The 40,614-nt window shown below is 47.8% G+C and carries 38 protein-coding genes, 1 tRNA gene and 1 pseudogene (1 of these 40 running past the window's edge); 17 read left to right on the forward strand and 23 right to left on the reverse strand.

Going from position 1 to position 40,614, the window contains the following annotated elements; genetic code table 11:
* Positions 1–349: the end of a polyphosphate kinase 2 gene (gene ppk2 / locus C7B65_RS07190; protein WP_073070143.1), read on the forward strand. Its footprint begins 581 nt before the window's first position; the window shows 349 of its 930 coding nt (coding positions 582–930); its start codon lies off the left edge, out of view; its stop codon occupies positions 347–349.
* 21 nt (positions 350–370) lie between these two features.
* Positions 371–2,539, forward strand: coding sequence for a glutamine synthetase III family protein (locus C7B65_RS07195; protein ID WP_073070144.1), 2,169 nt, complete (start codon positions 371–373; stop codon positions 2,537–2,539).
* 783 nt (positions 2,540–3,322) lie between these two features.
* On the opposite strand, the gene C7B65_RS07200 is transcribed toward C7B65_RS07195, so the two are convergent.
* On the reverse strand, positions 3,323–3,556 hold the full coding sequence (locus C7B65_RS07200; RefSeq protein WP_073070145.1) for a hypothetical protein: 234 nt from the start codon (positions 3,554–3,556) through the stop codon (positions 3,323–3,325).
* A gap of 240 nt (positions 3,557–3,796) precedes the next feature.
* Between C7B65_RS07200 and C7B65_RS28690 the strand changes: the two genes are divergently transcribed.
* Both C7B65_RS28690 and C7B65_RS07210 read left to right on the forward strand, forming a co-directional pair.
* The gene (locus tag C7B65_RS28690) at positions 3,797–3,967 is read left to right on the forward strand and encodes a hypothetical protein (protein WP_223257311.1); all 171 of its coding nucleotides are present in this window, start codon (positions 3,797–3,799) and stop codon (positions 3,965–3,967) included.
* A gap of 239 nt (positions 3,968–4,206) precedes the next feature.
* Positions 4,207–4,578: a hypothetical protein gene (locus tag C7B65_RS07210; protein WP_106253960.1), complete on the forward strand. Its 372-nt coding sequence runs from the start codon at positions 4,207–4,209 to the stop codon at positions 4,576–4,578.
* Between the two features lie 120 nt (positions 4,579–4,698).
* On the opposite strand, the gene C7B65_RS07215 is transcribed toward C7B65_RS07210, so the two are convergent.
* Complete coding sequence (locus C7B65_RS07215; protein ID WP_073070147.1) at positions 4,699–5,652, reverse strand: aldo/keto reductase family protein; 954 nt, start codon at positions 5,650–5,652, stop codon at positions 4,699–4,701.
* Between the two features lie 314 nt (positions 5,653–5,966).
* Here C7B65_RS07215 and C7B65_RS07220 point away from each other — a divergent pair, with 314 nt between their 5' ends.
* Positions 5,967–7,172 carry a methyltransferase domain-containing protein gene (locus C7B65_RS07220; RefSeq protein ID WP_073070148.1) on the forward strand — a complete coding sequence of 402 codons (1,206 nt, stop codon included), beginning with the start codon at positions 5,967–5,969 and terminating at the stop codon, positions 7,170–7,172.
* 17 nt (positions 7,173–7,189) lie between these two features.
* On the opposite strand, the gene C7B65_RS07225 is transcribed toward C7B65_RS07220, so the two are convergent.
* From C7B65_RS07225 to C7B65_RS07245, 6 genes are all read right to left on the reverse strand, one after another.
* Positions 7,190–7,618: a VOC family protein gene (locus C7B65_RS07225; protein ID WP_244913177.1), complete on the reverse strand. Its 429-nt coding sequence runs from the start codon at positions 7,616–7,618 to the stop codon at positions 7,190–7,192.
* Between the two features lie 19 nt (positions 7,619–7,637).
* Complete coding sequence (locus C7B65_RS07230) at positions 7,638–8,084, reverse strand: cupin domain-containing protein (protein WP_073070149.1); 447 nt, start codon at positions 8,082–8,084, stop codon at positions 7,638–7,640.
* Positions 8,085–8,241: 157 nt separating this feature from the next.
* Complete coding sequence (locus C7B65_RS07235) at positions 8,242–8,676, reverse strand: hypothetical protein (RefSeq protein WP_073070150.1); 435 nt, start codon at positions 8,674–8,676, stop codon at positions 8,242–8,244.
* A gap of 51 nt (positions 8,677–8,727) precedes the next feature.
* Entirely contained in the window at positions 8,728–8,874 is a 147-nt protein-coding gene (locus C7B65_RS27730) for a hypothetical protein (protein WP_181314355.1), read from the reverse strand.
* A gap of 344 nt (positions 8,875–9,218) precedes the next feature.
* Complete coding sequence (locus C7B65_RS07240) at positions 9,219–10,940, reverse strand: diflavin flavoprotein (protein WP_073070151.1); 1,722 nt, start codon at positions 10,938–10,940, stop codon at positions 9,219–9,221.
* A 99-nt stretch (positions 10,941–11,039) separates the two neighbouring features.
* Entirely contained in the window at positions 11,040–12,791 is a 1,752-nt protein-coding gene (locus tag C7B65_RS07245; RefSeq protein WP_073070152.1) for a diflavin flavoprotein, read from the reverse strand.
* A 154-nt stretch (positions 12,792–12,945) separates the two neighbouring features.
* Here C7B65_RS07245 and C7B65_RS07250 point away from each other — a divergent pair, with 154 nt between their 5' ends.
* The gene (locus tag C7B65_RS07250; protein WP_073070153.1) at positions 12,946–13,734 is read left to right on the forward strand and encodes a pantothenate kinase; all 789 of its coding nucleotides are present in this window, start codon (positions 12,946–12,948) and stop codon (positions 13,732–13,734) included.
* A gap of 187 nt (positions 13,735–13,921) precedes the next feature.
* On the opposite strand, the gene C7B65_RS07255 is transcribed toward C7B65_RS07250, so the two are convergent.
* From C7B65_RS07255 to C7B65_RS07280, 6 genes are all read right to left on the reverse strand, one after another.
* A complete protein-coding gene (locus C7B65_RS07255) occupies positions 13,922–14,377 on the reverse strand; it encodes an NUDIX hydrolase (protein ID WP_073070154.1) in 456 nt (151 codons plus the stop codon).
* Positions 14,378–14,508: 131 nt separating this feature from the next.
* Complete coding sequence (bcp, locus tag C7B65_RS07260; RefSeq protein ID WP_073070155.1) at positions 14,509–14,967, reverse strand: thioredoxin-dependent thiol peroxidase; 459 nt, start codon at positions 14,965–14,967, stop codon at positions 14,509–14,511.
* Positions 14,968–15,138: 171 nt separating this feature from the next.
* The gene (argH, locus tag C7B65_RS07265) at positions 15,139–16,542 is read right to left on the reverse strand and encodes an argininosuccinate lyase (RefSeq protein ID WP_073070156.1); all 1,404 of its coding nucleotides are present in this window, start codon (positions 16,540–16,542) and stop codon (positions 15,139–15,141) included.
* Positions 16,543–16,652: 110 nt separating this feature from the next.
* Positions 16,653–16,898, reverse strand: coding sequence for a hypothetical protein (locus C7B65_RS07270; RefSeq protein ID WP_219898412.1), 246 nt, complete (start codon positions 16,896–16,898; stop codon positions 16,653–16,655).
* A gap of 150 nt (positions 16,899–17,048) precedes the next feature.
* Positions 17,049–17,762 carry a response regulator gene (locus C7B65_RS07275; protein WP_073070157.1) on the reverse strand — a complete coding sequence of 238 codons (714 nt, stop codon included), beginning with the start codon at positions 17,760–17,762 and terminating at the stop codon, positions 17,049–17,051.
* Positions 17,763–17,992: 230 nt separating this feature from the next.
* Positions 17,993–18,667, reverse strand: a complete 675-nt coding sequence (locus tag C7B65_RS07280; RefSeq protein ID WP_181314356.1) for a polysaccharide deacetylase family protein — start codon at positions 18,665–18,667, stop codon at positions 17,993–17,995.
* Between the two features lie 547 nt (positions 18,668–19,214).
* On the opposite strand from C7B65_RS07280, the gene C7B65_RS07285 reads away from it, so the two are divergent.
* Entirely contained in the window at positions 19,215–19,799 is a 585-nt protein-coding gene (locus C7B65_RS07285) for a hypothetical protein (protein WP_073070159.1), read from the forward strand.
* A gap of 306 nt (positions 19,800–20,105) precedes the next feature.
* Complete coding sequence (locus C7B65_RS07295) at positions 20,106–21,326, forward strand: peptidoglycan-binding protein (protein WP_219898414.1); 1,221 nt, start codon at positions 20,106–20,108, stop codon at positions 21,324–21,326.
* 8 nt (positions 21,327–21,334) lie between these two features.
* On the opposite strand, the gene C7B65_RS07300 is transcribed toward C7B65_RS07295, so the two are convergent.
* Together C7B65_RS07300 and C7B65_RS07305 are read right to left on the reverse strand one after the other, a co-directional pair.
* Positions 21,335–24,949 (reverse strand): WD40 domain-containing protein, encoded by a 3,615-nt coding sequence (locus tag C7B65_RS07300; protein ID WP_073070160.1) that lies wholly within the window; start codon positions 24,947–24,949, stop codon positions 21,335–21,337.
* A gap of 29 nt (positions 24,950–24,978) precedes the next feature.
* Positions 24,979–26,325 (reverse strand): AAA-like domain-containing protein, encoded by a 1,347-nt coding sequence (locus tag C7B65_RS07305; RefSeq protein ID WP_073070161.1) that lies wholly within the window; start codon positions 26,323–26,325, stop codon positions 24,979–24,981.
* 327 nt (positions 26,326–26,652) lie between these two features.
* Between C7B65_RS07305 and C7B65_RS07310 the strand changes: the two genes are divergently transcribed.
* The 3 genes from C7B65_RS07310 to C7B65_RS07320 all read left to right on the forward strand — a co-directional run bounded on the left by C7B65_RS07310 (position 26,653) and on the right by C7B65_RS07320 (position 29,063).
* On the forward strand, positions 26,653–27,189 hold the full coding sequence (locus C7B65_RS07310; protein WP_073070162.1) for a hypothetical protein: 537 nt from the start codon (positions 26,653–26,655) through the stop codon (positions 27,187–27,189).
* Between the two features lie 552 nt (positions 27,190–27,741).
* Positions 27,742–28,629, forward strand: coding sequence for a hypothetical protein (locus C7B65_RS07315; protein ID WP_073070163.1), 888 nt, complete (start codon positions 27,742–27,744; stop codon positions 28,627–28,629).
* Positions 28,630–28,688: 59 nt separating this feature from the next.
* Positions 28,689–29,063, forward strand: a complete 375-nt coding sequence (locus C7B65_RS07320; protein ID WP_073070164.1) for a hypothetical protein — start codon at positions 28,689–28,691, stop codon at positions 29,061–29,063.
* Between the two features lie 44 nt (positions 29,064–29,107).
* Here C7B65_RS07320 and C7B65_RS07325 read toward each other — a convergent pair whose 3' ends face one another.
* The 6 genes from C7B65_RS07325 to C7B65_RS07350 all read right to left on the reverse strand — a co-directional run bounded on the left by C7B65_RS07325 (position 29,108) and on the right by C7B65_RS07350 (position 33,953).
* On the reverse strand, positions 29,108–30,034 hold the full coding sequence (locus tag C7B65_RS07325; RefSeq protein WP_073070165.1) for a bifunctional riboflavin kinase/FAD synthetase: 927 nt from the start codon (positions 30,032–30,034) through the stop codon (positions 29,108–29,110).
* Positions 30,035–30,209: 175 nt separating this feature from the next.
* Positions 30,210–30,890 (reverse strand): glycoside hydrolase family 24 protein, encoded by a 681-nt coding sequence (locus C7B65_RS07330; protein WP_073070166.1) that lies wholly within the window; start codon positions 30,888–30,890, stop codon positions 30,210–30,212.
* A 111-nt stretch (positions 30,891–31,001) separates the two neighbouring features.
* The gene (locus C7B65_RS07335) at positions 31,002–32,636 is read right to left on the reverse strand and encodes a dipeptide ABC transporter ATP-binding protein (protein WP_073070167.1); all 1,635 of its coding nucleotides are present in this window, start codon (positions 32,634–32,636) and stop codon (positions 31,002–31,004) included.
* A 162-nt stretch (positions 32,637–32,798) separates the two neighbouring features.
* A complete protein-coding gene (locus tag C7B65_RS07340) occupies positions 32,799–33,416 on the reverse strand; it encodes a TFIIB-type zinc ribbon-containing protein (RefSeq protein WP_073070168.1) in 618 nt (205 codons plus the stop codon).
* A gap of 75 nt (positions 33,417–33,491) precedes the next feature.
* Positions 33,492–33,854: a heterocyst frequency control protein PatD gene (gene patD / locus C7B65_RS07345; protein ID WP_073070169.1), complete on the reverse strand. Its 363-nt coding sequence runs from the start codon at positions 33,852–33,854 to the stop codon at positions 33,492–33,494.
* A 27-nt stretch (positions 33,855–33,881) separates the two neighbouring features.
* Positions 33,882–33,953, reverse strand: a tRNA-Gln gene (locus C7B65_RS07350).
* 204 nt (positions 33,954–34,157) lie between these two features.
* Here C7B65_RS07350 and C7B65_RS07355 point away from each other — a divergent pair.
* On the forward strand, positions 34,158–34,574 hold the full coding sequence (locus C7B65_RS07355; protein ID WP_073070170.1) for a hypothetical protein: 417 nt from the start codon (positions 34,158–34,160) through the stop codon (positions 34,572–34,574).
* 145 nt (positions 34,575–34,719) lie between these two features.
* Here the strand turns inward: C7B65_RS07355 and C7B65_RS07360 are convergent, their stop codons facing one another.
* Entirely contained in the window at positions 34,720–36,024 is a 1,305-nt protein-coding gene (locus C7B65_RS07360; RefSeq protein WP_073070171.1) for a hypothetical protein, read from the reverse strand.
* A gap of 171 nt (positions 36,025–36,195) precedes the next feature.
* On the opposite strand from C7B65_RS07360, the gene C7B65_RS07365 reads away from it, so the two are divergent.
* The 5 genes and pseudogenes from C7B65_RS07365 to C7B65_RS07385 form a co-directional block, all read left to right on the forward strand.
* Positions 36,196–36,717 (forward strand): photosystem I assembly protein Ycf3, encoded by a 522-nt coding sequence (locus C7B65_RS07365; protein ID WP_073070172.1) that lies wholly within the window; start codon positions 36,196–36,198, stop codon positions 36,715–36,717.
* A gap of 34 nt (positions 36,718–36,751) precedes the next feature.
* A complete protein-coding gene (gatC, locus tag C7B65_RS07370) occupies positions 36,752–37,039 on the forward strand; it encodes an Asp-tRNA(Asn)/Glu-tRNA(Gln) amidotransferase subunit GatC (protein WP_073070173.1) in 288 nt (95 codons plus the stop codon).
* 184 nt (positions 37,040–37,223) lie between these two features.
* Entirely contained in the window at positions 37,224–38,279 is a 1,056-nt protein-coding gene (locus C7B65_RS07375; protein WP_181314357.1) for a pentapeptide repeat-containing protein, read from the forward strand.
* A 62-nt stretch (positions 38,280–38,341) separates the two neighbouring features.
* On the forward strand, positions 38,342–39,820 hold the full coding sequence (locus C7B65_RS07380) for a P-loop ATPase, Sll1717 family (protein WP_073070175.1): 1,479 nt from the start codon (positions 38,342–38,344) through the stop codon (positions 39,818–39,820).
* 231 nt (positions 39,821–40,051) lie between these two features.
* Positions 40,052–40,614 (forward strand): annotated as a pseudogene (locus C7B65_RS07385) (ISKra4 family transposase); the annotation flags it as partial.

The following is a 40,614-nucleotide window of genomic DNA, read 5'->3' on the forward strand; positions in this document are numbered from 1 at the left end:
GGTCAGCGATGAAGAACAAGAGCGGCGATTTCAGTCGCGCACGATCGATCCCGCTCGCCGTTGGAAACTCAGCCCAATGGATTTAGAATCGCGCGATCGTTGGGTGGAATATTCCAAGGCAAAAGACAATATGTTTGCCCACACCAACATTCCAGAAGCGTCCTGGTTCACTGTCGAAGCCAACGACAAAAAACGTGCCCGCCTCAACTGTTTGAGCCACATTCTCAGCAAGGTGCCCTACACTGATATGACCCCAGAAGCGATGGAGTTGCCACCTCGCCGCACTGCACCTGATGACTATGTTCGTCCGCCTCGGAATGAACAGTTTTTTGTGCCGCACACCTACTAAACTATCCCCAGGACAATCACTATGAGTCATGAATTACGCGTTAAAGCGATTGCTCAAGTTACCGATCGTGTTCCTCTGCCTTCCAAAGTCCCGACTCGTCTAGAAGCGATTTGGGCAACCGATGTGTTTACATTGAGCAAAATGCAGGCGTGTCTTCCCAAAGACGTGTTTAAATCGGTGCAAAACACGCTCAAAACGGGCGGGAAACTCGATGTTGCGATGGCGGGTAGTGTTGCCGCCGCTATGAAAGACTGGGCAATTTCTAAAGGCGCATTGTACTATGCTCACGTTTTCTATCCGCTCACCAATGCCACTGCCGAAAAGCACGACAGCTTTATCTCAGTCCAAAGCGATGGATCGGTGATTTCAGAATTTACCGGAAAAGTTTTGGTGCAGGGTGAACCCGATGGTTCCTCCTTTCCGAATGGTGGTCTGCGTATGACGAGTGCAGCTCGTGGATATACTGCGTGGGATGTAACCAGTCCGGCTTACGTGATGGAAACCGACAACGGCGTAACGTTGTGCATTCCCACCGTTTTTGTCTCCTGGACAGGCGAAGCACTAGACAAGAAAACGCCACTGTTGCGCTCCAATTCCGCTATGAGCAAGGCAGCAACTCGCGTTCTGAAGCTGCTGGGCTATACCGACATCGCAACCGTTAATTCAAGCTGTGGAGCCGAGCAGGAATACTTTCTGGTCGATTCTCACTTTGCCCACAATCGCCCTGATTTACTCTTGACGGGTCGCACGTTGTTTGGCAAATCGCCTGCCAAAGGTCAACAATTTGATGATCACTATTTTGGCGCGATTCCTGAGCGGGTGCAGGTCTTCATGCAAGACGTGGAAGAGAGACTGTATCGGCTAGGAATTCCGGCCAAAACGCGACACAATGAAGTGGCTCCAGGACAGTTTGAGATCGCGCCATTTTTTGAAGCAGCGAATGTTGCCAGCGATCACCAACAACTGCTGATGACCATTCTGAAAATCACAGCCAAGAAACACGGGTTTGTGTGCTTGCTGCACGAAAAACCCTTTGCAGGCGTGAACGGTTCCGGGAAACACGTCAACTGGTCGGTGGGCAATCCGACGCAAGGTAACTTGCTCGATCCGGGTGATACGCCGCACAAAAATCTCCAGTTTTTGCTGTTCTGCGGTGCGGTGATTCGGGGCGTTCATACCTATGGTTCATTATTGCGGGCAGTGGTTGCAACTGCGAGTAATGATCACCGATTAGGCGCAAATGAAGCACCGCCTGCCATCATCTCGGTCTATTTAGGATCGCAACTCGAAGAAGTGTTTGACCAAATTGCCAAGGGAGATGTCAAAGATTCGTCCCACGGCGGCATGATGGATCTTGGTGTAGCAACACTGCCTATTTTTGTTAAAGATCCGGGCGATCGTAACCGCACTTCTCCTTTCGCGTTCACCGGAAACCGCTTTGAGTTTCGCGCCGTTGGCTCCAATCAGTCAGTTGCAGGTCCACTCGTCGCGATGAACACGATTCTGACCGATTCGCTGACCTGGGTTGGCGACAAACTAGAAGCTGAACTAGCAACCGGAACAGAACTGAGTGCTGCGGTGTTTGCAGTCCTCAAAGAAGTGATGGAAAAGCACAGTGCGGTCGTGTTTGGGGGCGATGGCTACTCTGAAGAGTGGCACAAAATTGCGGAAGAGCGCGGTTTACCCAACTTCCGCACGACGGCTGATGCGCTGCCTGTACTCAAAGAAAAGTCGATCGAAGACTTGTTTGAGCGAGTGGGAGTCCTTACGCCTGTTGAGCTTGAAAGCCGCTTCGACGTTTACGCAGAGCAATATGTTCAAACGATCGAGGTCGAAGCAAAGCTGGTGATCAGCATGGCGAAAACCATCATTTACCCGGCTGCGGTTCGGTATCTGGCTGATCTTGCAGATACGATCGCCAAGCTGACCGGAATTGGCATTAGCCTAGAAAAAGACACGGCTGAAAAAGTCGCAACGCTGGTTCAATCAATGATGGAAAGCGTCAGCAAGTTGAGTGCAGCCTTGGGCAAGCATGACTTTTCGACCACAGAAGAACATTTGCAGTATGGTGCCCAAATCATCCGCCCTCTAATGGACAAGGTGCGTGAGTCTGCCGATGCCCTAGAAGGTGAAGTGGCTGACGACTTGTGGCCCTTGCCCACCTATCAGGAAATGCTGTTTGTTAAGTAGGGGCGTATACCCTTCTCTTTAGATCAATAGTATGGACGTGGGAAATCATAGACTTCTCACGTCCTCTTTTTTTTGCGAACACGATCGCGTTTCCCTCATCCCGATCGTCCTGTTTGTCATACCAATTTGATTTATGAATGCGGTAGATTCGCATGGCGAGGAGGGTCTTCTATTTATTACTTCACCTTCATGCGGTTCTCTAACCGCGCAAATCGTACAGTTAAGTTGAGCATCTTCCCATTAAGGCCGACAATAAGAGAAGCGATGTTTTGAATCTGTGATCTGAACCTCACGTCTTTCCGCTCACACTTTTTTCTCGGTCTGCTGGGTGGCGTAATATCTTAGTGCTTGTCTTGTCGCTGGTGATGACGATCGCAGACTTTCTGCCTAACGGAGTAAGATGAGCGGCTTACGACTAATCTAAACGAAGCGAAAGGACTCTGTTTACCGCTCCATCGCGTTGTTAGACCGTGCATCACACGACGCTTCAACTACGATCGCTTGTCGAACTGACGATCAATTAAACATGACATACGTGGATTTGCACTACACCTTCTCCTAAGCCAGGGTGAATTCGTTGCCAACATAGATCTCGCGACCACGAACTCACCTAGCTTGGAAGCACGGGGTAGTCTTATACAAAAGAGAAATAAAGCCTCAATCTTCCATTCAACCTATACAGGCTAATGCTGACCGCTCGATGGAAAATGAAGGACTCTGAGGCTTTCTTCTGTATGAAACTACCCTGCTATATCAGGCAAGAAGAACACAATCTTATTTTGTCTATACCTCACGCACATGCTTGGCAAAAACGAACCACGTAGTCTTTCCACCTGGCGCGACAGGAATTTTTACCTCTCGGTGTCCTGTAGTATCTACATTACCAAACGCATCCAACACGTACCTAGAACCTTTCCCCTGCTTAATAACATTGTCCGTCCCCTGCTTGTCCACAGGTTCTGTACTCTGTTTCAAATAGCTCTCCTCAGCAAATTCGATGGTGATTGTCTTTGCCACTACTGTATCCTCTCAAAAATATAGATAAATCAAGTTGTCCCACCTGCGAAAGTAAGAGCTTTATTCTTTATTCCCTTACTTTCTGCACTTCTTTTTAAAGAGAAAGTTTCCGCAGATCAGCCGAAATCAGGCAAATAGGCAGATGGTCTTCAGATATTATTCTGAATCCAAGTGGATCAGCGGAAACTTTCTAACACTAGGCGGAATTTTTACAATACGCTGACTAAGGATGTGAAAACGATGATTTATACCCATGTGTTGAATCGGGGAGAACGCTGTGTTCGCAGTCCTTTAGATGCCCGAAGAACGATTAGCTTTGCAAAAGCCGAAGGCAACGCTTCACAGTTCCCCAAAGGAGTAACCGCTCCTCCTCAAAAATTTAACATCCCAAAAAACAAAAAACTCCTGTAGAATACATCGCAGTGATGAAGTTGTGCCCCGAAGCCTGATCTCGCAAATCAGACTCCGAGGACTTCCATCCCTAGTTATCGTTAGTAACTCAGGAGGCGTTCATGATTGTACACCGTCAGCTTTGCTATGGGATCTTGAAAGGCTGGAATCAAGATCCTGCATATCTTTTTCATCCCTATAGAATGTCTGATCAATCAGGGTTCTTGTCCTCTTTGAATTAACCAAGAGGACAAAATAAGATGGGAGTTAGGACTGTGATTCCTAGCTCGATTTCGTTCACCGTTGAGTTGCGTTGCTCAACCGAAAAACGGTATCGAGTCAGTGTGACTTTGGATTTGCAAGAGCGTTACATCTTCCTTTCGTCTGGCATTCTCGTGAATGTGAGGGACAGCATTGAAGATTTTGTTTCACAACTGAGTGAGATTGCGTCTAATCAACTGGCATTGTTCAAATGGGATGGCACGAGTGATTTGATGACTGAATATCAAACCGTTCGAGTGTTGCCGGGATATCAAGTTGAACGTTCTTTAGTGAAGTTCAACATCGCGATCGGGAATGGTTCTCTAATTCAAGTGGAGGAATTGCACAACAAAACCACCATTCAACTCTAGGAAGTTGAGCGTTAGGAAGCCGTCAATTAAGTAGACAGACTTAAATTGCCCTCACCCTAAATCCCTCTCCCCAAGGAGAGGGACTTTGAATCTTGCTCCCTTCTCCCTGGCAGGGCTAGTTCATTGAACAAAAAGAGACTCGATCGCACTCAAGGTTTCTGGCGACAACTTCCGACCCGATGCCTTAACGTTATCTTCCACCTGAGAGGCTTTGGTTGCTCCAATAATCACACTACTCAACGCTTCATTTCGCAAACACCAAGCCAGCGCTAACTGACTCATTGTTAAGCCTTCTTGCTCTGCCAAAGGCACTAATTTTTGAACTCTCACGAGCAAATCTTGATCCAACTGTCCTTTATTCATGAACGTGTTTTGGTTCGGATCGCTGGCACGAGATCCTTCAGGAAGCGCTTCGCCAGGTTTATATTTGCCCGTGAGAATGCCTTGAGCCAGGGGCGAAAAGTTGATAATGCCAATGCCTTCACGATGACAAAGAGGCATAATTTCCGATTCAATGTCTCGTTTGAGCATGTTGTATTGAGGTTGATTGGACGCGATCGCAGCCAGCCCCGCCAATCGTGTCAGATCTGCCGCGTGAGCAAGTTGTCCCGCGCTCCACTCGGACACGCCGTAATAGAGAATTTTGCCCTGCTGCACGAGATGATCAAACGCCATCAACGTCTCAGATAATGGCACACTCGGATCGTAGCGATGCGCCTGATATAAATCGATGTATTCCACATTCAGGCGCTTTAGACTGGCATTGCACTGTTCGATAATGTGCTTGCGCGAAAGTCCGCGATCGTTGGCTCCCTCCCCCATCGGAAAGTAAACCTTCGTCGCTAAAACATACGACTCACGCGGATATTGTCCTAACACACTGCCAACAACTTTTTCGGCGGCTCCTCGCGCATAAACGTTAGCAGTGTCGAAGAAATTAACGCCTAAATCATGGGCTTTCTCAATGCATTCACGAGCGATCGCTGCATCTTTTGCCGCGCCATAAGTGAGCCACGACCCTAAACAAACTTCCGAAACGCGAATGCCCTGTTTTCCCAGGTGCCGATATTCCATTTGATTTCTCCCAGTGATGCCAGTTTGGATTTGGGCATTGCTGAATGAGATGAAATGGCTGTAGGGGTAGCGCCCCCGTGCCTACCCCTGACGGAGGGCAACCACGGGAGGATTGCCCCTACAAATCATCCTGCTATTCAGCAATGCCTAGACTTGCATCCTATGTAATTGACTGAGAGAATAACCCTCACCGAGGGCTGAGTTTCAGACTTTTTTCCGAAACGTCTCATCTTTGTCAGCATGGAAGCCATTAGACTGAATCCAAGAAGGCTACACAACATTGGCAACGCTGGATTCTAAACAAAAAGATTACTATGACTGACCTCGCAACCGCCTCGCTGACTCAACCAACCTTGACCTATGACGTTGAACAAGCCGTCTTACAACGCTATGGAGATGGTGCGCGGCGACCTCAAGCAGAACTCTGCTGCCCCACGGATGATTACGATAGCCGCTATTTAGACGCTTTGCCGCCAGAGATTATTGAAAAAGACTATGGCTGTGGCGACCCAACTCGCTATGTTGGCTTGGGTGAAACCGTCGTCGATCTGGGATCGGGTGCCGGAAAAAACTGCTATATTCTCGCTCAAAAAGTGGGCGAAGCAGGGCGAATTATTGGCGTTGACTTCAATGATGAGATGCTCAATCTGTCGCGCAAGTATCTAGACGAAATGGGCGATAAATTTGGCTACCGCAACGTCGAGTTTGTCAAAGCTAAGATCCAAGATCTGGCTTTAAATCTCGATCGAGTTCAGGCTTGGTTAAATCAGCACCCGATCGCGGCGATCGCGCAACTCGCCAATTTTGAAACCGAGTGCGATCGCTTACGCCAAGAACAGCCCCTAATCGCGTCTGATAGCGTCGATGTCGTCATTTCTAACTGCGTATTAAATCTGGTGCGTCCTCAAGACAAAGCGCAACTCTTTGAGGAAATCTTTCGCGTCTTGAAACGAGGCGGACGGGCGGTGATCTCCGATATTGTTTGCGACGAAGACCCAACCCCCACAATTCTCAACGACCCCGAACTCTGGAGCGGCTGCATTGCAGGTGCCTTTAGAGAAGATGAATTTCTCGAAATGTTTGAGCGGGCTGGATTTCACGGCATTGAGATTTTGAGCCGACAGTCAGAACCTTGGCAGGTAATTGATGGGGTTGAGTTTCGATCGCTCACCGTCCGCGCTTTCAAAGGCAAACAGGGTGACTGCTGGGAGCGCAACCAAGCTGTGATCTATAAAGGCCCGTGGCGGGCTGTGCAAGACGACGACGGGCACACGCTCTATCGCGGAGAACGGATGGCTGTATGTGACAAAACCTTCCACCTCTACACCGATCCGAGTAGCCCTTATCACAGTGACTTAATTCCGGTGTTGCCTCACAGCGAGATTCCTTTAGAGTCTGCACAAGCATTCAACTGTTCACGAGATGCCGCCCGTGATCCTCGTGAGACAAAGGGTTTAGACTATCGAGCCACGATTAAAAGCGATGCTGATTCTGCTTGCAGCACTGATAGCTGTTGTTAGACAATATTCCACAATTGCTATCTGGCGTTGCTCTCAACTGTCAATCCTATTTCCTGTCCATAGGATAGTTCAAGCGTGTGACCATCCGGATCTCGTAGGAAAGCCCAATATCCGATCGGATAGCCAGACTCTTTGGGTGACTGAAGCAGAACACCTTCCTGTTCTGCTCTTTCACACAAAGCATCCATCGCTTCGCGATTTGGACACCCCACTCCAAGATGTGCAAGCGGAGATAAAACGGGATGCACCGAGTCAGACTGAATCAGCACAATCACGAAAGGACGAGTCTGGTCAGAAAGCCATACCACTGCAACCCCTGTTTCTGCATCAATGCGACGATGAACAACTTTCATTGCAGCATAGGTCGCGTAGAATTGAACACTTTGCTCAATATCTGAGACAGGCAGCGCGATGTGCGTCAATCCAATATCCATCTTCATTTCCATCGTCAAGACTCCTATTACCCTACTTGTTCACTTTCACAAACTGGATATGGTGTTTTTGAGCGATCGCGTTCACAGCTTCTAGTGTAAGCGATTGTTCTTGCGCGGCTTGAGCCAGTTCATTAATATACGTTTCTGCTGCTGCATTGGAAACCCATACCAGAAATTTTGCCTGCGGCGATCGTACCTGAAAGGTATGAGCAACTCCCGCAGGCAGGTTCACAAAATAGCCCGGCGTTGCCTCTATAGTCTCTGTCTCAACCTGAAAGGCCACTTCCCCTTCCAGGAAGTAGAATGATTCATCCCAGGGATGGCTATGGAGTGGCGGCACTCCACTACTGGCTGTTGCCAGAAACTCATAGATTCTTCCCTCCTGACGGTTGTTGTTAAATTTGCACGTAATCGTGTTTCCTAAAAAGGAAAAAGTCTTGCCCTGATTGGGTTTGATAATCGTTGCAGGAATACTCATTGGATTCTCCTTTTTCCTACTTAAGTTGGACGGTTTTTCTACCTGGATTGGACGGTTTTTCTTCAGATTTGAGCAATGTCAGCATTATTGTTAACCTCGTGAACAATAATGCTCACTTTATGGTTCCAGTTAAATAAACCAACATTGATGAACTGCGCTACGAACGTACTTCAACATAAACTAGCGGCAAGTTTGGGCTACTACCCACACCCGTGCAGGAGTATCTAGGAATTGCTCGAATACTGTTCCATTGAGCAGAGCTGTTGCCATGAGTTCCTAGTTGCAGCGTTAAATTACCACTGCACCCCTGGGCCCCGTCCAAGCTACGCTCTTCAAAGTAGCCATTTAGCTGCCGCGATCGTCCTCCTTCACATCCCGAACCTGAAGGGCTTTTGACCCAAAGTGTGCCTTGATAGTTGACTCCACTATATCGAGTGGTATAGCGAACAATTTTTCCAGCACAAGCTGCTTCTGCCGCGCTCGGAAAAATCGTATCGCCACTCATACTGCGGTAGACGTGATTGGATTGGGCAAGTATGGCCGTTTCACTCAAGACCAGCATGGCTGCGGTTAGCAAAAAATTCCACTTCATTGTATTTCTCCATAGTTCCAGTAGGCGAATTGATCTAGCCAGGGCAAACCTTTAGCTTTCAGCCGGAAACCATTTGCAAACTAATTTGCCATCAACTGTGAACCACTGTGCGATTAATCCCCGTGATTTAGGTGATTGAGTTGCAAACTCTGAACGATCAGCTTTTAAGGCAGTGTTGTCGATCGTTAAGCTGTTCATGATTTGGCTCCCTGGGTTTCAAGATTGAGTTGTTGTAGTGAACTTGGTTTATTTCACGGCTCATCTCTTGAAGTTATGCAGATGTAATACCCATTTGATTTGTTAACGCGACAGATCCACAGGAGGGCACGGCAGTGCCATGCCCATACAAAAGCGTAAGGGCATGGCATGCCGTGCCCCGTCAGATTGAACGATCAGTCACATTAAAGCTTGCCGAGAAAATTACTGCGGCGTTGAAGAGTTATAAACGCTAGATGGGTCGTGCGATCGTGTGTCGGAGTGGGGTCTTGTTGTTAATCCAGATTGCTTTCAATAGCAGTAGCTGTCAGTCCATTCACCACGGTTTAGTAGAAGCTACCAGATTTACGATGATGCACCGCAGTCACCCCTTTTTGTTCTAAAACTTTGCCGTTTTCAACGATCGCATAGAGTAACCAATGATCACCGCATTCCATTCGGTTTTGCACGGTGCATTCCAAATAAGCCAGCCCGTCAAGCAACACAGGGCATCCGTTTGCCGCTACCTCGATTTCGATTTCAGCAAATCGATCTTCTCCAGGAGCCGCAGGTTTAACAAAGTGTCGTCTGAGGTTGCGCCCTTCTTTGAGAATGTTGAGGACAAACTGATCGCCCACATGATCAAGAACGCCATCAGCGCGGTCTTTTGCGATCGCCACCGTCACCCCCGGCGGACTGAACGTTGCCTGCGAAACCCAAGAAGTTAACATTCCCTCGGCAGTATCACCCTGTTTGGCAGTGACTACACAGAGAGAGCCAACGACTCTGCCCAATGCCTGCTCAGTCCGATCGCTTTGCCCTGCCGGAGCAACTTGATGCGGAACCCGAACCTTTTTCGCCTTTTTCAAAGCTTGAGCAAATTCGGCACCTGCGGCTTCACACTGTTGCAGCACTTCGTCAGTCGGCGTGAATTTAATGCGAATCGAGTCAAAACCAAACCCATAGCCTGCATCTTGCAGTTTGCTTTCGAGGAGGTCGATCGCTTCCCCACTCCAGCCATAAGAACCGAACACACCCGCAAGTTTTGTCTTAGAAGCCGTTGAGAGAATTAATCCTAGTGCGGTTTGAATTTGCGTGGGTGCGTGTCCGCCCAGGGTTGGCGAACCGATAATGAAACCATCACAGCGCTCGATCGCTGCTACGATTTCAGCCGAGTCAGCAAATTCACAGTTAATCGACTCGATCGCAACATCGGCTTGGGTCAGCCCTTGGGCGATCGCTTGTCCGGCAGTTGCGGTGTTGCCATAGGCAGAAGTGTAGAGAATCGCGACCGAGAGTTCTTGAGTTTTTTGCTGCTCACACCATTGCCGATAGTCAAGATTAAAGCGGCTGAGGCTATAGCGCACTAAAGGGCCATGACCCACGGCATACATTTTGGCAGGAAAGGCGGCTAATTTATCTAAAGCCGCTTCTATCTGCCGAGACTGCGACGCGTGAAGACAATCAAAATAATAGTGCCGATCGTCGTCTAGCTGCTTCCAGTTCTCGTCGAGAATGGGGTCATCACAAATGTGGGCACCAAACAGCTTATCGGTATAGAGAATGCGAGTGGCGGAGTCAAAAGTGCAGAGTCCGTCAACCCAGCGAGGAGTCGGAACAAAGGCAAATCGCAGCTCGTGCCCCTTGCCCAAATCTAAAACTTCTTCACCGCGGACAGCATTGATCCGCAAATCTTGGTCTGGAAAGGCAGCTTTGAGCGCATTAGCGGCGGGTTTTGAGCAGACGATCGTCATTTGCGGTGCCAGCTCGATCAATCGCTTGAGCGTCGTTAGACGATTGGGATTAACGTGCCCCAAAATCACATAATCCAGCTTTTGAAAATACTGATGATCGTGCAGTTCCTTGAGAAAAATATCTGTAAAAGAACTGCCAGGCGGGTCAATCAGTGCCGTTTTTTCGCCCTGAATTAAGTAAGAATTTGCGGTCGTTCCGCGTTGACGAGAGTATTCGATCTCAAATTTGAGCCGATCCCAGGTGCGCGATCGCAACACCCATGTCTCCGCACCAATTTCAGCAACTTGAACGTCTTTGGGTTTGATGTCAGCCATAAGTGTGGAGAGACTTGGGATCGTGGATTAAATGGTGTCTGTTATTTGCAGAGCTAAGGGGCACGGCAGTGCTATGCCCGTACAGCGGATCTGCAAGCTTTAGTAGTGGTTGCCGGCTTTGCGATGGTGAACGGCGGTCAGTGCTTCGGATTTGGCGACTCGCCCCGCGTCGATCGTGCTGTAGACGATCCAGTGATCGCTGCACTCCATGCGGCTGACGACTTCGCACTCGATATAAGCCAGAGAGTCTGCCAATATCGGAGAACCATTGGTTGCAGGATAGGTTTTCACGTCGGCAAAGCGATCGGCACCCGGCGCAAATCGCTTCAAAAAGTGCTTCATCAAAATCTGATAGTTGCCTTCTTCTAAAACGTTGAGAACGAAGCGATCGCCCAGGTGCATAAACGATTCGATGGCGCGATCTTTGGCAACAGCGATCGTGATGCCCAACGGCTCAAAGCTAGCCTGAGACACCCACGAAGCTAACATGGCGCTAGAGATATCGCCCTTTTTGGCGGTGATGATATAGAGTCCGCCACTCAGACGACCCAGCGCTTTATCAAGTTCACCATCGAGAGATTTCATTTGTTTGACGGTGCGATCGCGGGTGAGCCACTGCCCTAAGTCAGTCCCCGCTTCGTCGCAGAGTTGATAAGTCGCCTCGCTGGGAAGTTCTTTAATGTGAATCGGTGGAAAGGCTTCGGTTAAACCGATTTCTTGAAACTGGTTGCGAATGGGGTAGACCGACTCATCATCGCCGCCGCCTGCCTCAAACAAACCCACAGACTGTTTTGCGTTCGTCGCAGCAAAAATGGTACTCAGTCCCGCTTTTGCATTGGCAGCAAAGGTTCCCGATTGAGGCGGCATCCCGATCACTAGACCCGTCGCAATCTCGACTAACTCCCGCACTTCTTGAGGGTCGGCGACACGCAGATCCATCATTTCGACCAAAACGCCCGTCTTGGTGATGCCGTTGGCGATCGCTTGGGCCAGTTGATCACTGTAGCCATACTCGGCTACATAAAATATGCCGACCGTCGTGGCTGCTTTGGCTTGGGTCTGACTCCATTCTTGGTAGCGTCCGACGAGTTCTTGAAGATTGTGACGCAGTAGGGGTCCGTGACCCGTCGCGATTGTGGTGATTTCGGGCAATGCCGCCATGCGTTTGAGGGCAGACAGCACCGATCGGGCGTTGGGGCCCATCAAACAATCGTAGTAATAATGGTAGTCGTACTCGATCAACTCCAGGTCTTCGTCGTAGGTGTGATCGTCGCAGAAATGCATCCCAAACGCGTCGCACGTATAGAGCGTCTGAGTTTTATGGTCGAAGGTAAAAATCGTGTCCGGCCAGTGCAAATTCGGGGCAGAAATAAACTCTAGCTCGTGACCATTGCCTAAATCTAAGCGATCGCCATTCTTGACCACCTGACGCTTAAACGGCCGATGCACCAACTCTTCTAAAAACTGAATCGCCACCTTTGCGCCGACCACTGTAATTTCAGGGTTCAGTTGCAAAACGTCTTTGACTAAACCGCTATGATCCGGCTCTGTATGGCTAATAATTAAGTAGTCGATCGCGGCTGGATCAATGAGTCCTTGCAGAGCATCGAGATAAAGTTGACGAAACTTTTCGTGAGAGGTATCGACGAGTGCGATTTTCTCGCCCCGAATCAGAAAAGAGTTGTAGGTAGTCCCATTCTCTAAAGCAAACTCAATGTCAAAGCGATCGCGATCCCAATCGAGCGATCGTAGAGTTGTCGTGTCAGGTGCGATGTCAACCGTTTGAATGGTGAGCCGCCGTTGAGGACGACCTGATTGGCTAGCGCTTGCGCGATCAATGAGTGCTACCATAACTGCCTCCCTACAACTTTTTGTAAAATTATGTTTCTCTCTGATTCTAATCTTCCCTCAGAAAACCCGGTTTTGTAAAGTTCCGATAAGTAAAGATACCTATCAAGAAACTTTATACCTAGACCTTTCTCTATCAAAGCCATAGTGAAGCCTCGTGACTGAAGATTGGTTAGCGCTGATTGTGGGTAATTCTCGTCTGCACTGGGCTTGGTGGGCAGACAAAACGCTGCACCAAACTTGGGACACGCCTCATTTACAAGCAGAAAAAGTTGGGTTGTTAATTGAGAGTCAGTTCAATTTTAAGGACTATGAAATTCCTCGATCGGCTGTGATGCCCGTTTGGAAGACGTTACCAGACCTCTGGATCTCGTCTGTGGCTGTTGAACAAGCTCAACTTTGGGAGGTTTATCCACGCGTCAGAACGATCACACTCGCTCAGGTTCCGCTTAAAAATACCTATCCCACATTAGGAGTGGATCGCGCTTTAGCAGTTTGGGGCGCGATCGCAACCTACGGCGCTCCCATTTTAGTCATTGATGGGGGCACAGCCCTGACTTTTACGGGGGCAGATGAGTCGCGATCGTTCGTCGGTGGTGCCATTCTACCCGGCTTACAGCTACAGTTTCGGATGCTGGGACAAGCCACTTCTGCGCTGCCAGTGATTGAAACCGGGATGATGACACTGCCCGATCGTTGGGCGATGGATACGATCTCAGCCATGCAAAGCGGCATTCTCTACACGGTTTTATCAGGTGTTCGCAGCTTTGTAGAAGACTGGCAGCAACGGTTTCCCAATAGTGTTGTCGTTTTTACCGGAGGCGATGGAATGCTGCTGCACCGCTATTTTCAGCAGCAATCTCCAGAGTTTGCGAGTCAGATTAGCGTTGATCCAAATTTGCTGTTTTGGGGAATGTGTTCAATTAAAAATCTTTTAGGAGCGTGAATTAACGTGAGTTCGACAAGCTTTTTCGCTTCGTTCTCAGTGGCTTGTGCCCCCTAAATCCCCCATTTTGGGGGCACAAGCCAAAATCTCCGGTTCAAAGTCCCCCAATTTTGGGGGATTCAGGGGGCTTCCTGAATTCATCATCGGAGTGAACTACTTCTACCGAACTGACGTTAATTCACAGTTCTCAATCTAGGGTCGTTTGCCCCTTAAAGTAGTCTTGCAACTGCTGTCGGTGATCGTGAGCCAGCCGACCTTCGGGAATTGAATCTGGGTTAAACGCTTGCACGTCAGAGACTTCTAGGGTGTCTCGAATCTGCATCGTGCCTTGAACATCCGCTTCGACGACCACACAAATCGAGTGAATGCGCGGATCGCGATCGGGCGCTGAATAGATCCCCACGAGACGACGAATTTGAGTCACCTCTAGTCCAGTTTCTTCTGCCAGTTCGCGCCGCACGGCAGTGGCAATGTTTTCGCCCCAATCGACGATGCCGCCTGGTAAGCCCCATAGCCCGTTATCGCGGCGACGGATCAACACAATGCGACCATCTGGCAAGATGGGGATGATGCTAGTGCCTGTGATGGGATGGCGAAAAATGATGCCCAACACAGTTTGAGTAAAGTGCCACAACCGATCCATGAATTAACTAATGACAGCAAAGTAGAGAGGCGAAGTCGAACCGCAGCGAGGTTGGATCTTAGAAGAAATTCTTTCTAAGACTCAAAAATCAGAGCAATTCATCTTTAAGAATACTCAGAGTTTGATCCCAATCAGGCCAAATCGCTCAAAATTTGTGTTGCATGAGCATCTGGCTTAACTTTTTTATAGATAGTCTCGATCGTGCCATCCGCGCTAATCACGAACGTATTGCGACTGATTCCTAAATATTCTTTGCCCATAAATTTCTTTAAGCCATAGCTGTCGTAGGTTTCGGCAACTTTTCCGCCCTCGTCACACAGCAGAGAAAAAGGGAGATCATATTTCGTCACAAACTTTGCATGGGATTTTGCATCATCGGTGCTGATGCCCAACACAACTACATCTTGTGCTTGATAATCCGCGTAAGCGTCTCGAAAGCCACACGCTTCTTTGGTGCATCCCGGTGTGTTGTCACGCGGGTAGAAGAAAAGCACCACGCGCTTACCTTTTAAGTCAGATAGTCGAACCAGACTGTCGTTGGTATCAGACAAACTAAAATCAGGGGCAATATCGCCAATTTGCAGAGCCATAGAAATCCCTTAATTTAACGTGAATTCGATGAAGCTTTTTGCTACGGTTGAAAATCCGGGCTGCCCCCTAAATCCCCCAAAATTGGGGGACTTTGAACCTAAATTCTGGGGGATTTAGGGGGCTGAAGCGCTGAAGAACGCAGCGAAAGAACTCATCGAACTGACGTTAATTTACTCTTCCTTGACTCGTTTCTGCGCGTCTTCTAGCGCTTTTTGCACTTGCTCAAATCCGGTGCCGCCATAGCTATTTCTGGCAGACACCACTTGTTCGGGTGCGATCGCGTCATACACATCGGCTTCAAAGGCAGGATGCAGATCTTTCCACTCGTCTAGGGTCAAGTCTTTAAGCAGTTTGTTTGCCGCCAAAGAGGTTTTGACGACCTTTCCTACCAGACCATAAGCTTCGCGAAACGGAACGCCCTTTTTAGCTAGATAATCTGCTACATCTGTGGCGTTAGAAAAGTCTTCGTTCACCGCTTCAGTCAATCGCGCCGTCTGAAACTCTAGCCCTTCACTTAGCAGAATCGTCATCGCTTCTAGACAAACTTTGACGGTTTTGACTCCATCAAATAGCGCCTCTTTGTCTTCTTGCAAATCTTTGTTGTAGGCCAGAGGCAGCCCTTTCATTAAGACTAGCATTGCCTGAAGGTGTCCAAAAACTCTGCCAGTTTTGCCGCGCACCAGTTCGGGCACATCAGGATTCTTCTTTTGCGGCATAATGCTCGAACCCGTTGCACAGCTATCTTTAAGGCTGACAAAGCTAAACTCTTGCGATGCCCAAAGAATCACCTCTTCAGACAAGCGGCTGAGATGCACCATGATCAGACTCGCTGCACAGAGAAACTCGATCGCAAAGTCTCGATCGCTCACGCCATCCAAACTATTGGCATAGACTCCACCAAAATTTAGCCGTTCGGCAGCAAAGTGGCGATCGATCGGAAAGGTCGTTCCTGCAAGTGCGCCAGAGCCTAAAGGAGAAATATTTACGCGTTGACAAATTTCACCTAAGCGCTGCCAGTCTCGCTGTGTCATCTCAAAATAAGCCAGAAGATGGTGCGCCAAGCTAATCGGCTGCGCTCGCTGCAAGTGGGTATAGCCAGGAATCAGCGTTCTCACGTGCTGACTTGCCAGACTCAGCAAAACTTCTTGAAATTGACGAATCTGCTGACGAATCTGCTGGATCTGATCTCGCAAATAGAGGCGAGTATCGGTGCCTACTTGGTCATTGCGCGATCGCGCCGTGTGCAGTTTTTTGCCCACATCGCCGACTAGCTCAGTCAATCGTCGCTCGACTGCAAAATGCACATCTTCTGCATCGGTGCCCGGCGTGAAGTTGCCCTGACGATATTCTTGACGAATTTGCTCAAGTCCGCGCACCAGTTCCGCGCCTTCGTCAGCCGAAATAATGCCCGTTTTAGCCAGCATTTCGGCGTGCGCCTGAGAGCCAGTCAGGTCATATTCGATCAGTTGAATATCAAAGTGGATGCTGGCGTTAAAGTCGGCGATCGCAGGGTGCAACGTCGATTCAAATCGCTGGCTCCAAGTTTGGGTCGAGGGCTGATTGGCTTGAGTCAAAAGAAATCCTCTCTAGGCTGCGACGATAGACACTCGACTATACCAGAGGAGCCGAAACGGATTCTAGCGGGTTAGTGGGTTTGTGTCAGCGATCGATGAGGAACGAGCCATCAGCCATAAGTGGTCAACGCTCTCGCCATGTAGCCTAAAATCAGCCCGACTAGAAATGCCCAAACTTGACCCGTTTTAACAAAATGACTCCAAGCTCTGCCGACATCGCCTCCGATGTCGGTTTCTTTAAATTGCTGGCCAAGAACGACCCAATCGTGCGGTAACTGCCAGTGCATTTGCAGCAGGTCGCTCCAGTGAGTCATGCCCAGCAGCCAGGTGGTCATCTCGTGCATTATGTGAATCATTTCTGTCGTCTCCTCAAACCGGATGGTGATTGCTGCGGTATTTCACGTCCAAGAGCTTTCTTGTACCACAGAATTGAGCAGACGACATGTTTAGCGAACGCTAATGTTAGAAGCAGCAGCGATCGCTAATGTTAGAAGCGGCAGCCGACGCTAATTTAGAAGCGGCATCACAGAGTTGGCAATGATGGCAGCTTGGGTACGATCGCGCAAGTTCAGTCGTCCTAAAATGCTGGCGACGTGATTTTTGACCGTTCCTTCAGAGATTTCGAGCGATCGAGAAATTTCTCGGTTGCTGGAACCCGCGGCAATCAGTCTTAAAACTTGCCGTTCTCTGGTCGTGAGTTTGGTAAACCCAGGTGGCATGGGATGCGATCGCCGAGATGAACTGAATGCCACTACGTTTGAGGTGCTGTTGTTGATATCAGGAATTGGCAGTGACGCAGATTCGCCAAACATGCCGCCTAATATTTTGGGCAAAATTCCGGGGCTAAGTTGGGTATAGCCTTTGTGAACAGAGCGCACCGCGTTAACTAATTCATCGGGGCACAAATCTTTAAGAAGATAGCCCTTTGCGCCGACTTTGAAGGCAGTAGTCACCGACTCTTGATCGTCTAAATCGGTCAAAATTAAAACTTGACTCTCAGGAAATCGCTGACAAATTGTCTCAGTGGCGGCAATTCCGTCAGGTTTGGCACAGCATGGATCAATCAAAACAATGTCTGGGTGTAGCTTTTCCACCTGGTGAATAGCGCTTTGTCCTGTATCTGCGTCTCCTACCACTTGCAAATCTTGCTCCTGATTAATCAAAGCCTTTAAGCCTTCACGAATCAGATTTTGGTCGTCAACGAGTAATACACGAATCATGGCAGATAGCTCCGATCGGGTTTAGCCACGGGTAGTCTTAAACGGGAAGCCGCTCAAGCCTTGTGTCAAGGAACAACCCTTCCCAACGACGACATTTCATCAGTTTTGTTCCCGGTCTGATTAGTTTTGTTCCCAGATAGTTAGCGATCGATAAGTTTTTTTAGAGCCGAGAAGGTCTCGAAGGTTATATAGTTTCGCACTCTGACTTGAAATAAAAATTCTCCTGCCGTTTAATTGCACTGCGCCAGAGTAGGGTTGCCCCAAGCTTGAAGAATCACCTCTTCTAGACGAGATTTTTCAAAACGAGCGATACTGAACAAATCTTCTGACTGGTTTGCAAACTTTTCGGTGGGTGTTCCAAATGCAATTGCTGCTAAATAGTTGGCTTTTGCAACGACTTTCTTGGCTCTCAAATCATACTTACCATAGGGATAAGTAAAGTAATTAACAGGGCGATCTAATTTAGACTCCAGGATTTTCTTGGATTCCACAACTTCTTGATAAAGCTTTTGATCTGATATTTTGGTTAGCGCAGGATGAGTTTTGCTGTGGGAAGAAATGGTAATCAGTGAATCATTTGCCATTGTTTTGAGTTGTTGCCAACTCAGATGAGTCCGACCTGCATTCACGCCTACCCAGCTTGTGTGAATAGAAAAAACAGCCGGATAACCATATTCTTTCAATAGTGGATAGGCGTATTGATAATGCCCACCGTAGCCATCATCGAAAGTCAATAAGATTGGTTTTTCGGGTAATGGGCTTCCGGTTCGTAAGTGAGCAATCAACTGATTGAGACTAATCGGAGTCACCTGACTCGATTTAATCAGTTCAAAGTGCTTCCTTAATTCTTGGGGTGTTAAATCATAAATTATCTTCTTTTCCTGCAAAATATCGTGATACATCATCACAGGAACTCTAGCTTTTAAGGAAGCTGGGTGTAGGGTTGGTAAAGGTGCAGTGGGTAGAGATAAAACTTTGTCACTGGCCGTTGTTCTAAATAATATCTTTGAACTATTCAACCTTTGATTGCTGACAAGTTTCAGTTCGCGACTTATATTTTTATGCTGACTACAGACTCCTTGATTAGTGGGCTGCTGTGTCATCAGTTTGAAACTAGAAGCGGACTGAGCAACGCCTGACAAAGTTATCATCCATAGAGCAGTAACCAAAAGCAGCGTGAAAAAGCGTTTCATCGTTTTGTATCTTATGTCTATTGATCAGAGATACAAGGCAAATGGGATGTTTACCGCAAAATCTCGATCGCTTCTAGCCAAAGTATCTAAAAATATCAGCCCAAAATTCGCCTTCAACTTCACTCAATAGGTGCGATCGAAGCTGGAATTTCTAAACCTTTTAATCGGATGATTTGGGAATTCTATTTTCTGGTGATTCTTTTTGCTGTATTCTGACTGAGTTATGGTTTAATTACCAATTTAGACGGGTTATCACTTTATGACGCGAAACTCTAATGACTTATCTGCGACCGAAAAAGTTAAGGTTGCTTTAGATTGCTTACATCGTGAATTATCGGGTGATGCGAACGCGAGTAAGACGGTCGCTCAGAAATATGACCTTTCAACTCGCAGTGTGACGACTCTGAAGAATCAAGCCTTAGAAATCCTGCAAAAGGGCTTTAATCCATCTACACCCGTTTCTTCAGCGATCGCAGCCTCGATCAATGATAAGGCTCTAGATCAGGCTTTGAACTTGCTTCTCAACACTTCGACGACGAGAGACGTTCACACAGAGGAGCCAGAATCAGAACGAGAAGATGCGGACGGAATCACGATCGACGAGGTATTTGCGGCAATTGTGGATTACAACAAATCAAAGAAAGAGCCGCCGCTTTACATTTCACAGGGCATTCTCCAGAAGATTAGCGGTCAATCTGTGGCAGAAGTAAAGTTGTGGTTTGCGAAGCATGAGCAGGAAGTCAATCAGCACAACGAAAAATATGAACTCACTCCCATTACCAACCGAAGGCTTAAGCGCGGTTTTGATTACAAGGCGGAGCTGGGTTTAGAAGAAGAGGAATAATCATCTTTCTCTTTTTTTCATCGGCTCTGAAGTCATGAGCAAGCGTACTTGGTTCGGTGTACTTAGTTGCTAAGATCAGTGTCAAGGTTGATGTTTCTTCGGTCTTTAGACTAGTTTCAGAACCGAACCAGAACATCTATTTGTGATTTAGTGGGTTTGAAATCTGAGTAGAATAATAACGGGAATGCGATCGCCTGCTCTTGTAGCATAGATCAGCGATCGTTGTATGGAGTCATCAGCGATCGCACCTCATTTGATAAAACCATCTCAATTGAGCCGTCTACTCTACTCATAAAGAGGTTCCAAATGCCCCAAATTTTGATGCTGGGTTCCACTGGTCAAGATGTCATTTTGCTTCAAACTACACTCAACGATCGTCCTCCAACCGCTCTACCTTTACTGCTCGTCGATGGTTCCTTCGGTTCCGTCACATTACAACGAGTCAAAGAATTTCAAAGCAACAACGGATTATTTGTTGATGGCCTTGTCGGCCCCATCACTTGGGGTAAGCTGCTGGGCGATGAGCCGATGCAGAGGGAAACGTTCTATCTCAAGGGACGGTATCTTTATGATTCAAGCGGGCAAAAGACCATCCTGCGAGGGATTAACCTAGCCCTGCTGGATGACTGGGATTTTCCTCAAGGCGATAAACTGGCGGAACTGGAAAAAACGGCAGCCAATGCCGTCAGAATCCAATGGTATAAGGATTATGGTCAACCCGATCGCCCTGCCTATTCGCTGCAAGACTTGGATAAGTTTCTCGCAAGCTGCAAAGCCAACCAAATCATTCCAATATTGGGTTTGTGGGATCTCACCTGTAACCCCGATGCCACGCTGCTAAACACCCAGTTGATTCCTTGGTGGACTTCTGAGCCTGTCTTGGCTGTGTTGAAGAAACATCAGCAGTATCTAATCGTTAATCTTGTCAACGAGTTGGGGTTCTATCGCTGGGCGGACAATTCTGCGGCAGCACTGGCGACATTCAAAACCGAGTACAAGAGCGCAATTACCAGCATCCGTCAGCACTTGCACGTCCCGCTTATGATTGATGCGCCTGATTGTGGAACCTCGATCGAGGTGTTCACCACGATCGGTCAAGAGCTAATCGATCACGACCCTGACCACAATCTTTTGTTCAGTGGTCACGCCTACTGGGCTGCTTATGATGGACTGCCTCATGTCGAAGCTATCATCAATGCAAATCTGCCGATCGTGTTCGGTGAAGTTGCCAACAAGCAAGACGAAGACAGCGATGGGCAAACCCAATACTGTTACTACGACCTAGATGGCAACAATGAAAACCATGCACCCCAGACCGATTTTACGTATCAAGCCTTGTTGCAGACGCTAAATGAGCAAGAAATTGGCTGGTTCGCTTGGGGTTGGTGGAAAGACGGTTGTTCAAGTCGGCAGATGTCCCAAGACGGAAATTTTTCTGGTCTTACACCCTACGGAAATGATCTGGTTAACAACCCTGACTACGGCTTGAAGGTGACTGCCCAGCGATCGACTGCTTTTGGGCTGTAGGAGCACTTTTATTGGCTGCCATCACAAAGCTGTCGATCGGATGGGTCTAGCCTAGCATTGTGCTGGAGATAATCATGTAACCAGTTGCAACCCCGATCGATTAGCTGCTCAAACTCTAGCGTTTCGGCACTCCAGATCTCAACTTGGGCATCATCACTGACAGAAACAAGAGTTTTGCCATCTGGACTAAAGCTAATATTCCAGAAAGGATAACCGTGTCCCTCGATCGTTTGGAGTTCTTGCCCTGATCTGACACCCCAGAGCCGAATTGAGCCATCCTCGCTGGCAGAGGCAAGAGTTTGACTGTCGGGGCTGAAGCTGAGTCCTGTCATCCCAGAAGAATGCCCTTTGAGCGTTTTCAACGCTTGACCGTCGAGCGTCCAGAGTTTAATTGTTTTGTCACGACTTGCGGAGGCAAGGGTTTTGCCGTCGGGGCTAAACCGAACACGGGTAATGTAGCTGTTATGCCCCTGGACTGTTTTGAGGAGTTGTCCCTGAAGGACGTTCCAGAGTTTGAGGGTGCCATCGTTATGACCAGAGGCAAGGAGTTTGCCATCTGGGCTGAAACTCACGCTCCAAACTTTACCCGCATTGCCTCTGAGCGTTCTCAGTTCTCGATCGTCGGTCTGCCAAAGCTTGACAGTGCCATCGTAACTAGCAGTGGCGATTAGCGCTCCGCGCAACTCCGCAGGAACCGTTTGACCATCGGGACTAAAACTCACCTCACTGACTTGATTGCTGTGACCATGGAATGTTTTCAGGAGTTGCCCCTTAAGGTTCCAAAGTTTGAGGGTTTTGTCATAACTGGCAGCGGCGATCGTCTTGCCATCTGGACTGAAGCTGAGACTGTTGATGCGATTCCACTCACCGCTCTTGGCGCTAATGGTTGCCAGCGCTTGACCCTCCCGACTCCAGAGCCGAATCGTCTGATCGTCTCCGGCAGTGGCAATGATTTTGCCATTGGGACTCACGCTCACACTGTATAGAGAATCAGTATGTCCGATTAAGGTTTGATGGTTTTGATTGTTCAGACTCCACAATCTCACAGTATCATCCCCTCCGGCAGTGGCGATTAGCGCTCCGCGCAACTCCGCAGGAACCGTTTGACCACCGGGGCTAAAACTGATGCCAAAAATTGCATTACGATGCCCTTTGAACGTTTTGAGCACTCGTCCCTCCAGACTCCATAACTTCGCAGTCGCGTCGGCACTGACTGAAGCGATCGTTTGACCATCGGGGCTAAAACGCACCCCAATGACGGCATTCTCATGTTTGCCGAGCGTTCTAATCGCTTTTCCCTCTAAGTTCCACAGTTTTACTTGGGTGTCTCCGCCTGCCGTAGCGATCGACTGACCATCTGGGCTAAAACTAACTCCAAAAATCGATTGTGGACTTGCCCGGAAGCTTTTGAGTTCTTGTCCATCCATGCGCCAAAGTTTGACTATTCCCCCTTGATCTGCTGCAACGATGGTGTGACCATCTGGGCTGCAACTGAGGCTCCAAACTGAGTGCTGATGCCCTGTCAGCGTTTTGAGTGTTCGTCCATCCATACTCCAAAGTTTGACAGTATGGTTTGCACCCGAAGCCGCAATCACCTGACCGTTTGGACTGAAACAAAGATCGCTCATAAAATTTTCTTCATCGGCTTGACCGGGCAAGGTCAGGAGTTCCCGACCGTCCACACTCCACAGTTTGAGGGTGTTGTCTGCACTGACGGCTGCAATTCTCTGACCATCCGGGCTAAAACGCACACTTCTAAATGCCTGATTCTGTCCCGACAGCCGTTGGAGTTCTCGTCCATCGACACTCCACAGCCTGACTGTATTGTCCTCACTGGCAGTGACCAGGGTCTTGCCATCTGGACTAAAACTCACACTTCTAACCTGACCATTGTGTCCTTCCAGTCGGTTATGTTCGTTAACTTGAAAGAGCGATCGCTGCAATGCCAACTGAACAGACGATCGGGTGGAAGCATCTGCCCAAGGAGCAGCTTTCAACCGAATGGCGGCTTTGAGGGCAGCTAGTAAGGCATCTAGTTCTTGATTGGCATTCAATGCAGCCGTTGAGGAGAGGCTGAGGGATTTGATTCTCTCTAGTTGCGCCTCCTGGATCATTCTTCCAGCCCATATTCCTGCTGCGATCGCCATCATCAGAGAAAGCGCGAGAATTATTCCCCCAATCCGAATCCGTCGTTTTGCCTTATGGTTTGACTGTGCCAGAGTTTGATTGGCTTCTGCCAAAACCAGGTTAGCTTCTGCCAAAATCCCGGAGGCTTCTGCTTCGGCATCAAACTGCTGTTGCAGAGCGCGTTGTTCCAATTCTCGACTTGCCTCTAGAAAGCGATAGTCCTGGTCACTAATGCTTTTATCTGCTGCCCACTGTTGTGCTCTCTGTAACGTCTGTCCGCGCAACAACCAGGATGTTTCTTGACTGTTTGATCTGATCCAACCGGACAAAGCAACAGCATAAAAATCAGGTCGGAGCGCTTTGAATTCTTGCTCGACCCATGCCTGTCCAAAAACAGCAGCATAAATGCGGTTATAAACCCGGAGTTTGCCCTGTTGCTTGACCGCTAATCCCGACAGTTGCAACTCCATTTGTTCAGGGCTGTCATCAAGGGTGATGGCTTCACCTTGCAAAATCTGCTGATATAAACCGAGTAACCGACCTCTCCGCTGTCCGCTGCCTCGAATGCGATCGCGGATTGTTCTCAGGTGAGGCGGAACATCTTGGGTTTCCCAATTCTCAATCACTCTAGTTTGTACAATCTGCCTAATCAAGGGGTCAGGTAGTATGGAGAAGAGAGCCGTAGGGGAATGGGTCGTCTCCTCTACCACCAAGCGACACACTTTCTGGGTCAAAAAGGGTTGTCCACCTGTCCAGGCTAGGATCGCCTGTAACACTGCTTCCGGGTTGTCTACCTTGCCGATCAAGCCTTGCGTTAAGGGGATTTGAGCTTCTGCAAAGGTAAACCCGGTTAAATCGATCGATCGACCAATATTAAAGGGTGTCCTTTGTTTATCTGTAATCAAGTCTGAGGGAGTGGCAACCCCTAACAAACAAAACGTGAGGCGATTGTAGATTGGACGATCGATCCGTTGTTCATAACAAGTCCGAATCAAGGCAAACAGATCATCAGTGGAAAAATCTAAACTTCTAACATTGTCAATTTCTTCTAAAAAAATACAAATTTTAGACTGAAGCAATTTGGTCAGTAGAATATCTTCTATAAACAGACTCAATTGTTGTAGTGCCGATAATTCTGCCTGTTGACTCCGCCAGGGTTTGAGGTCAAACTCATCGGCTAGATCAAAAACTCTGACCAACTCCACCACCAGCCCCTTATACCATTGGTCAGCAGTGACTTGTCGAGAACCCAATTTTGTGATGTCAACCGTAGCACAGGCAATGTTTTTTGTCTCTAGCGATCGCATCGTTTGTGCCCTCAAGCTAGACTTGCCCATCTGTCGAGAATTGAACACATAGCAGAATTCACCTGCCTCTAACCCTGCCAACAATACTTGGTCTGCCTGTCGCGTGACATAGCAAGGTGCATTGGGCGGGAGGCTACCGCCAACTTTATATTCGTAATCCTCGTGGTCTTCAGGGTGGATGACAGTCATGATGTTGCCTGCGTTAACGATCGTGTCACCTAGATCAGATTGTCGCTGAAATATTGACGATATAGCTCACAGCTCGGTGAAATCTGATTGCCATTGAGATGGACGAGTCCCATACTGTCTAACTGATAGACAGGCACTGAGTCTAAGCGCACAGAATCTGGGGCAGTCACCACTTGTTTCAAGGCGGATGCTAACTCTGGCTGCTGTTTTAAATGCCCTAAGTAACCCCGCAAATGGTCACTATAAATCCCGGCATGGGTTGGTGCATCTTGCAACAGTTGTGCCAGGGTGACTAATTGACGAGAAAGGTAGTAGAGGGCGAGTCGAATCAGATAGGGATGCCCACCGACCATCGCGGTTAATTGTCGGGTTTCTGCTGGAGTCCACAGCAGCCCATGTAATTGAGCTAATGTTTCAACTTGGGTTGAATTGAACGGCGACAACCGCAATGGGAAGCCAACATTAAAGGGAGATTGATGAATATTTAACGAGAGGTATGCTTCTGTTGAGTGAGCCACAACCAGCCGCAGCCGTTGCCAAGGTTGCTGAATCATCGCTTCCTCGTGCCATTCTCGCAGCAACGCCAGAAAATCTTCGGCAATATCGGGGTAATTAAACACCGTGTCGATCTCGTCTAATCCTAATACCAGGTTGGTTTCTATTTGTGCCAACAGATAGGACTGGAAGTAGCCTGTGCAGCTTACCTTGCTGCCAATCTCTTCATCCCAATAGTCATTGAGTCTCGGCTCCAGGTTAAGTTCTCGGCTCACATTGGCGCACAGCCATCGTAAAAACTTGTCCAGGTGTGTAAAAACTGTTTTCTCAGCGTTGCGTAGATTGATTCGCACAGTACGATCGCCCCGTTGAGCCGCATGAGCCAAAATTCTGTTGAGTAGCGATGTTTTTCCCATGCGTCTCGGCGCTCTAATTCGGATCAGGGCACCGGGCTTAACAATCTCCTTGTAGCAGTCTGATTCAATGGCAGGACGTTCTACATAAAACAGAGAGTTCAGCGCTACGGAGCCTTCTGGAAATTCTAGGGTCGTTGCGATCGGGGCGGTTGACGTTGCAGAGTCGGCGATCGGAATGGTTTGCTTTTGCCATTCTCGCTTCAGTGCTTGCCGGAAGCTCTTCTTCGTGACTTCTTCTCCAAGTGCTGCCGAAAGTTTCTTCCACAGCCGATAGCCGACATCTTTGTTGATGTAGCTAACACTCATCATCAATTGTTTGGCAATATCATCGTAACTTTTGCCTTCCCATGCACCTTGCAGTACCTCTATTTCAATGTCGCTGAGATGCTTCCCAGTATCTTTGAATACCAGTGCATTGACCAGATTTTGAGTTTGCTCCCAAGACAGTTCTGGTTCAGCGTTCATGGCTTAGAGCAACAAGAGGAATACCCTTGGTTATATCAAGGATTCATTGATGAGGCAATTGGGTAACTTCACCTGACTTTTCCAGACTTTTCGCTTCAAAAGCGATTTTTGCTCCTGACTTTTTCAATTTGCGAGCCAACTTTTTCTAATTTCTTAGTAGTCACTTCCAGAATTTTCCCAGTTATCAAATCGAATTCTGATCGGTAACCATAGTAGACATGAAGCGAGAAATGAAAGCCTAATTTAGGTCAATTATTACGTACCAATTATATGCTTTCATCTCGTATCACTTTCATTTCTTCAGTAAATTCAAAAAATAGAGGACTTATGTCTAGAATCATTGTCTCGATCGACGAAGCGATTTGCTATGACACCGAGGATGTTACAGGTGCAGATGAACTCTATGTTGTTGGCGCAATTAGAACCTTTAGTGGTCAAACTTCAGGCGGATTTGTTACCCGCCCCATCAGCATTAACACGAATGAAACACGCAAGTTTAACTTTGGAGGTGGAATTGTATTTGATAAGGAGGTGCCTGATAACAGTCCTTTGCAGATTGAGATGATTGTTTTTGATGAAGATGCTGTAAAAGATGTTAGCCGATATGACCAAGCAAGGACATTGGTGGATCAGGCTGTAACTGCCATGCCAAATCCGCTTTTCGCGGCAGCAAGCCTCCCTCTGGATGCTATTAGAACGTTTATGGTGTTGGATCAAGATGATGAACTTGGCACGAACCGAAATACGATGTTTGTTGGAAATGTGCCCCGTGGTTGGTCATTTCACCAATGGAATGCAAAAGAAACTGGCATTGGTTTTTCAACCTGGAACTATTGGATTCGTTACTGGATCGGACGTTTCTAAGCTGTATTAAATGCTCTGACGGTATTGCAAAACTTTGCAAGCGACCGCTGCTCTTGTAGGTTGGGTTTCTTGACATCAACCCAACCTCTTCTCAAATCGCAGAGTACAAGAGAACAACAATCAACGGCTGATTGAATGCTATACAACCCATAACGGAGGCGATGATGAAATCACTCATATCGTTAAAGGTTTTGTTAGGTCTGTTAGGCACAGTTGCAATTCCAGTAGTCGTGCTGGCAGGAATTACTCAAACTCACTTTCCTGTTGAAACGCATAGAAAAGGGTTAGCTAGAGGGTCTGAACTGTTGGAAGGTAGGACTCTTGAATCGAAGGATGGGAATCAGCGATCGCCACAAAATTCCTCTGCATCGAATGTTATCAATCACCCGATTGATAATAGTCAATCCGTTAGAACCTGCAACATGAAATTCTCATCTTGTCCAATCTCCTACTAACTCTGGTTGTCACTTTAGTAAACATTGTTCTGGTGTTGGTGCTGGGGTCGAGAGATACCTGTAAGAAGACAGCTACTATGTCGAATAGGAGAAAATCATGTACGATGAAATTAAAAGACATATCGAACAAAGGATCAGCGAAGGACAGCGCTTTAGCATAGAACGCAGTGCGATCGCAGATACAGACGGCGATCGCGATACATCGCTCATTTCTGCTCATGTGACTTCGGAACTCGATCGTCACATCAGCGAAATGTATGACGACACAGATGCAGCAGAAGCCGCCGCACAGCCTCGTGACGAGGTTCGTGAGTTTGGCGGACTGCGGACGCGACACCAGTTAGAAAAGCATTTCGTAGAGCGGCTAAGTGTAGACATCGCTAGTACGGTGAAGACGTTCGACTTTACTGTGCCGAGTGGCACTAGAGTTTTTGGACCGCCTTACGATCGGGAATGGTCTGAAGGAAACGGCTTTTCATTTGGAGGTCGTGTAGACGGCAAAGCAATCACTATTCCAAAGCGCAATGGCTTTTCCGCAGCAGGTATCGGCTTCTACTTGACCACAAACGAACCAGTACTTGCAGCAATCACGCCCCAAGGCACCTATGACTGGAACTGGAGCGCATTCGAGAACCTGCCTTTTGCTCGGAGCAGGGGCGGCATGGGCATCACGATTTACACCAACTCAGAGCCGCAGCCAACAATGTCACGCCAGCCCGTGCTTTGGAGCGCCAGCGGCATGACCACGTTTTCAGGTCAAAAGGGCAGTGGTCGAATTGCAGAGGCTGCGTCGCCGGCTTTTGGACTGGGGACTGTGCCACTCGCACCCGCGCTTATAAATATGGTTCCGGGATCGCGATACCTTGTTTGGGTTTGGTGTTGGCAGACCTCGCAGCTTGAGGAAGATGACGCATTCATTGCCTTCTTGAGTTTCTCTATGCCCTTTGTAACTATTGATGCGAGTCCGCCGATTTTGCTCCACTAAGCAGCGTCTACAAAGAAGATCTTGAAAAAACACAGCAACAACTAAACAGGAGTTTCCTAATGAATAAGTCATTTAAAGCGATCGCAACGGCAGGCGTAACCCTGTCTTTAATGGGAGTATTCTTTCTATCGACCGCCAAGACAGCACAGGCTGCTTATCTATATTGGGGTTCAACAGCGGTCAAGACAGCTTCGACTAAGACTTGTTTCGACTTCGCTTATGACACAATGCGAAATCTGAATTTCCAGAACATTCGCCGATCGCAAAATGAGGTTGCGGGTTCCAGTGGCGGAAGTTATGCTGCAATCACCTGTTTTGCAACAACTCCTCGCGCTACAGCGATCGTCATGGTGGTCGGTGACAACGGGAACGAAACAGCCCGTGTGCGAGACGATCTACGCAACAAAATAGCTGGAATCATCCGATTTGACTAAACAAGAACATCGACCGTAGACCCCTTTCACTTGCTGTCAGAGCGTTATAAAACGGGAACCAACATCGCTCTAGCCGTTTCACAATCTGCTTTGATTTGAGTTTTTAACTCATCGAGTGAGGAAAATTTTTGTTCAGAGCGGATAAATTGCTCAAGCTCTACGGTGAGAGTCTGACCATAGAGATCGCCCTGCCAATCTAGCAGATGAACCTCGATCGTGCGCTGGGTTCCGTTGACGGTTGGGCGATTACCAATATTCATCACGCCCAAGACGGGTTCGTCACGGTTGAGCGCTTGACCAAACACGCGCACTCCATAGACCCCTTGCCGAGGCAAAAACTTTTCAGGTGGAACTCGTAAATTAGCAGTCGGGAAACCGATCGTTCTTCCTAGCTGCTGACCTTCAACGACTTCGCCCACCAAACTATAAGAGCGCCCCAGCATGCGGTTTGCGATAGTCAAATCTCCTTGCTCAAGCGAATCACGAATCGCTGACGTGCTAACCCGCTTGCCTTTAAAGGTGAGCAGAGGAACAATGGTCACCCCAATTCCGTAAGTTGCTGCGATTTCAGACAGATCAGTAGCAGTGCCCGATCGCTTGTGCCCAAATCGAAAATCTTGCCCAATGCTGACCTGTTTTGCTTGCAGGTGCCGCACCAAAACTTCTTCGACAAACTGCGGCGGGTCTAGGGCTGCGAGTTCTCGGTTAAACGGCAGCAAGACCAACTGCTCAACCCCGATCATTTGAAGCTGAAGTGCTTTTTCAGACTGAGGCGTTAGCAGCGCGTGGGGCTGCCCGCTAAAAAACTCTCTCGGATGCGGGCAGAAAGAAACGACAGTCGCACGAGTTTGAGAGTCGCTATTGAGAACAGGCAAAATTACCTGTCGGTGCCCTTGATGAATGCCATCAAAATTTCCTAGGGCGACGGCAGTAGGAGTGAGAGAATTAGTTAGAGAAGAGATAATCCACACGCTTTACATTTTGACATACATCACTCAAGAAATTTTGAGAATTCATTAAAGGAAGTTGAAATCATGATGAAGATTACTGTGATTCTTCACTATTCAGAGTTCTAGCCATCATAAAACAGAACTTTGTGCCATGAGAAAGCTCAATCCTTACCGATCATTCAGCCACGTCGAATTTTTACAGTTTTGCCGATCGCCCCAGTTCTTCTTTCAACATTTGGCGATAGACACTCGGTAACTCACTGGTGTTGGCATTATCTTCGATGCCATACCCCAAGCTTGTCCAGGTGCCCGAAAGTCGCTGTAAGACTGTGTTGATCTGTCCTTTCTTTAACAGTTGGTGCAGGTCAACGCCCCACGCTTGAGAATCACTGAGCCACTTATAGACCACTGCGTCTTGAGATTCAGGAGAAAAACTGTAGCCCTGCCAAAAAAACAGCGTCGGCGGTTCAGGGTGATAGTGCCGTGCTTGCTCTAGCCAGGTCGAGGTGATGAACTGATAGCGCCCAGCAGCCGTCGTGCAGTTGCCTGTGTTGGGCCCAGCGACGATCGTCACGCAGCGATCGGGGTGCTTGCTCAAATCGGTTGCATATTCTCCGCCATAAAGAACCGCGTAGGGATTGCGGACATTTGACTCACTGGCAGAAATCGTTCGCATCAGGGCCCGAATATAGGGATCGCCACCTTGCATGACGAGCGGTGTTTTAGCTCCAGTTGACTCGTCAGGAACCCAAAACGCCGGACGTTTGCCGAGCATGTGCATCATCAAAAAAATGATTCCGAGTAAAATCACACTGCGAACCAGCAGCTTTTCAACAAACTGATCTAAGGCATCAGGTTTTGACTCAGTGTTTGACATAAATTGCCGTTTGACATGAGGCACCAGAGAGCATTCTAACCGCAGAAATTCAGAAACGTTTTAGTTTTGAACGATGCTTTGAGCATTTCGATCCAAAATCACGAACTTTACTCACCCCGTCATGCGACTCAGGAGCGGCGCGGCGGCTAAAAGTGTCTTCGTGTAAGGGTGTTGAGGGTTGCTAAAAATCTCTTGCGTTAGCCCTAACTCAACAATTTTGCCCGCACTCATCACCGCAATACGATCGCAGAAAAATCTTGCCACCCAAAGATCATGCGTGATAAATAAATACGTCAAGTCAAATTCTCGTTTTAACTCCTGCATCAGTTGCAGCACTTGAGTTTGCACCGTCGCGTCTAACATGCTTACGGGTTCATCGCAAATCAGCAATTTTGGACGAGTGATCAGCGCCCGCGCGATCGCGACTCGCTGCTGTTGCCCACCAGACAACTTGGCTGGATAGCGATCGTAAAAATCCTCCACAGGGGTTAAGCCAACTCGTTCTAGCATCGCTTCAACGTCGAGCTTGGCTTTTTCAGTCGTGGTTAACCGATGAATTAAAAGCGGATCGGCAATGCTCTGCCCGATCGTCATTCTCGGATTTAAACACGCTAACGGATCTTGAAACACCATTTGAATCTGGCGGCGTTGTTGTCGAAGCGATCGGCGATCGAGGTTCGTCAACTCCTGATCTAAAAATCTGACGCTGCCAGAAGTTGGACGCAGCAGTTGCAGGATCGTGCGAGACAGCGTGCTTTTGCCACAGCCTGATTCGCCTACCAATCCCAACGTCTCACCGGGGTAGAGGTCTAAGTCAATGCCATCCACCGCTCGAATGGTTTGATCGGTTTGGTTTAACAGTCGCGAAATAAAGTTTTGCTCTAGCGTGTAGTGTTGCTTTAAGTCTTGCAATTGCAAAATCGGCGCGTTTTGTTTGAGAATCGCCCGATCGTCCGTGTCGTCTTTTTGAATCTGAAGGGCAGCGTTAAGCAGCGATTTTGTATAGTCGTGCTGCGGGTTTTGAAAAACCGATTGTGTAGTTCCCATTTCAACAATCTTTCCCGCATACATGACAGCGATGCGATCGCAATATTCTGACACCATCGCTAAATCGTGAGAAATCAAAATCAACGCCATCTGTCGCTGACTGCACAAGCGGGTCAGTTCTTGCAAAATTTGAGCCGAAACGGTGACATCTAAACTCGTTGTTGGCTCATCCGCTACGATCAGTTTGGGATCTAAAAGGAGGGCGAGAGCGATCGCGACTCGTTGCCGCATTCCGCCGCTAAACTCGTGGGGATATTGCCCCCAACGACTCGCCGGGATTTTAACAGCTTCTAGCGTAGCGATCGCACGCGCTTTTGCCTGTTTGGTCGAGAGATGCGGCTCGTGAGATTTGAGTGTTTCTAGACAGTGATCTCCGATCGTCATTAAGGGGTCAAGTCGCGTCATCGGGTCTTGAAAAATCAGCGCGACAGCTTCACCTCTAAACTTTTGTAACTGTGAGGGCGAAAGCCTAAAAACTGACTGCCCCTGAAACGTCACCTCGCCTTCAATTTTGGCAGCATCAGACAATAACCGCATCGCTGCCCGCCCTAGCGTTGACTTGCCACAGCCCGATTCTCCGACCAGTCCCAAACGTTCGCCCGGTTGCAGCGTGAATGACACATCATCCACTACCCAACTGGCATAAATTTTTGAGTAGGCAACTCGGAGATTCTCAACGCAAAAAAGAGGTTCGTTCATTTTAGGCGATTCTGCTTTTAACGTCAGTTCGATGAGTTTTTTCGCTTCGTCAAGAGCGGCTTCTGCCCCCTAAATCCCCGATTCTGGGGGCTTTCCAAATTCACTATCGAATCTAACCACTTCCGTCGAACTGACGTGCTTTTAGCTACTTTACCAGCGAATTCAAACGAATGGCAGATCTCGTGGCTTGTCGATCGCCTTCGCTTTCTGCGCTTTCACAATGTTTTCAAACCGTCGCATCAAATAAGCTACGCCAAAATCGCCATTCGGATTTTTCTCCAACGCTTCAGCCAAAACAAATACTTGACTTGCCAGGTCTTCACCCAGTTTTTCGACGGTCGCCTGCTTTTCTTGGGCAAAATGCTCTCGTTCGCGGGATAGCGACTGCCACTCACTGGTAAATAATTGCTCGATCGCCGTGTGCAAGCCCATTTTTTCTAAGGCATCCCACTCGCCACGATCGCACCAGATGCCGCCACAGCTAGGGCACCGCTCGACATAAAAAGGGGTTTTCATGCCGATTTTAGTTCTTGCCAAATAACTTCGGCACTCTGGGCAGAGAGACGCTTTGGCATCAAAGGGCGACTGCACAAACTCTACATCTAAAATTTCTGGCACTAGCTCTGCTGCCGTGGTTGGGTGCGATCGCTGACGTTGCCAAGTCTGATAGTCTTCCGACGGAATCCAGGTTCCTTTGCAATCGGGACAGGCTTTCACGTTTAGCTGCTCTGCTAAAACACCCTCTACCAGCGCAATCTTGCGATCTTTAGGACATTGCACAGCGTTGCTCTCAATGCGACGATCTCTATTTAATCAAGCTCTTGTCGCGTTTTAGCAACTGAGCGAGAATATTGATTATTCTTCTTGCAATAGTGCATTGCAATAGCGAATGAGTGTGCTGATCCGATCGCGCACCTGTCTTAACCTTTGCTGGCTTGTGGCAGATTGTTTTGCCGTTTGCAAGAACATCACATCCATTGCTAAGAGCCGCAGTTGTTTGTTGATCTCGACGTGAAATGAGTGCGATCGCTGCCCCGCAGTTAAATCTAGTGCTTCTAAATCTAAACTTCTCACTTGATCTTGAAAAAACTGCTGAACGATCAGAGCGTCCGCCTTCAAAGTCGGGTGATCAAGTTCTGGCTGGGAGATCAGAGCTTGCAGCCGTTCTAGAATCTGCCGAAAGTCTCGATAACGTTGACGATAGATCTCCGGCAACATCTTGGCACTGTGAAGAATTTGTTTAAACTGGGGCGCTAGGATTCGAACCTAGGAGTGCCGGGACCAAAACCCGGTGCCTTACCACTTGGCGACGCCCCATCGCGTTACCGAATAGTATTCTAGCAGTTTATCGCCCAAATCTGTCAAGCAAAATTATTAGCTGGCGATCGCAAAGACTATTTCAATTCAGAACCCATCGTTGTATCAATCGGTACTGTCTAGCGATCGGGGCTTGATTATGATGGTAAAAAAGCGTAAATTTCAGGCTACAGGCATCGAAACCAAAGGCAAGGAGAGCGGGGAGTGAACGCAGCAGAACAAGCAACAACCCTTGAAACTGCTAGCAAAATTGCAACAGTGGTCAATCTCTTTAAAGCTGAGTTTCCCGATGCGCGGGCAGACTTAAAACCCTGGGCAAATGATCTAGACACGCGAGAACTGGTTGATCCTGACTCGATCGACATTGGGTTTCACTTTCCGGGTCGCAGTCGCCTGTTTCAAAGCCGCAGCGTTTTGGTGCAGATCCGGTTTCATCAAGACTTAGAAGTTGAGACTCGTCGAGCGATCGGAGTCGAAGCCGCAGGATTTGATCATCAGGGTAAGCAGTGGCGGTTTTCAACGGTGCAAAACTGGGGCTTTGAAGGCACTAGCAGCCCAACCCCAGAGATTTGCGAGAGCCTAAAAGGGTTTTGCCGCAAAATTTTAGACGTGTTTAACTAAGGGTCATCGCTATTTACTAAGAGGCAGGGACTCTTTGAGAAATTGAGCGATCGCCGCCGCAGATATCGGGCGACTAATCAAATAACCCCTAAATCTGATGATACCCATTTGCCTGAAACGCAGTCTAGCAGAGGCAACAGCGCCGTTATTCGCTCTCCAGCCGTTTTTGCCATTCAGCATCGATTTGAGCCGATCGATCGCTCTCTTGATCAATTAAATCTCGTTCAGTTGTGTAGATCAGATCATCGTCATGAATCACCGTTTCAGCCGCAAACTGTTGAGCATAAGAGAGTTTTTGCGCGATCGTCGGATCGGCTTGCTCTAACAGCCGTGCCCGTTGCTGACGTTCTCCATTGCGATCGCTGATTTTGCGATTGCGAAGCCCAATCCAAAAATTGCGGATGAGCGGAACCGATAGATAAGCAGCGCTGTAGCCCAGAGAGAGAACCGCGATCGCTCTCACAAAGGTATCAGCCGCACCAACCAGCGCGATTCCACCTGAGAGCCAGACATTGAGCACGATCGCCAACGCCAATAGCAAAGCACCCAGCGAAGCGGCAGCGATCTTCTGCCCACGGCTGGCGCGGCTAAACACATAGCGATATTCTTGCAGATAATCGGCAACAGACTTGCGGCGCGGCTCAACCACCGTCGTTTGCAAGTCAGGAAAGTGATAGACGATCTGCCCCTCTGGGCTAACTTCTGGTCGCCCGTTAAACCGCGCTAACACAGGCAGCATATACTGCTCATACTCCTGGTCGTAGCCAGTGCCCACGTCATCTAAAAAGGGGGCGACTTGTTCAGCAATGACTGCACCTCGATTGTTGCGAATCACCGTCGCGATCGCTTGCCAGCGCCGTTCTTCTAAGTCTGCGTTGGGGTTGCCATCCCCAAATAAGAAGGAAAAAACGGCTTCTAGAAAGTTGATGTCGCCGGTGGTGCCTTGATTGCGACGGCGAGGAGACGGACGATCGTAGCGATCGTAATAATTGGGATAGAAAATCCAAAAAAGGTCAGGAAACCCCATGTTTGGCATCCCGATTCCGCCACCGTTATCATTGTTATCGTCTCGACTGGAGTTAACTGCGAGAACGAGGATAATGATCGCCACGATCGCCAGCGCAATCAGCACCATCAACACAATTCCAAAGGAAATACGAATCAGGTAAAACACCGATTGCCAGATGCGATCAAGCCATTCTTTCACCTGAAGCTGAAAAAACTTATTGCGAAGAACGGTCTGAAAATCTTGAGAAAACAAATAGACGACTTCGCCCGACTCTGCGACTTGAAGTTGCCCCCCTGCCGCAGAAGCCAGCACGAGCAGTCCTCGCTCTGCTAGATTGACATCTAGCCCAGCTTGAGCCGCAACATCGCCAACCGTGACCCGATAATCGAGCCGCTCAACGGCTTTAACAATGGCGGGATCGGGAGTCAGATTAGAATCCATGCGCGTTCCCCGAATAGAGCTATCTCTCTAGTATAAGAAAGCGAAATCGAGAACTAGGAGAGTCAATTTAAACTTCAAACTTCAAACTTTAGAATCTGTCGAGGCGGTAAACTACAATAAGTGTCTGGAAGCTGCACAACCTAACCGTTTCAATCCTCTACCGAGCGCTATATGCCTAGAACTCAACGCAACGACAATTTCATTGACAAAAGCTTCACGGTGATGGCAGATCTCATCTTGAAGGTTTTTCCGGCAAGCAAACGAGAGAAAGAAGCCTTTGCCTATTATCGAGATGGCATGTCTGCTCAGGCCGATGGCGAATATGCTGAGGCATTAGAAAACTACTACGAAGCGCTGACGCTCGAAGATGACGAAAACGATCGTAGCTATATTCTCTATAACATTGGCTTGATTCACGCCAGCAATGGTGAACACGAAAAAGCGCTGGAATATTATCACCAGGCGATCGAACTCAATCCTCGCTTGCCTCAAGCCGTCAATAACATTGCAGTCATTTTTCACTATCTGGGCGAGAAAGCCCAAGAAGAAGGCAAAGCAGAAGAAGCGGAAGCCTTGTTTGAAAAAGCTGCTGACTATTGGAAACGCGCCATCAATTTAGCGCCTAACAACTACATCGAAGCTCAAAACTGGCTCAAAACCACTGGGCGATCGACGATGGATGTGTACTTTTAGGTCTGTCTCAACTCAAACTTCATCATTAACGCTCATGCTCGATCGTGCCCAGGTTCAAAAAGTTGCTCATCTCGCTCGTTTGCAGCTAACGCCCGAAGAAGAGGAAAAATTCACCACTCAACTCAGCAGCATTCTGGATTATTTTGAGTTGCTGAGTGAGTTAGATGTCACGAATGTGCAGCCGACGACCCGCGCGATCGAGGTCAGCAATGTAGTGCGCGTCGATCGTCAGCAGCCCTATCCTCGTGAAGACATTTTGGAGGGTGCGCCCGATCGCGAAGGCGAGTTCTTTAAAGTGCCGAAGATTGTCACAGGAGATTGAGATCGCCTTGCTACCTGAAGTGGTTTTTGAGTTAGGGCGATCGCATCAAAAATTGACTGCACCAGCCAGATTACAGGCAATGTCGGGGCAACCATCCCCAGCGCAGGGAACCTATACGCCGACAGCCAGACTGAATCTACAAATAGGTAGAATCTTTTCGCATCTCCATCCAAATGAGCCTACTATGCAGAAAGATTCTGCCTATCTGTCTGATTCGGGGTGTTATGCGGAAATCATCTGCCTATTCACCAGTTTTGGCATGATGTACGGAAACTTTCTCTCTACTAAGAAGTTAGGTTGCTTAGGCTGTTGGTTAGGGTCGCAGTTCAAGCTTATCTGTCAGAGATTGAGTTCTTTCAATGTCGAACAATGGATAAATAGAGTGTATAAACGTTCTTCGTATTTCTTGGTTGTATACACGGCGGCTATATTTTTATTGATGGGCGTTTTCGTCGCTGGGACATGGGGGTTCTGGATACTGCCACAGTTACGAGTTGCTTCTGAGAAAACTCTGACTCCCAAAGAGCGCATAGAACTTGAGAACGCCACTCGATCCTCACTTGCTCAATCTTTTGGTACTTTATCCCAAACTGTAGGGGGGATAGTTCTAGTGATTGGGGTGTATTTCACATGGCGCAATTTAATCGCTACAGAAGATAAGCAAGTTACCGAGCGATTCACCAAAGCAATTGAACAACTAGGGAGCGAAAAGCCTGAAGTTTGCATGGGTGGGATCTATGCCTTAGAGAGAATTGCTAGCGATTCTGAAAAAGATCACTGGAGCGTTATGGAAGTTCTGTGTTCCTTCGTGAGACATAGGTCTTCGATAGATAAGAATCGTGGGAATCAGCAAACAGTTTCTAAGGAGATTCAGGCTGCATTAACTGTTATAAAACGGCGGAAAATATCTCAAGATCCGAAGCAAAAAAATCTAGATCTTAGCTTTTCATATCTAAAAGGCGCAAATTTAGGGGGCGAAGGCTTCCAATCTTCTATACTTAGAAAAGAAAATTTTGTCAGATCAAACCTACGAGAAGCAGATTTTACAGGTTCAAATCTGGAATTATCTGATTTTACAGGTTCAAATTTAGTAGGTGCGTGTTTCTCTAAAGCTAATTTAGACGCGGCAGAGTTCACTAGAGCGAATCTCTCACAAGCAGATTTCACGAATGCCTCAACTATAGCGACTAAATTTACAGATACTAATCTACTACAAGCAAAAGGATTGAAACCCAGCTAAGGAATGTTGGCGTTAGTGTTCCTAGATATACATTAAAGTTTTTTTGTAAGGAGCAAGTAAAAATGACTGCAAAACTAGAGTTTACAGAATCAACCATTCAGGGTTTGTTTGGGCACGAAGCAGCAGAGGATGAAGATCCAGGTCGTTTAAAAGAGTATTATTTCAAGGGGACTTCGTATGAGCAAGTAACTGCTGACCAAGGAATTCGTATTCTGGTTGGTCACAAAGGGATTGGAAAATCAGCTCTCTTTAAAATGGCAATTACAGAAGGCGAGGATCAGAAAAACCTGTGTATTTTAATCCAACCCAACGATATTGCTGATTTAACAATAGAGCAGAAAGACTTTCTGAGCAGAGTCAGAAGTTGGACGCATGGATTGAGTAAGGTAATTGTTCAGAAGGCATTGAATTTTATTGGAATTCGAGGGAAATCCTTAAAAGAAGCAATGGCTGGATTTGAGGATTACAGTTTTAAGATTGTTGACTTTATCTCGGATTACTTTAAAGATGCCATTAATAGTAAAAATTACGATGCTTCCAAGCGAGATTTTATTGAAAGATTTTTAGAAACAGGAAAAATATCAATTTATATTGATGATTTAGACAGAGGATGGCAAGGCAAAAGAGAGGACATAACACAAATATCTTCTCTCTTAAACTCGGTTCGAGATATTAGCCGAGATAGCCGTGGTGTTATTTTTAAGGTTTCTCTAAGGGCAGACGTTTACTATTTAGTCAGAACTTCAGATGAATCAACAGATAAAATCGAAGGCTCAGTGATTTGGCAGTCTTGGACAAATCATGAAATCTTTGTCGTCCTTATTAAACGAATGGAAACATATTTTGGGAGAACGGTAAATGAATCACAATTATTAAAGACATCTCAGATAGAGTTGGCAAGCAGATATCTCTCAGGTGTAATGGAACCACGCTTCACTGGTGTAGGCAAATGGGAAAATGCTCCGATTCACAGAGTCTTGATGTCATTAATTAGAAAAAGACCTCGTGATTTAGTTAAGCTCTGCACATTAGCCGCTAGGAAATCGTATGAAAGGCGATCCCCTTTGATTCAAACAACAGATTTCCAGGCTGTGTTTGAGGAATACTCTCAGGGAAGAATTCAAGATACGATAAATGAGTATCGTTCTGAACTTCCAGAAATCGATAAACTCTTAATGAATATGCGGCCAACGCAGAAAGAGAGGACAACGCAGCAAAGTTATGTATACAAAACAGATGCGCTCCTTCAGAAAATTCAGAACATAAGTCAAAATCATGATTTTAGGTTCGCCAACAGCAAATCGACTGTTAAACCTAAAGACTTGGCAGCTTTTTTGTACAAGATTAATTTCCTGACAGCGCGACGTGAGACGAATGATGGTCAAATCACTAGGAGATATTTTGAAGAAAATAGATATCTAAGTTCTACATTTGTTGATTTCGGATTTGACTGGGAAGTCCATCCCGCTTATAGATGGGTCTTGCAACCGAGTGATCTAAATTCTATATTTAGACTTTTAGATCTCAGCAGCGATGAATGATCCCATAAACTTCGGATCGTCGCGCAACCTAACAACCGTGTTGCAGCGGGCGGTATTAAGGTTTCGGTGATGATGCAAAGATTACTGTCCGACGCTGAACGCGACCGTTAGCTCGTCAGATCTGAAAGCCGAAGTTAAGTTTTAGATGCAGTTGCCCTAGTGTATGACTAAGTTAATCTTAACGGGTGCGACCTCTACTTGATTTAATCATTCAATCATGATATTACCTCAGTGATGCAACCAAGAGGGGTGAGTATGAGCGCTCAATTGTTAAGTCAGTCCGGGACACAAGTGAAGATAGAAGTCACCCTCGAACTGAGTCGTTCACTACTCACGAGTGAAGAGAGCATTCAGGAAAGCCTCAACGCTGCGGGTCGGATTGCGACCGCAGCGGCGCTTGAGTATTTGGACACCGATGGCTCTGCTATCGAGATCGCAGGAGCGGTGATGCGAACCAAAGGTAAGCAGCCGAAAGGGTATCAAACGCCGTATGGAGAAGTGGTGGTTGAACGCCACGTCTATCAGCGCTCTGGAGGGGGTAAAACGGATTGTCCTTTGGAGCGAGCATCGAGAATCATCATCACCTCCACGCCTTTGTTTGCGAAACAAGTGTCCTCAAAGCTGGCTTATGGTTCGGCACGCGAGGTGCAACGAGACCTGGCGGACAATCATCAAAGGGACGTTGCCGTTTCGTACATCCAGCGGGTCAGTGAAGCGGTTGCCACGATCATTGAGGTGAAAGAAGAAAGCTGGGACTATGTGCCGCCGCAATTGGAAGCGGAGATTGCCAGTGT

The sequence above is a fragment of the Phormidesmis priestleyi ULC007 genome, from assembly GCF_003003695.1.
In the GTDB taxonomy this organism is placed as follows: Bacteria; Cyanobacteriota; Cyanobacteriia; order Leptolyngbyales; family Leptolyngbyaceae; genus Phormidesmis_A; species Phormidesmis_A priestleyi_A.

Excerpts from the sequence above, each read along its gene's own strand:
- C7B65_RS07275 (WP_073070157.1), bottom strand. The coding sequence starts at position 17,762 with ATGATTCGTGTATTACTCGTTGACGACCAAAATCTGATTCGTGAAGGC.
- patD (WP_073070169.1), bottom strand. The coding sequence starts at position 33,854 with ATGTTGCCGGAGATCTATCGTCAACGTTATCGAGACTTTCGGCAGATT.
- C7B65_RS07220 (WP_073070148.1), top strand. The coding sequence starts at position 5,967 with ATGACTGACCTCGCAACCGCCTCGCTGACTCAACCAACCTTGACCTAT.
- C7B65_RS07335 (WP_073070167.1), bottom strand. The coding sequence starts at position 32,636 with ATGAACGAACCTCTTTTTTGCGTTGAGAATCTCCGAGTTGCCTACTCA.
- C7B65_RS07360 (WP_073070171.1), bottom strand. The coding sequence starts at position 36,024 with ATGGATTCTAATCTGACTCCCGATCCCGCCATTGTTAAAGCCGTTGAG.
- C7B65_RS07315 (WP_073070163.1), top strand. The coding sequence starts at position 27,742 with ATGTACGATGAAATTAAAAGACATATCGAACAAAGGATCAGCGAAGGA.
- C7B65_RS07230 (WP_073070149.1), bottom strand. The coding sequence starts at position 8,084 with ATGAGTATTCCTGCAACGATTATCAAACCCAATCAGGGCAAGACTTTT.
- C7B65_RS27730 (WP_181314355.1), bottom strand. The coding sequence starts at position 8,874 with ATGAACAGCTTAACGATCGACAACACTGCCTTAAAAGCTGATCGTTCA.
- C7B65_RS07225 (WP_244913177.1), bottom strand. The coding sequence starts at position 7,618 with ATGGAAATGAAGATGGATATTGGATTGACGCACATCGCGCTGCCTGTC.
- C7B65_RS07310 (WP_073070162.1), top strand. The coding sequence starts at position 26,653 with ATGTCTAGAATCATTGTCTCGATCGACGAAGCGATTTGCTATGACACC.
- C7B65_RS07305 (WP_073070161.1), bottom strand. The coding sequence starts at position 26,325 with ATGAACGCTGAACCAGAACTGTCTTGGGAGCAAACTCAAAATCTGGTC.
- C7B65_RS07195 (WP_073070144.1), top strand. The coding sequence starts at position 371 with ATGAGTCATGAATTACGCGTTAAAGCGATTGCTCAAGTTACCGATCGT.
- C7B65_RS07210 (WP_106253960.1), top strand. The coding sequence starts at position 4,207 with ATGGGAGTTAGGACTGTGATTCCTAGCTCGATTTCGTTCACCGTTGAG.
- C7B65_RS07330 (WP_073070166.1), bottom strand. The coding sequence starts at position 30,890 with ATGTCAAACACTGAGTCAAAACCTGATGCCTTAGATCAGTTTGTTGAA.
- C7B65_RS07215 (WP_073070147.1), bottom strand. The coding sequence starts at position 5,652 with ATGGAATATCGGCACCTGGGAAAACAGGGCATTCGCGTTTCGGAAGTT.
- C7B65_RS07380 (WP_073070175.1), top strand. The coding sequence starts at position 38,342 with ATGACTGCAAAACTAGAGTTTACAGAATCAACCATTCAGGGTTTGTTT.
- C7B65_RS07295 (WP_219898414.1), top strand. The coding sequence starts at position 20,106 with ATGCCCCAAATTTTGATGCTGGGTTCCACTGGTCAAGATGTCATTTTG.
- C7B65_RS07280 (WP_181314356.1), bottom strand. The coding sequence starts at position 18,667 with ATGATGTATCACGATATTTTGCAGGAAAAGAAGATAATTTATGATTTA.
- C7B65_RS07365 (WP_073070172.1), top strand. The coding sequence starts at position 36,196 with ATGCCTAGAACTCAACGCAACGACAATTTCATTGACAAAAGCTTCACG.
- C7B65_RS07270 (WP_219898412.1), bottom strand. The coding sequence starts at position 16,898 with ATGATTCACATAATGCACGAGATGACCACCTGGCTGCTGGGCATGACT.
- C7B65_RS07320 (WP_073070164.1), top strand. The coding sequence starts at position 28,689 with ATGAATAAGTCATTTAAAGCGATCGCAACGGCAGGCGTAACCCTGTCT.
- C7B65_RS07300 (WP_073070160.1), bottom strand. The coding sequence starts at position 24,949 with ATGACTGTCATCCACCCTGAAGACCACGAGGATTACGAATATAAAGTT.
- C7B65_RS07240 (WP_073070151.1), bottom strand. The coding sequence starts at position 10,940 with ATGGCTGACATCAAACCCAAAGACGTTCAAGTTGCTGAAATTGGTGCG.
- C7B65_RS28690 (WP_223257311.1), top strand. The coding sequence starts at position 3,797 with ATGATTTATACCCATGTGTTGAATCGGGGAGAACGCTGTGTTCGCAGT.
- C7B65_RS07285 (WP_073070159.1), top strand. The coding sequence starts at position 19,215 with ATGACGCGAAACTCTAATGACTTATCTGCGACCGAAAAAGTTAAGGTT.
- C7B65_RS07235 (WP_073070150.1), bottom strand. The coding sequence starts at position 8,676 with ATGAAGTGGAATTTTTTGCTAACCGCAGCCATGCTGGTCTTGAGTGAA.
- C7B65_RS07375 (WP_181314357.1), top strand. The coding sequence starts at position 37,224 with ATGCAGAAAGATTCTGCCTATCTGTCTGATTCGGGGTGTTATGCGGAA.
- gatC (WP_073070173.1), top strand. The coding sequence starts at position 36,752 with ATGCTCGATCGTGCCCAGGTTCAAAAAGTTGCTCATCTCGCTCGTTTG.
- bcp (WP_073070155.1), bottom strand. The coding sequence starts at position 14,967 with ATGGCTCTGCAAATTGGCGATATTGCCCCTGATTTTAGTTTGTCTGAT.
- C7B65_RS07245 (WP_073070152.1), bottom strand. The coding sequence starts at position 12,791 with ATGGTAGCACTCATTGATCGCGCAAGCGCTAGCCAATCAGGTCGTCCT.
- C7B65_RS07255 (WP_073070154.1), bottom strand. The coding sequence starts at position 14,377 with ATGGATCGGTTGTGGCACTTTACTCAAACTGTGTTGGGCATCATTTTT.